We start from the raw sequence: 57,671 nt of genomic DNA on the forward strand, positions 1-57,671 counted from the left end.
CCCCTTGGAGTCGCCTCCCTTTGGCCTGGTGTCCAGCCAACGCCCGCCCACCGGCAAGCGCCGCCTGTCCTCAAAGGGGCGCGGGGAACTGCGCGCCCAGCCACAACAGACCCGCAGCAGAACGACGACCTCAAACGCCCCCGACCCCCGCCCCACCAGCGGAGCTACCCGGCGGAGCTACCCCGCGGAGCTACCCACGTCGCAACAACCGCGTGGCCCCCGCCGCCACCGTGGTCGCCAGGATCCAGCCCACCAGGATCATCGCCGCGGCCAGCCACTGCCAGCCGCCGCGCAGCTGCCACTCGCCCGCCTGACCCAGGTCGATGACCGGCAGCAGCAGGTCCAGGGCGAACAGGGCCGGACTCCAGCCGGGATGCCGGTCCGGGTTCATCGGCACGAGGCTGCTGTGCGCGAAGGCCAGCGAGCCCGCCGCCCACAGCACCGCCATCCACACGGCCGCCCGGCCCGGCCGGTACCCGTAGGCGACCGTCCAGTCCTGGACGTACCCCCACAGCTTCCCGGCCAGCGGCAGGGTCTCACGGCGCCGGCGCTGCTTGGCGAGCAGCACCTCGCGCGCGTCCTCGTCCTCACCGGCGCCGCGCAGCACCGCGGCCAGCCGCTCGTACGGCTCCGGGTTGTACTCGGCGGTGGCCGCCGCGACCCAGTCGAGGCGCCGGGCCAGCGGGAACGGGCCCCGTGGCACGAGGGTCTCGTACCCGAAGCCGCCCATGTGCAGATTGCCCGGGCCCGGCCAACTGACCGCCCGGTCCACCAGGGTGACCACCCGCGCCCCCGACAGCACCACCTTGCCGCGCTCCGGCCGCTCCCCGAGGAAACGCAGCTCGGGCGTCTGCACCCGGCGCAGCGACAGCTCCTGTTCGTCGGTGAAGGCGAACCGGGCCCGCTCCAGGTCGACCGCGTCCCCGAACCGCCCGTCGTCGAGCCGCACCCCGCCCTGGCACTCGAACCGCTGGACCCGGGTGCCGCGCGCGGGCGTGGTGCCGCTCAGCAGCGGGTTGCCCACCCCGGCCGGGGTCAGGTACAGGGTCCGCCCCACGGACAGCTGGGGCGCGTTCAGGGCGAGCCGGGTGTACGGGTTGACCAGCTTCGCGCCGCGCAGACTCAGCGACACGCCGATCGTGGCGCCGCGCAGGCTCAGCTCGCCGTGCGACTCCAGCAGCTCCGCCTGGAGGTCCTGGCCCACACTCATGCCGTCCGCGGCGATCGAGCGGCCCGTCCGGTCCCGGTAGACGATGGCCTGGCTGAGCAGCAGGTCGGTGCCGATGTGCGCGTCGGTCAGCCGGATCCCGTTCTGGAACCGGCAGCGCGGCAGGTGCAGATCGCCCTCGGTGTGCACGCGGGCCGCCTCCAGGCGCGGCACCGAGCAGTCCACCAGCCGCAGGGTGGAGAACCGGGCCTCCGGCAGCAGGACCTCCCGCTCGAAGCGGCAGCCCCGCAGCTCCACGTACGGCGTGACCGCGCCGCCCGCCAGGTCCAGGACGCCGGTGATCCGCACACCGGCCAGTTTCAGCGACGACACCCGCCCGGCCAGCGCGGGCGGCCCGTCGAGCAGCAGCCAGGCGACGATGCGCGCCCGCACGGTGCGCTCGGGCCCCCACGGGTGCCCGCCGTGCGGATCGTCCACGATGGGGTCGCCGCTGCTCAAGTCGTAGGTGCTGCCATTCCGGAAGGACTGCCACATCCCGGCCTCGGCGGCGGTCAGGTCGTCCGGCAGGTCCCCGGTGCGCAGCCCGGTCCCCTCGGTCACCCCTGTTCCCTCCTCCCCACGGTCACGCGCGGGTCCATTCCGTTTCGTACCCCGGTCATGCCCGCTGAGTGACGTCCCGAACGCTAGACGTGAAGGGGATCTTCCGGGTTCCCCGTCCGGATTCCGATCCGGTTCCGCATCGGCCATTGCGGCAGGTTCTGTATCAGCCATTGATACGCGCGCACGGCCGACCGCCCCGGTCTGCGAGAATTGGCCCTGTGATCTCCCGAATCGATCTGCGCGGTGACGCCCTCCCCGAGGGCGCCGCCCTGCGTGACCTGCTGCCCCGAGCCGACTTCGACGTTCAGGCCGCCCTGGAGAAGGTGCGTCCGATCTGCGAGGCCGTGCATCATCGGGGCGACGCGGCGCTGATCGACTTCGCGGAGCGGTTCGACGGAGTGCGGCTGGAAACCGTCCGGGTGCCGGCGAAGGCCCTCACGGACGCGCTCGCGGCCCTCGATCCGGCGGTCCGCGCGGCCCTGGAGGAGTCGATCCGCCGAGCCCGGATCGTCCACCGCGAGCAGCGCCGTACGACCCGCACGACCCAGGTCGTGCCCGGCGGTTCGGTGACCGAGAAGTGGGTGCCGGTCGAGCGGGTCGGGCTGTACGCGCCGGGCGGCCGTTCGGTCTACCCGTCCTCCGTGATCATGAACGCGGTGCCCGCGCAGGAGGCGGGCGTCCCCTCGATCGCCCTCGCCTCCCCCGCGCAGGCCGAGTTCGACGGCCTGCCGCACCCGACGATCCTGGCCGCGTGCGCGCTGCTCGGCGTCGACGAGGTGTACGCGGCGGGCGGCGCGACCGCGGTCGCCATGTTCGCCCACGGCACCGAGTCCTGCGCCCCCGCGAACATGGTCACCGGCCCGGGCAACATCTGGGTCGCCGCCGCCAAGCGCTTCTTCACCGGCCGGATCGGCATCGACACCGAGGCCGGGCCCACCGAGATCGCGATCCTCGCCGACGACACCGCCGACCCGGTGCACGTGGCCTCCGACCTGATCAGCCAGGCCGAGCACGACCCGCTGGCCGCGGCCGTCCTGGTCACCGACTCCGTCGAGCTGGCCGACGCGGTGGAGAAGGAACTGGCGCCGCAGGTCGCGGCCACCAAGCACGTCGACGACCGGATCGCCCCGGCCCTCGCCGGCAAGCAGTCCGCGATCGTGCTGGTGGACGGCGTCGAGGCGGGCCTCAAGGTGGTCGACGCGTACGGCGCCGAGCACCTGGAGATCCAGACCGCCGACGCCGCCGCGGTCGCCGACCGGGTCAGGAACGCCGGCGCGATCTTCATCGGCCCCTGGGCGCCGGTGTCCCTGGGCGACTACGCGGCCGGATCCAACCACGTCCTGCCCACCGGGGGCTGCGCCTGCCACTCCTCCGGCCTGTCCGTACAGTCCTTCCTGCGCGGCATCCACATCGTCGACTACACCCGGGACGCGCTGGCCGAGGTCGCGCACCACGTGGTCACGCTGGCCGAGGCGGAGGACCTGCCCGCACACGGCGCGGCCGTCAAGGCGAGGTTCGGCTGGAAGGTACCGACGAGCAAGTGAACTTCGGAATCGACGATCTCCCCGTACGGGACGAGCTGCGCGGCAAGTCCCCCTACGGCGCGCCCCAGTTGGACGTCCCCGTACGGCTGAACACGAACGAGAACCCGTACCCGCTGCCCGAACCGCTCGTCGAGCGGATCACCGAGCGGGTCCGGGCCGCCGCCCGCGACCTGAACCGCTACCCCGACCGGGACGCGGTCCAGCTGCGCACCGAACTGGCCGCGTACCTGACGAAGACCGGCAACTACCCGCTCGGCATGGCGAACGTGTGGGCCGCGAACGGCTCCAACGAGGTTATCCAGCAACTGCTGCAGACCTTCGGCGGGCCCGGCCGCAGCGCGATCGGCTTCGAGCCGTCGTACTCGATGCACTCGCTCATCTCGCGCGGCACCGGGACGGAATGGATCTCGGGCCCGCGCCACGAGGACTTCACGATCGACCTCGCCGCCGCCGAGCGGGCCATCGCCGAGCACCGCCCGGACGTCGTCTTCATCACCACCCCCAACAACCCCACGGGCAACGCGGTGCCGCCCGAGACGGTCCGCGCGCTCCACGACGCCGCGCAGGCGGCCAAGCCGTCCATGGTGATCGTGGACGAGGCGTACATCGAGTTCAGCCACGGCGACTCGCTGCTGCCGCTGCTCGAAGGACGGCCCCGCCTGGTCGTCTCGCGGACCATGTCCAAGGCGTTCGGCGCGGCGGGCCTGCGGCTCGGCTACCTGGCCGCGCACCCGGCGGTGGTGGACGCCGTCCAGCTCGTCCGGCTGCCGTACCACCTGTCGGCGATCACCCAGGCGACCGCGCTGGCCGCCCTGGAGCACACCGACACGCTGCTGAAGTACGTCGAGCAGCTGAAGACGGAGCGGGACCGCCTGATGCGCGAACTGCGCGCGATCGGCTACGACGTCACGCCGTCCGACGCCAACTTCGTACAGTTCGGGCAGTTCGAGGACGCGCGGTCCGCCTGGCGGAAGATCCTCGACCGGGGCGTCCTGGTCCGGGACAACGGCGTACCGGGGTGGCTGCGGGTGTCCGCCGGAACTCCCGAGGAGAACGACGCGTTCCTCGACGCGGTACGCGCACTGAAGAAGGAGCAGAGTTCATGAACCGGGAAGGGCGCGTCGGACGCGTCGAGCGCACCACCAAGGAGACCTCGGTCCTGGTCGAGATCGATCTCGACGGCACCGGGCGGACCGACATCGCCACCGGCGTCGGCTTCTACGACCACATGCTCGACCAACTCGGCCGGCACGGCCTGTTCGACCTCACCGTGAAGACCGACGGCGACCTGCACATCGACTCCCACCACACCATCGAGGACACCGCCCTCGCGCTTGGCGCCGCCTTCAAGCAGGCGCTCGGCGACAAGGTGGGCATCTACCGCTTCGGCAACTGCACGGTGCCGCTGGACGAATCCCTCGCCCAGGTCACCGTCGACCTCTCCGGCCGCCCCTACCTCGTGCACACCGAGCCCGCGGACATGGCGCCGATGATCGGTGAGTACGACACCACGATGACCCGGCACATCCTGGAGTCCTTCGTCGCCCAGGCACAGGTCGCGCTGCACGTGCATGTGCCCTACGGGCGCAACGCCCACCACATCGTGGAGTGCCAGTTCAAGGCGCTGGCCCGGGCCCTGCGCTACGCGAGTGAGCGCGACCCGCGCGCGGCCGGCATCCTCCCGTCCACGAAGGGCGCGCTGTAGACCATGACCGGACTGTCCACCCTGCTGATCGTCGTCGGCCTCTTCCTCGTCGGCGGCATCATCTCCTTCGTCAAGCAGAAGATGCCCACCAGCCTGATCGTGCTGGTGTCCATCGGCGCCGCGATGTGCCTGGTGGCGGGCGTCATGCGGCTGGAGGTATGGAATTGAGCCCAGCCCGGAAGGTCGTCGTCCTCGACTACGGCTTCGGCAACGTCCGCTCCGCCGAACGAGCCCTCGCCCGCGCGGGCGCCGAGGTCGAGATCACCCGTGACTTCGACCGGGCGATGAACGCGGACGGGCTGCTGGTGCCGGGCGTCGGCGCCTTCGCCGCCTGCATGCGCGGCCTGCGCGCGGCCCGCGGCGACTGGGTGATCGACCGCCGGCTGGCCGGCGGGCGCCCGGTGCTGGGCATCTGCGTCGGCATGCAGATCCTGTTCGCCCGCGGCATCGAGCACGGCGTGGAGAGCGAGGGTCTCGACGAGTGGCCCGGCTCGGTCGAGCCGCTCGAAGCCGAGGTGGTACCACACATGGGCTGGAACACCGTGACCGCGCCGCCCGGCTCCGAACTGTTCGCCGGCCTGGACGCGGACGCCCGCTTCTACTTCGTGCACTCCTACGCCGTCCACGACTGGACCCTCCCCACCCACAACGCGACGCTGCGCGCCCCCAGGGTGACCTGGTCGACGCACGGCAGGCCGTTCGTGGCGGCCGTGGAGAACGGCGCCCTGTGGGCGACCCAGTTCCACCCCGAGAAGTCCGGCGACGCCGGAGCCCAGCTCCTCACCAACTGGATCGGAACCCTGTGAGCAAGCTCGAACTCCTTCCCGCCGTCGACGTCCGGGACGGCCAGGCGGTACGCCTCGTGCACGGCGAGTCCGGGACCGAGACCTCGTACGGCTCCCCGCTCCAGGCCGCCCTGGCCTGGCAGCGCTCGGGCGCCGAGTGGCTGCACCTGGTCGACCTGGACGCCGCGTTCGGCACCGGCGACAACCGCGCGCTGATCGCCGAGGTCACCGACGCGATGGACATCAAGGTGGAGCTGTCCGGCGGCATCCGGGACGACGACACCCTCGCCGCCGCGCTCGCCACCGGCTGCACCCGGGTGAACCTCGGCACCGCCGCCCTGGAGACCCCCGAGTGGGTCGCCGGGGTGATCGCCGAGCACGGCGACCGGATCGCGGTGGGCCTGGACGTCCGCGGCACCACGCTCCGCGGACGCGGCTGGACCCGGGACGGCGGTGACCTCTACGAGACGCTGGAACGCCTCGACAAGGAGGGCTGCGCCCGCTACGTCGTCACCGACATCGCCAAGGACGGCACGCTCCAGGGCCCCAACCTGGACCTGCTGAAGAACGTCTGCGCGGCCACCGATCGCCCGGTCGTGGCCTCCGGTGGCGTGTCGTCGCTGGACGACCTGCGGGCCATCGCCTCTCTGGTACCCCTCGGTGTGGAGGGCGCCATCGTCGGGAAGGCCCTGTACGCGAAGGCGTTCACCCTGGAAGAGGCCCTGGAGGCGGTGTCGTCATGACGTCCGAAGCCGTGCGGCGGGTGCAGAGCGGAAGTCCCTGGGAGGAGAGCTTCGGCTACGCGCGCGCCGTCGCGGCGGGCGACCGCGTGCTGGTGGCGGGCTCCTCGGCCTTCCGGGGCCCGGTGCTGTACGGGGAGGGCGACCCGTACGAGCAGACGAAGGTGGCCTTCGCCGGCGGGCTGGAGGCGCTCGCCGAGTTCGGGCTCGGTCCCGACTCGGTGATCAGGACCCGGATGTACCTGACGCACTCGCGGGACGTCGACGAGGCGGGCCGGGCCCACAAGGAACTCTTCGACTCCGTACGCCCGGTCTCGACCCTGCTGGTCGTGGCGGGCTTCGTCGACCCGCGCATCCTGGTCGAAGTGGAACTGGAAGCCTTCAGAGGCTAGAAGCAGTACGAGCAGTACGAGCAGCAAGAGGAGCCGTGGATTCATGACCCTGGCGGTCCGAGTCATCCCCTGCCTGGACGTGGACGGCGGCCGGGTCGTCAAGGGCGTCAACTTCCAGAACCTGCGCGACGCGGGCGACCCCGTCGAGATGGCCAAGGTCTACGACGCCGAGGGCGCCGACGAGCTGACGTTCCTGGACATCACCGCGTCCTCGGGCAACCGGGAGACGACGTACGACGTGGTGCGCCGCACTGCCGAGCAGGTGTTCATCCCGCTGACGGTCGGCGGCGGCGTCCGCACCGCCGAGGACGTGGACAAGCTGCTGCGGGCCGGCGCCGACAAGGTGGGTGTGAACACGGCCGCGATCGCCCGCCCCGAGCTGATCCGCGAGATCGCCGAGCGGTTCGGGCGCCAGGTGCTGGTCCTCTCGGTCGACGCGCGCCGCTCCGCGGCGGGCGGCTTCGAGGTCACCACCCACGGCGGGCGGCGCGGCACCGGCATCGACGCCGTCGAGTGGGCGCACGAGGCCGCCGAGCTGGGCGCGGGGGAGATCCTGCTGAACTCCATGGACGCCGACGGCACCAAGGACGGCTACGACCTGGAGATGATCGCGGCCGTGCGCAAGCACGTCACCGTGCCGGTGATCGCCTCCGGCGGCGCGGGCAAGCTGGCGGACTTCCCGCCGGCCGTCGCCTCGGGCGCCGACGCGGTGCTGGCGGCCTCCGTCTTCCACTTCGGCGACCTGCGGATCGCCCAGGTCAAGCAGGCACTGCGGGAGGCCGGTCACCCCGTGCGGTGACACCCGGCCCCCGGCTGGTCCCGCCACACCAGAGATACAAAAGAAAAGTTGCGCAAAGCATGTTGTGCAACTTTTCTTTCGTATCTATGGTGAGGACATGGCATCCGAGGAGAACCGCGCCATCACCGACCTGGGCACGCTCAAGGCCCTGGCCCACCCGTTGCGCATGCAGCTGTATCGCCTGCTGTGCGTCGCCCGGACGGCCACCGCCTCCCAGTTGGCCGACCAGGTCGACGAGGCGGTCTCCCTGGTCAGCTACCACCTGCGCAAGCTGGCCGAGCACGGGCTGATCGAGGAGGCCCAGCGGCAGAGCGAGGACGGCCGCGAGCGCTGGTGGCAGCCCTCCTCGCGGGGCGTGAGCATCCGGGACGAGGACTTCCGCTACGCCCCCGAGCAGGTGGCGGCACACCTGGCGGCCACTCGGCTCCTCCACGACCAGCACGCCGGCAGGTACCGGCGCTATCTCGACGAGCGGGCTGCCTGGGGCGCCGAGTGGAACGCCGCCGCCGGGGACAGCGAGTCGCTGCTCAGGCTCACTGCCGCCGAACTGACCGAGCTGCGCGAGAAGTTGCTCGACCTGCTGCGCGCGTACGACGAGAAGGGCCGGTCCGCCGAGGCCGCCGGCGAGACCGAGGGACGCGAACACGTCGCGCTGCACCTGTACGGATTCCCGTTCCGTGTCTGAGGCCGTTCCGCGCCCGGCCCCGCCCGGCGTGCGGCTCCGCCCGTGTCCGACCCGGTTCCGCGCCCGATCCCGATCCGTGTCCGACCCCGTCCCGCGCCCGGCCCCGCCCGGCGTCTGGCTCCGATTCGCGTCCGGTTCCGTTCCGTTCCGCTCCGAGAGGCCGCCGTCTTGTCCACCGTCACCGGCCCGCCCGCCGCGCTCGGCACCGCCACCGCACGCCCCGCCCACCGTGACCCCAACGTCCTGCGCTGGCTGGGCGCCTACTCCTGTTCCATGCTCGGCGACAACATCTACTACATTGCCCTGTCCTGGGCCGCCGTCCAGACCGGAACACCCGCCCAGGCCGGCCTCGTCATGTCGGCCAGCGCCCTGCCGCGGGCCGTGCTGATGCTCGGCGGCGGTGTCGTCGCCGACCGGCTCGGGCCGCGCCGCGTCGTCATCGGCAGCGACGCGGTGCGCTGTGCGGCCGTCGCCGCGGTGGCCGCGCTGCTGTTCCTCACCAGCCCCGGCCTGTGGCCGCTGGCCCTGCTCGCCCTCGTCTTCGGCACCGTCGACGCCGTGTTCATGCCCGCGGTCGGCGCGCTTCCGGCCCGTATCACCGGCAAGGACCAGCTCGCCCGGGTCCAGGGCATGCGCGGACTCTGCATCCGCCTGGCGAGCGTGGTCGGCGCCCCGCTCGGCGGCCTGGGCGTGGCGCTCGGCGGCGCACCGGCCGCGTTCGCCCTCGCGGGCCTGCTCATAGCTGGGTCGGTGCCGCTGCTGGTCTCGGTACGGATCCGCGCCCTGCCGGCCGACGACACGACACCCGTGCGGAACGCCGAACAGATACCCGGGCCGCGCCGCGGGGCACCGCCGCGGACGGCCCCCGCGTCATCCCCGGCGGCGGAGCCGCACCCCGCCCTCCCGGCCGTCTCCGAGTCGGTCGCTTCCGAACCAGCCGTTTCCGAACCGACCGTCTCCGAACCGACGGCCGCCGCGTCGGCTGCTTCCGAACCCCTCGACATCCCCGCCTCCGCCTCCGCCCCCGCGCCCCGGTCGTCCGGTGCCTGGGGCGATCTGCTGGCCGGGCTGCGCTACATCCGGCGGCATCGGGTGCTGGCCCCGCTGATGGCGGCCATCGCGCTCGGCGACTTCGGGTTCGTCGGGCCGCTCAACGTCGGGCTGACCCTGCTGGCCGACCGGCGCGGCTGGGGCGCCTCCGGGATGGGCTGGGTGCTCGCCGGATTCGGCGTCGGCGCGGGCGCCGTCTCCCTGCTGCTGGCCGTCCGGGGCCGACTGCCGCGGGCGGGCCTGGTCGCCGGGTGCGCCTGCCTCGCGGGCTCCGTCGCGATCGGCACCCTCGGCCTCGTCCCGCACCTCGTGGCCGCCGTCGGGGTGGCCCTCCTCGTCGGGCTGCTGGCCGGGCTCAGCGGCGCCCTGTGCGGCGCCCTGCTCCAGACCCGGTCCGACCCCGCCTACCTGGGCCGCGTCACCGCCGTCGCCAGTCTGGTCAGCCTCGGCCTCGCCCCGTTGAGCATGCCGTTCACGGCCGCCGCCATCGGCGCCTGGGGCCTCGGCCCGGTGTTCGTGGCCAGCGCCGCGGTGTGCGGCCTCGGCGGCGTCGTCTGCCTGGGCGCACCGGGGCTGCGCCGGGCCGAACTGCCCCGCTGAGCGCTGCCCGGCCGGGCAGCGCTCAGATGCCCAGCTGCTTCGACTCCCGCAGTTCGGCGATGGCGTTCTCGTCGCCCGCCAGCTCCACCTCGGCCGCGCGCTGCCGGCCGAACGCGAACAGCAGCAGCTCCGAAGGCTCGCCCGTGGCCGTCACCACCGGCGCGCCCCGGTGGGCGACCGCCGTCTGACCGTCGGGCCGGCGCAGCACCAGTCCGGTCGGCACGCCCCGGCCGAGCAGCCGGGCGGTCCGCTCCAACCGGGACCACAGGGCCTCCTGGAAGACGGGGTCGAGTTCGCGCGGCGTCCAGTCCGGCTGGGCACGGCGGACGTCCTCCGTGTGGACGTAGAACTCGACCGTGTTGGCCGCCTCGTCGATCTGCTTGAGCTGAAAGGGTGAAAAACGCGGCGGGCCCGTACGGATCAGCTGGATCAGTTCCTCGTACGGCTTCGCGGTGTACTCGTCCATCACCTTCTGCAGCCGCGGCGCGAGCTGCTTGACCAGCGCACCCCCCGCGGCGTCCGGGCGGCGCTCGCGCACCACCACGTGCGCGGCCAGATCACGGGTCTGCCAGCCCTCGCAGAGGGTCGGCGCCTCGGGGCCGGTGGTTTCCAAGAGGTCGGCGAGCAGAAGCCGTTCACGCTTTGCGAAGGTCGACATACTGTCAGCGTACGACCAGGCTTCCGCTCCGCCCACCGGTCGCCGACACCACCGGCCGCCGTGCGCCCACCCACCGGACAGGTCCGGGCACTGTCGGTGCCGCGCGGCACAATGGCACCCATGAGCAGCACGCACCGGACCAGCAGCCTCGCCCCGGAGATCGCCGCGCGCCTCAAGCGCAGCGCCGACGGACTCGTCCCCGCCATCGCCCAGCAGTACGACACCGGGGAGGTGCTGATGCTGGGCTGGATGGACGACGAGGCCCTGCACCGCACGCTGACCACCGGCCGCTGCACCTACTGGTCCCGCAGCCGCCGGGAGTACTGGGTCAAGGGCGACACCTCCGGACACGTCCAGTGGGTCAGATCGGTCTCCCTGGACTGCGACGCCGACACCCTGCTGGTCAAGGTCGACCAGGTGGGCGCCGCCTGCCACACCGGGGCCCGCACCTGCTTCGACGCCGACGTGCTCCTCAAGGACACCGGTTCGGACGCGACCGCCCCCGCTCAGTAAGGTCTGCCGCCATGGATCTTGAGACGTTCCGCGAACTGGCGGCCGACCGCCGGGTCATCCCGGTCACCCGCAAACTGCTCGCCGACGGCGACACCCCGGTCGCGCTCTACCGCAAGCTCGCCGCCGAGCGCCCCGGCACCTTCCTGCTGGAATCCGCGGAGAACGGCCGCGCCGCGTTCCAGTGGTCCCGCTACTCCTTCGTCGGCGTCCGCTCCGCCGCCACCCTGACCGAGCGGAACGGCCAGGTCCACTGGCTCGGCACCCCACCCGTCGGCGTCCCCGTCGAGGGCGATCCGCTGGCCGCCCTGCGCGCCACCGTCGAGGCCCTGCACACCCCCCGCGACCTCGCCGACGACCTCGGCCTGCCGCCGTTCACCGGCGGCATGGTCGGCTACCTCGGCTACGACATCGTCCGCCGCCTGGAGCGCGTCGGACCCGGCGGGCATGACGACCTGCGGCTCCCCGAACTGACCATGCTGCTCACCAGCGACCTGGCCGTCATGGACCACTGGGAGGGCTCGGTCCTGCTGATCGCCAACGCGATCAACCACAACGACCGCGCCACCGGCGTCGACGAGGCCCACGCCGACGCCATCGCCCGCCTCGATGCCATGGAGGCCGACCTCTCCCGCCCGGTCGCCCAGCCCCCCGCGGTGCTGCCGCCCTCCGAACTGCCCCCGTACACCGAGCGCTGGGGCGGCCCGGACTTCCAGAAGGCCGTCGAGGACGTCAAGGAGCGCATCCGGGCCGGCGAGGCGTTCCAGGTCGTCCCCTCACAGCGCTTCGAGACGCCGTGCACCGCGAGCGCCCTGGACGTCTACCGGGTCCTCAGGGCCACCAACCCCTCCCCGTACATGTACCTGCTCCGGCTGCCCGACGGGGCCGGCGGCGCCTTCGACGTCGTCGGCTCCTCCCCGGAGGCGCTGGTCAAGGTCGAGGACGGGCAGGCCATGGTGCACCCGATCGCCGGCACCCGGCCGCGCGGCGCCGGCCCGCAGGAGGACCAGGCCCTCGCCGACGAACTGCTCGCCGACCCCAAGGAGCGCGCCGAGCACCTCATGCTCGTCGACCTCGGCCGCAACGACCTCGGCCGGGTCTGCGAACCCGGCTCGGTCGAGGTCGTCGACTTCATGTCCGTCGAGCGGTACTCACACGTCATGCACATCGTCTCCACGGTCACCGGCAAGGTCGCCGCCGGCCGCACCGCCTTCGACGTGCTGACGGCGTGCTTCCCCGCGGGCACCCTCTCCGGCGCGCCCAAACCCCGCGCCCTGCAGATCATCGACGAACTCGAACCCTCCCGGCGCGGCCTGTACGGCGGCTGCGTCGGCTACCTGGACTTCGCGGGCGACTCCGACACCGCCATCGCCATCCGCACCGCCCTGCTGCGTGACGGCACCGCCTACGTCCAGGCCGGCGCGGGCATCGTCGCCGACTCCGATCCGGTCGCCGAGGACGAGGAGTGCCGCAACAAGGCGGCGGCGGTGCTGCGGGCCGTGCACACCGCGAACCGCCTCGGCGGGCGCCGAGTGAACCCCGGGTGACCTATCGCACGGGGCGCAGGCGATAGTGGAGTACGTGACAGCCCTACCTCACCCCCGTTCCGAAGCCGCGGAACCCGCGCGGGCCGGCCGCCGGAGCCTCGCCGTGGCGCTGCTGTGCGGCGCCCTCGGCGCCGGCGTGGCGCTGCTCGCCACGCGCCAGCGCTGGGCGGAGGGCACCGCGTCGGTGGCCGGCGGCGCCTTCCCGCTGACCGCCAGGGGCAGCGACGTGACGGGCGTCCCCGCGGCCCTCGCCATAGTGGGCCTCGCCGCGCTCGTCGCCGTCTTCGCCGTCCGCAAGGCCGGCCGTCTGCTGGTCGCCGCCGTCCTCGCGCTCTCCGGCGCCGGCACGATCCTCGCCGCCCTGACCGGCGCCTCCGACGGCTCCGCGCTCGACGAGAAGGCCGCCGAGGCCACCGGCGACACCGCCGCCCAGGTCGCCGCCCTCAGCCACACCGCCTGGCCCTACGCGGCGGCCGTCGGCGGCCTGCTGATCCTGCTCGCCGGACTGCTCGCGCTGCGCTACGGCCGGCTGTGGCCCGCCATGTCCGGCCGCTACGAGCGCGGCCCGGCCCGCCCCCGGCGCACCGCGGCCACCGTCGACCCCGACCGGCCCGAGGACCTGTGGAAGGCCCTGGACCGCGGCGAGGACCCCACCGGGGCCTGAACACGCCCGTCCCACCGGCCCCGCCCGCCCCGGAGAACCGGTCCGGGTGTGGCCAATCAGACGCACACCGGGAGCCACCCCCGCGCACACCGGGCCCACCCGTACGGGACAATGGGCGGTGATGAGCGTCCGGCTCACACACGCACACAGCAACGAGGAGCAAGCAATGGCGGGCAGCAGCCACGGTCACACCCCGGCCGCCTGGACCGGTGTCATCATCGCCGTCATCGGGTTCTGCGTCGCAGGCGCCTTCATGGTGATGGCACAGCCGCTCGGCTTCTGGGCGGGCATGGTGATCGTGATCCTCGGCGGTGTCGTCGGGCTCATCATGCGCTCCATGGGCCTTGGCCAGCCGAAAAGCGCGCACGCGGCTTCCCTGCCGCAGCCGCAGGCCACGGTGACGCCCGAACCGGCCGGCGCCGAGAGCTGACCCCGCCGTACGACCCCCTCGTACGGACCCCGGCCCCACGAACGGCCTCGTACACCCCGTACGAACGCCCGGCCCGATCTCATGGGGGGCGCCACGGCACCGCACCGGCCGCCGGAGCGCCCCTCGCGCACGCCCGGCCGGACGGCGACAATACGAGACGTGAACGCCGACAGTGAGCACCTGGTGCCGCCTCCGGCCCGCAGCCGCGCCCTCGGCCGGCTGGCGGCCCCCGCGGGCGTCCTCACGGCCGTCGCGGGCGCCTTCGCCTACGTCGCGACGGTCAACCCGTACCAGCCCGGCCACTACCCGGTGTGCCCGCTGTACGCGTGGACCGGCCTCTACTGCCCCGGCTGCGGCGGACTGCGCAGCGCGCACGCCTTCGTCCACGGGGACCTCACGGCCGCGCTGCAGGCCAACGCGCCGGCCGTCGCCGCCTACCTGGGCTTCGCCGTCCTGTGGGGGATCTGGGCGGTCCGCGCGGTCCGCGGGCGGCCGATCCGGCTCAGCCCGGGACCCGTGCAACTGTGGAGTCTGGGCGCCGTGCTGCTGGTGTTCACCGTCGTCCGCAACCTGCCGTTCGGCGCCTGGCTGCATCCCTGACCGAACCCTGCGGGTCCCGGTGACGGGACCGCCGGCAGCCGGATGCGAGCCCTTCGCCGTCCTGCGGATACCATCGCAGTGACCACGGGTTTCCACCCGCAGGAACAACCGTCCGGAAGGGGACCGCTCGCGTGAGTGTGCTCGACGAGATCATCGACGGAGTCCGTGCCGACCTGGCGGATCGGCAGGCGCGCGTCAGCCTCGACGAGCTCAAGGAGCGCGCGGCGACGGCTCCCGCTGCCAAGGACGGCGCGGCCGCACTGCGCGGCGAGGGCGTCAAGGTCATCTGCGAGGTCAAGCGCTCCAGCCCGTCCAAGGGCGCGCTGGCCGCCATCGCCGACCCGGCCGGGCTCGCCGCCGACTACGAGGCGGGCGGCGCGGCCGTCATCTCCGTCCTGACCGAGCAGCGCCGGTTCGGCGGTTCGCTCGCCGACCTGGAAGCCGTCCGCGCCCGCGTGGACATCCCGGTGCTGCGCAAGGACTTCATCGTCACCTCCTACCAGCTGTGGGAGGCCCGCGCGTACGGCGCCGACCTCGCGCTGCTCATCGTCGCCGCCCTCGACCAGCCGGCCCTGGAGTCGCTGATCGAGCGGGCCGTCTCCATCGGCCTCACCCCCCTCGTCGAGGTGCACGACGAGGACGAGGTGGAGCGCGCGGTGGACGCCGGCGCCACCGTGATCGGCGTCAACGCGCGCAACCTGAAGACGCTGGAGGTCGACCGGAGCACCTTCGACCGGGTCGCTCCGGAGATCCCGGCCACCGCGGTCAAGGTCGCCGAGTCCGGCGTCCGCGGCCCGCACGACCTGATCGCCTACGCCAACGCGGGCGCCGACGCGGTCCTGGTCGGCGAGTCCCTGGTCACCGGGCGCGACCCCAGGACCGCGGTCGCCGACCTGGTGGCGGCCGGCGAGCACCCCGCACTGCGGCACGGCCGCGGCTGACCTCCCGTTAGGCTTGGCCCCGATGACGCCCACCACCGACCCGGCCCCCCGGGACCCGTACGCCCGCCTCGCGCGCGGCTGCCGGCCCCGCGGCTGCCGCGCGCCCGCCCGCAGGGTGCACGGCCGCCGGGTCCGGTACGTCATCGGCGACGAGCCCGGCCAGGTGAACGGCATGCGATGGCAGCGCCCCGGAGGGGGCGCGGAGAGCTGCACGAGCGATCACACCGCTCCCGCGGCCGACTGACATCACCCGCCCCCACGGCGACGAGTTTCCTTTCCCAGACTCACCGTGAGGTTTCCGCATGCCCAGCGAGTTCTTCATCCCCGACCCGGAAGGTCGGACCCCCAGCGCCGAGGGCTACTTCGGCGCGTTCGGCGGCAAGTTCATCCCGGAGGCGCTCGTCGCCGCCGTGGACGAGGTCGCCGTCGAGTACGACAAGGCCAAGCACGACCCGGAGTTCGCCCGCGAACTCGACGGCCTGCTCGTCGACTACACCGGACGGCCCAGTGCCCTCACCGAGGTACCGAGGTTCGCCGAGCACGCCGGCGGCGCCCGGGTCTTCCTGAAACGGGAGGACCTCAACCACACCGGCTCCCACAAGATCAACAACGTGCTGGGCCAGGCCCTCCTCACCAGGCGGATGGGCAAGACCCGCGTCATCGCCGAGACCGGCGCGGGCCAGCACGGCGTCGCGACCGCCACCGCCTGCGCCCTGTTCGGCCTCGACTGCACCATCTACATGGGCGAGATCGACACCAGGCGGCAGGCCCTGAACGTGGCCCGCATGCGCATGCTGGGCGCCGAGGTCATCGCCGTGAAGTCCGGCAGCCGCACCCTGAAGGACGCCATCAACGAGGCGTTCCGGGACTGGGTCGCCAACGTCGACCACACCCACTACCTGTTCGGGACCGTGGCGGGCCCGCACCCGTTCCCCGCCATGGTGCGCGACTTCCACCGGGTGATCGGCGTGGAGGCACGCCGCCAGATCCTGGAACGGGCGGGCCGGCTGCCCGACGCCGCGGTCGCCTGCGTCGGCGGCGGCTCCAACGCCATCGGCCTGTTCCACGCGTTCATCCCCGACACCTCCGTCCGCCTCATCGGCTGCGAACCCGCCGGGCACGGCGTCGAGACCGGCGAGCACGCGGCCACCCTCACCGCCGGCGAGCCCGGCATCCTGCACGGCTCCCGCTCCTTCGTGCTCCAGGACGACGAGGGCCAGATCACCGAGCCGTACTCGATCTCGGCCGGCCTGGACTACCCGGGCGTCGGCCCCGAGCACTCCTACCTCAAGGAGACCGGCCGCGGCGAGTACCGCGCCGTCACCGACGACGCGGCCATGCAGGCGCTGCGCCTGCTGTCGCGCACCGAGGGCATCATCCCGGCGATCGAGAGCGCGCACGCGCTCGCCGGCGCCCTCGACGTCGGCAGGGAACTGGGCCCGGACGGACTGATCGTGGTCAACCTCTCCGGCCGCGGCGACAAGGACATGGACACGGCCGCCCGGTACTTCGGCCTGTACGACACCGACACGGACACCGCCGACAGCGGGGCCGACGCGGGCACGGACGGCACGCACGCCGGGACCGAGGGGGACGCCAAGTGAGCGGGAACATCCAGCTGTTGACCGACACCCTCGCCGCCGCCAAGGCGGACGGGCGGGCCGCCCTCATCGCCTATCTCCCGGCCGGGTTCCCGACCGTGGACGGCGGCATCGAGGCGATCAAGGCCGTCTTCGACGGCGGCGCGGACGTCGTCGAGGTCGGGCTGCCGCACAGCGACCCGGTCCTGGACGGCCCGGTCATCCAGACCGCCGACGACATCGCGCTGCGCGGCGGCGTCCGGATCGCCGACGTCATGCGCACGGTCCGCGAGGCCCACCGGGCGACCGGGAAACCCGTCCTCGTCATGACCTACTGGAACCCCATCGACCGCTACGGCGTGGAACGCTTCACCGCCGAACTCGCCGAGGCGGGCGGCGCCGGCTGCATCCTGCCCGACCTGCCGGTCCAGGAGTCCGCGCTGTGGCGCGAACACGCCGCGAAGCACGGCCTCGCCACGGTCTTCGTGGTCGCCCCCAGCAGCAGGGACGCCCGCCTCGCGGAGATCACCGCGGCGGGCAGCGGCTTCGTCTACGCCGCCTCGCTGATGGGCGTCACAGGCACCCGCGAGTCGGTCGGCGCGCAGGCCCAGGACCTGGTGGAGCGCACCCGCGCCACCGGCACCGACCTGCCCGTCTGCGTCGGTCTCGGCGTCTCCGGCGGCGCCCAGGCCGCCGAGGTCGCCGGATTCGCCGACGGAGTGATCGTCGGCTCGGCCTTCGTCAAGCGGATGCTGGACGCGCCGGACCACACCAGCGGGCTCACGGCCGTCCGCGAACTGGCGGTGGAACTGGCGAAGGGCGTCCGCGGACAGGCATAGCGGCACCCCGCTCGGCGAACCGGAGCGACCGCACACCGGACACCCCGGGACAACCGCATACGGAAAATTCGGTCACCCGAACGGGTGGACCTGGGACCGGGGAGGCGCGCTGTGCCTCCCCGGTTCGTTCTGGGGGTGTGAGCGAGAAGAATCGTGACGGAAAGCGCTCCGCCCGTGAGCGGCTGGCGGTCGAGCGAGAGAAGCAGAAGTCGGCGGAGAAGCGGCGGCGCGCGCTGATCGTGGGCGTGAGCGTCGTCTGCGTCCTCGGCGTCGCGGCGGCGATCGGCGTGCTCGCCGCGAACGCGGGCAAGAAGAAGAGCAGCGCGAGCACGGGCCCGGTCGTGGCGCCCTCCGGCGCCCAGGGCAAGGACAGCCTCGCGATCCCGGTCGGCAAGGACAGCGCCAGGTCCACGCTCACGATCTGGGAGGACTTCCGCTGCCCGGCCTGCCAGGCGTTCGAGACGGCGTACCGCCCGACGCTGCACGAACTGACCGACGCCGGCAAGCTCAGAATCGACTACCACCTCGTCACGCTCATCGACGGCAACCTCGGCGGCAGCGGCTCCCTGCGCGCGGCCAACGCGGCGGCCTGCGCCCAGGACGCCGGAAAGTTCCGCGACTACCACGACGTGCTCTACGAGAACCAGCCCAAGGAGACCGACGACGCCTTCGCCGGCAACGCCAAGCTGATCGACCTGGCGGGCAAGGTGAACGGCCTGGACACGCCGACGTTCCGCAAGTGCGTCGACGGCGGCACCCACAACAGCTGGGTCGCGAAGTCCAACCAGGCATTCCAGGCGGGCGGCTACAGCGGCACGCCGACGGTCCTGCTGAACGGCAAGAACATCTACCAGGACCGGACGATGACCCCGGCGAAGCTCAAGCAACTGGTGGAGGCGGCCGACAAGGGGTAAGCGATTCTCACACCCCTGTTATGGACCCGTAGCCGGGGTGATTGCCGTGTGCACGGCCCGGCACGGTAGCGTCGACCCTGCCATGGACCTCTCCTACATTCCCAGCCCTTCGCGCGGTGTGCTGCATCTCGGCCCGATTCCGCTGCGCGGCTACGCGTTCTGCATCATCATCGGCGTGTTCGTCGCCGTCTGGCTCGGCAACAGGCGCTGGGTCGCCCGTGGCGGCCGGTCCGGCACGGTGGCGGACATCGCCGTCTGGGCCGTGCCGTTCGGACTGGTCGGCGGCCGGCTCTACCACGTGGTCACGGACTACGAGCTGTATTTCAGTTCGGGCCGTGACTGGGTGGACGCCTTCAAGGTGTGGGAGGGCGGTCTCGGCATCTGGGGTGCGATCGCGCTGGGTGCGCTGGGCGCGTGGATCGGCGCCCGGCGACGGGGCATCCCGATGCCCGCGTACGCCGACGCCGTCGCCCCCGGTATCGCCCTGGCGCAGGCGATCGGCCGCTGGGGCAACTGGTTCAACCAGGAGCTGTACGGGCGCGAGACGCACGTTCCCTGGGCCCTGCACATCACCTCCTCCGAGGGCGGCCGGGTTCCGGGGTACTACCACCCGACGTTCCTGTACGAGTCCCTGTGGTGCATCGGCGTGGCCATCCTGGTCATCTGGGCCGACCGGCGGTTCAAGCTGGGCCACGGCCGGGTGTTCGCCCTGTACGTCGCCGCGTACTGCGTGGGGCGCGCCTGGATCGAGTACATGCGCGTCGACGACGCCCACCACATCCTGGGGCTGCGTCTGAACGACTGGACCGCGCTGATCGTGTTCCTGCTGGCGGTGGCGTACATCGTCGTGTCGGCGAAGAAGCGGCCCGGCCGGGAACCCGTGGTGGAACCGGCCGCCGTCGCCGCCGGTGCCGCGGGCGAGGACAGCGGCACGGAGACCGTGTCCGCCGCCGCGGCCGACGACGAGGCGAAGGGCCCGGCACTGGACAAGACCGGGGACGGTCCCGCAGCCGACGTGACGGACGTGCCGCCGGACCAGCCGGCGGCGGGCGACGTGTCGGACGCGGCCCGGGACACGCCGGACGAGGGGTCCGACGACCGGGCCGACGACGAGACCGGGACCGCGCAGGCCGAGGACGCGAAGGACGAGGCTCCGGCCACCAAGAACAGCTGAGCCGCGACCGCGGTACGACGAGGGCGCCCCCCCGCACGGCGGGGGGCGCCCTCGTCGTCGTACCGCGGTCCATGAGGCGGGCCGGGCGGCGTGCGCTGTCCGGCCTGCCGTCCGCCGTCCGGCCCGCCGGACTCGCCCGGCGTGGCCGATCCGGCCGTCCCGGGTTCACGGTTTGCGGGTCACCAGGGACAGCGTCCGCCGGGCCGCCGCCACCACCGCCGCGTCGATGAACCGGCCGTCCGGCAGCGCCTGGGCTCCGCGCTCCGCCGTCGCCGCCTTCACGATGGTCTCGGCCTGCTCCAGCTCCGCCTCCGTCGGCAGATAGGCACGCGCGATGATCGGCAGCTGACGGGGGTGGATGGCGGCCCGGCCGAGGAAGCCGAGGGCACGGCCGTGCGCGCAGGAGGCCGCCAGGCCGTCCAGGTCGCGGATGTCGGGGTGGACCGACTGGGGCGGCGGGGCGAGACCGGCCGCCCGTGCGGCGACCACGACCCGGGAACGGCACCAGTCGAGCCCCGCGTCGGCCTGGACGCCCAGGTCGGCCCGTAGATCCGCCTCGCCCAGGGAGATGCCCCGCAGGGCCGGGTGGGCGGTGGCGATGGCGTAGGCGCGCTCGATGCCCAGAGCCGTTTCGAGCAGGGCGTACAGCCGGTCGTGCCCGGCGTCGTGGGCGGCGCTGACCACCTCGGCGGCGGACGTCACCTTCGGCAGCCGCACCCCGGACACGCCCGGCAGCCCGGTCATCGCCCGCAGGTCGGCCGCCGCCCACGGTCCCTGCGTGCCGTTCACCCGGACGTCGACCCGCACCGGCTGCGGCTCGGACAGCAGGTCGGCGGTGGCCGCGCGGGCGTACTCCTTGCGGTCCGGGGCGACCGCGTCCTCCAGGTCGATCACCACCACGTCCGCGCCGCAGGCCAGCGCCTTCGCCACCACGCGCGGCCGGTCACCGGGGACGTACAGCCAGGTGAGCGGGGTCGGGATCACAGGGCGCCCTCCGCCCGCAGGGCGTCGAGTTCCGCCGGGGTCAGACCCAGCTCGGTCAGGACGGCCACGGTGTCCGCGCCGTGCGGGCGGCCCGCCCAGCGGATCGAGCCGGGCGTGGCGGAGAGCCGGAACAGGACGTTCTGCATGCGCAGCGGACCCAGCTCCGGATCATCGACGGTGGTGATGGTGTCCAGGGCCGCGTACTGCGGGTCGGTCATCACGTCCCGCACGTCCTGCACCGGTGCCACCGCGGCCTCCGCCTTCTCGAAGGCCGCCACCACCTCGTCGCGGGTGCGGGCGGCGATCCAGTGGCCGACCACCTCGTCCAGTACGTCGGCGTGCGCCGCCCGTCCGGCGCCGGTCGCGAACCACGGCTCGGTGCTCAGATCCGGGCGGCCGACCAGGTCCAGCACGCGTTCGGCGACCGACTGGGCCGAGGTGGACACGGCCACCCAGGACCCGTCCGCCGTGCGGTAGGTGTTGCGCGGGGCGTTGTTCTGCGAGCGGTTCCCGGTGCGCGGCTGGACGTGGCCCAACTGGTCGTACCAGATGGGCTGTGGGCCGAGGACGGTCAGGATCGGCTCGATGATGGCCATGTCGACGACCTGGCCCGCGCCGGTCCGCTCCCGGGCGGCCAGCGCCGTCATCACCGCGTACGCCGTGGCCAGGGCGGCGATGGAGTCGGCGAGCCCGAAGGGCGGGAGCGTCGGGGGCGCGTCCGGCTCGCCGGTGATCGCGGCGAAGCCGCTCATCGCCTCCGCGAGGGTGCCGAAGCCGGGGCGGCGGGCGTACGGCCCGAACTGGCCGAAGGCAGTGACCCGGGTGAGCACCAGCCGCGGGTTGGCGGCGGACAGCTCCGGCCAGCCCAGGTCCCACTTCTCCAGCGTGCCCGGCCGGAAGTTCTCGACGACCACGTCGGCGGTGGCGGCGAGCCGCAGCAGGGTGGCACGGCCGCCGGGCTTGGACAGGTCCAGGGTGAGGGTGCGTTTGTTGCGGCCGAGCAGCTTCCACCACAGGCCGACGCCGTCCTTCGCGGGTCCGTGCCCCCGGGACGGGTCGGGCTTCTTCGGGTGCTCGACCTTGATGACCTCGGCGCCGAAGTCACCGAGCAGGGTGGCGGCGAGGGGACCGGCGAAGAGGGTGGCGAGGTCGAGGACGCGCAGGCCGTGCAGGGGCTGGGCGGCGTTCATGCGGTGCACTGCGGGTCGCGCGCGGCGGGGCCGGTGCTCGGGCCGGCGGGATGAGCGGCGGGTGGGGCGGGGGTCATGGGCGGGTCGCCTCCAGGTGGGTGAGGTGGGCGAGGGTGTCGAAGCCGATGCCGTCGAAGCCGGTGACGGAGGTGGCGAGCCGGTTCTTGAGGGGAGCCGTCCAGCGGTCGGGCAGGGCGGCGGGCGACCCGGCGAGGAGGCCGGCGATGCTGCCGGCGGTGGCGCCGGCCGAGTCGGTGTCCCAGCCACCGGACACGGCACGGCAGATGGAGCCGGTGAAGTCGCCGTCCGCGTGGGTGAGGGCGGCGGCGATCAGGGCGGTGTTGGGGATGGCGTGGACCCAGTGGTAGGTGGCGGAGTACCGGGCGTGGAGCGCGTCCACGACCTGGTCGAAGTCTTGGTGCGCGGCGGCCGTCCCGACGGCGTGGTCGAGGGCGTCGGCCAGCCGGGAGCGGGACGGCACCACCGAGCGGCCGACGCGCAGACAGGCGTGCACGTCGAGGGATCCGGTGGCCGCGGCGGCGATGGTGGCCGCGGTGAACATCGCCGCGTAGACGCCGTTGGCGGTGTGGCTGAGGACGGCGTCGCGGTGGGCCTGTTCCGCGGCGGCGGCCGGGTCGCCCGGGTTGGTCCAGCCGTGCACGTCGGCGCGGATCAGGGCGCCGATCCACTCGCGGAAGGGGTTGCGGTGGCGGGCCGTGTGCGGGGGTTCGAGGCCGGCGAGGAGGTTGCGGTAGGCGATGCGTTCGGCGGTGAAGGTGCGGCCGGCGGGCAGTTCGTCGAGCCAGAGCCGGGCCAGGTCGGCGGTGCTGAACGCCTTGCCGTGCCGGGCGAGCAGCAGCAGGTTGAGCAGGGGATGGTTGAGGTCGTCGTCCTCGGGCATGCCGTCGATGTTCTCGGCGAGGGAGGTGCCGGCCGAGCGCCGGTTCCAGGGGTGGGCCGCCATGAGGTCCGCCGGGACCCCGCGGGCCGTGAAGTAGGCGGCGAGCGGCCAGTTGCCGGTGGACCGCGCCAGTTGCCGGATGCCGTCGAGGGGAAGCTTCTCCACCGGCTTCCCCAGCAGACAGCCGACGGCCCGGCCCAGCCAGGCGGCTTCGAGGGCGAGCGGGGTGAGGGCCGCCGCGAAGCCGCCTGCCGGCCCGTCACTTGCCGATCCGTCACCTGTAGGTCCTGCAGGCCCGTCACTTGTCGGCCCATCACCTGTTGGACCGTCACCTGCCGACCTGTTACTTGCCCGTGTCGCGTCTCCTGGTGTCGCGTCTGTCGGTGCCGCACCTGTCGGTGCCGTGGCTTCGGGAACCGCCCCTGCCGGTGGGTCACCGGCCGTTGTGCCGCGTACCGGTCGGGGAGCCGGCGGTCTCCGGTCCGGCCGCCGCCGCGCTGTGGAGTCGCGGTCGGTCGGCGCGGGGCCCGGCCGGAGTGGGCCGGTGGGCCAGTCGGGGCACAGGGCCTTGATCCGGGGCAGTCCGGTCGGTTCCCGTTCGGCGGCCGGGCCCGGCAGCTCCGCCAGTTCGTCCAGCAGGTCCTCCGCCAGCAACCGCAGATACCGCGACGCCCGCTGCGGGGACGCGCCCGCACGGACCGGCGCGGCACCGCCGCCCGCCGCTTTCCAGCGGGCCTCGATCGCCGACGGCTCGCGTCCGTCCTGCCGTGCCTGGCGGAGTTCGTGGGCCACCAGGTCCTCCGGCTGGACCCAGGTCAGCCGGAGCATTCCGCGCCCCCGAGTGCGCTGAACGCCCGCTCATGGGTCCGGCGGCGCCGGACGTCCCGTTCGAAGACCTCCCGGGACACCTCGGTGAGCGTCCGGGCGGGCGCCCACAGGTCCAGCCGGCTCGCCTCCGCCACCGTCTTCGACCACTCCTGCGGGACCGGCGAGCCCAGGGCGCCGGCCAGCGCGCCCGCCATCGTCGCGATGGAGTCGCAGTCGCGGCCGTAGTTGACCGACCCCAGGACCGCCTGCCGGTAGTCGCCGCCGGCCACCAGCAGCATGCCGAGCGCGACGGGAAGCTCCTCGATCGCGTGCAGCCGGGAGGGGCGCCGGGCGCCCAGGGACGGGGTGCGGTAGTCGGGGCCCACCGTGTCGTAGGGGGCCACCGCCGCCCGCAGCGGGACCAGCGCCGACTCGATGTCGCGGTGCCGGGCGGCCACCGCGCACACCTCCTCGATCGCCGCCCGGGTACCGTCCTTCGCCAGGGACAGGCACGCCGCCACCACCGCATCCGGGGTCGCGCCGGGTGCGGTCGCCGCCGCCACCGCCGCCGCGAAGACCCCGGCCGCCTCTCGGCCGTACGACGACTGGTGCGCGCCCGCGACGTCCAGTGCCTCGGCGTACGCGCCCGCCGGGTTGGCCGCGTTGACCAGGCCGACGGGGGCCATGTACATCGCCGCCCCGCAGTTGACGATGTTCCCCGCGCCCGCTTCCCGCGGGTCCACATGGCCGTATGCGAGCCGGGCCACCAGCCATTTTTCCGCCAGGAAGATCCGGTGCAGGGGCAGCGCCTCCGCCTCCAGTTCGGGAATCCAGCGGGGGGTCGTCATCAGGTCCGGGACGAGGTGGTCGGCGACGGCGTAGGCGTCGAGGTGGTCCCGGACGCGCGCGTACACCCGGATCAGCGCATGGGTCATCAACGTGTCGTCGGTGACGTGCCCGTCGCCCTTGTGGTACGGCGCGACGGGGCGGGCGGTGCGCCAGGCGTCGCCGTGCCAGGGGCCGACGACGCCGTGGACGCGACCGCCGTGGCGTTCGACGATCTGGTCGGGGGAGTAGCCCTCGACGGGGCCGCCGAGGGCGTCGCCGACGGCGGCGCCGACGAGCGCCCCGGTGATCCGCTCCGCCAGATCCGGACCGCCGCTTGCGTAGTCCTTGGGTGTCATGTCCGAATCATCCTCACGGTTCGGCCGGTGGTGCGGTTTCCAGGAGTTCGGCGAGTTCGACCAGGTCGGTGCCGGTGAGGCGGGGGAGCGCGCAGCCGGAGAGGGTGCGGCAGGCGTCCCGCCACGTGGGCGGGACGGACGCGCCGCCGCCCAGTGCTCCGGTCAGCGCGCCCGCCAGCGCGGGCGCCGAGTCGGCGACCCGGGACAGGCAGGCCGCGGCGGGCACGGCCTCGGCGATCCGGCCCCGCGCGGCGCAGGCCAGGGCGAGCGCGACCGGGACCGTCTCGGCGGCGGCGATGCCGTAGCTGTAGACGTGGTCGACGATCTGGTGCTCAAGGAGCGGGATCAGCGCGAAGGCGGATCCGGTGTCGCGGGCGAGGGCCAGCGCCTGGCGGGCGTTGCGGCCGATCTCCGTGGCCGCGGGCAGTTCGTCGAGGGCCGCCGTCGCGCAGGTGTCCACGTCCGCGCCGGTGAGCGCCAGTGCGAGGGCCGCCGCCATCGCCCGGGCGCCGTGCACCCCGTCGCCGTCCTGGGTGTAGCGGGCGTCGAACTCGGCCAGTTCCGCGGCGCGCCGCGGGTCGCCGCGGTGGGCGACGGCGAGCACACAGGCGCGTACGCAGGCCGCGTCGTCGAAGTAGTGCGGGTTGTCGTGGCCGCTGGCGGGCGGGCGCAGCCCGCCCGCGAGGTTGCCGAGGCCGGCCCGGACCGAGATCCGGGCGCGCAGCGGCAGCACCGCGGACTCCACCTCCGGGGCGCGTTCGGCCGCCGCGGCGACCTCGGAGGCGACGGCGCTCCAGGTCAGGTCGATCGCGGCGCGGGTGCGGCGGTCCCGGCTCAGGTCCCCGAGCACGCTGTCGTCGCCGGCCCGCAGCACCGCCTCGGCCGCGAACGCCGCCCATTCGGCGTCGTCGGAGGGGCCGAGGCGCAGCGGTTCCGGGGGCTGGTTGAGCGCGATCGGCACGGGCAGCGTGGTGGTCGCGTTCTGCTCGGCGAAGGTGTCCAGCTCGCGGGTGAGCCGCCGGGTCCACTCGGGCATCCGGGCGGCCCGGTGCCGTGCCGCGGGCCATCCGGCGGCATCGCCCGCGGCGAGCCCCAGCAGCAGCCCCTCGACGCGGCGGCTCACGGCAGCACCTCGCCGCTCTGCTCGACGGGTGCGCAGGCGGCGGGTACGCAGGCGGCGGGGTTCGCGGGCGCGGTGGGTGCCGGCTCCGCGGCGGGGTGGGCGTCACCGCGCACCGTGGCCTCCGGGACCGGCCCTTCCACGGCCTGCGGCACGAGGTCGCGCAGCGCGACCGGCGGGAGGTGGGGTACGAGGCCGGGCGGGGCGCCGTCCGCGGGGGAGTGCGGTACGGGGCGGTGCGGGACGCCGGTCGGCGGGGTGGGGGGGTCGGGGCGGTGGAGCGCGCCCGGTGGGCGGTGGAGCGCGCCCGGGGGGAGGGGGGATACGGGTTCTGGCCCGGCGGCGTTCGACAGGGCGTGCGGTACGGGTTCGCGGGGCGCGCCCGCTGGTGGGCGGGGCACGGGTTCGAGCAGGCCGTCACCCGGCGGGACGTGCGGCAGGGGCGGTTGCGGCTCCCCCTCGGCGGGTCCGGCCGCGATCGGGGCGGGCCTGTCCTGGACCGGGGCGGTTCTGTCCCGTGCCGCGGCGGGACTGTCGGGGGCCGCGGCCGGCCGGTTCCGGACCAGAAGGTCCGCCACGTCGAGTACGTGGTGGCCCGCCATGGAGGGCAGGCAGCTGCCGCGGGCCGGGCCGATCGCCGCCGCCCAGTCGGGCGGGACGGCGCGCACGCCCTCGGTCGCGCCGGCCAGCGCGCCCGCGACGGCCGCCGTGGTGTCGGCGTCGCGGCCCATGTTGACTGCGGTCAGGACGGCCCGCCGGAAGTCGCCGTCGGCGGACGCGTACGCGCCGAAGGCGAGTGCCACCGCCTCGGGGGCCAGGTCGGTCCAGGGGTAGCCGCCGATGACGACCGCGCAGCGGACCGCGCGTTCGCCGCGGTGGGCGACGGCGACGGCCCGCCGCAGTGAGCGGGCCGTCCAGGAGTCGTCGGGGACGACGGCCAGGGCAGCGGCGACCACCGCGCTGACCGGGGCGCCCGCCATCGCCGCCGCCACCCCGGCGGCCACCGCCTGGCCGCCGTAGATGCCCTCGCCGTCGTGGCTGACCGAGCCGTCGACCGCCACCAGCCGGGCCGCCTCGGCGGGGCGGCCCGCCGCGAACACCCCGAAGGGGGCCGCCCGCATCGCGAGGCCGTCGCTCCAGGCGTGCCGGTGCTGGGCGGAGATGGGTGCGGCCAGCCCTCTGCGGAGGTTCTCCAGCGTGCCCCGCTCGCTGAAACCGGCGCCCCGGAAGGGCCCCTCGTGCCGGTTCGCGATCCACTTGTGCCAGGCGGCCTCCGCGTCGGCCGGGGTGAGCGCCGAGCCGTGCCGGGCGAGCAGCAGCCCGGAGAAGATCGCGTACTCGGTGTCGTCCGTGCCGCACGGCCGCTCGACGACGTATCCGGTGATCCGGCCCCAGCGGGCGCGGATCTCCGAGGGCTTCAGGTTCTCCGCCGGGGCACCGAGCGCGTCTCCCACCGCCAGGCCGAGCAGCGCGCCGCGCGCCCGGTCGCGGAGTTCGGTCCCGTCCCCGGGGGACGGGACCGAGGGGATGCGGGCGATCGGTGCCATGGGCGGCTCTCTCCGTCGGGGGACCTTTGCGGATGTCTGCCACCGGAGCCGTCGCCGCGAGCACCACGGGCCGCAGCATCACCCGGTCGACATGTGCGCAAGCCTGTGCACGGATGAGCGAGGAGGGTAAAACCGCAGGTTAGCCCAGCCTTTCCTTGCTGGCGAAGGAGAAATCAATAACGTAGTTTCGGTGTTGTCGAAAAGTAGAACCCGTCCAATCAAGCTCCTGGGGGACCGTTATGGCCATCATCGACACCGAAGCGGCGCTGCACGAGGCGCACCGGGACAACCACACACACCGGGATGTCAACGGCGGCTGGCTGCGCCCCGCGGTCTTCGGCGCGATGGACGGCCTGGTCTCCAACCTCGCCCTGATCACCGGCGTGACCGGCGGCGCGGTCAGCCACCAGACCATCGTGATCACCGGGCTGGCCGGTCTCGCGGCCGGCGCCTTCTCCATGGCGGCCGGCGAGTACACGTCCGTCGCCTCGCAGCGCGAGCTGGTCGAGGCCGAGCTGGACGTCGAGCGCCGCGAGCTGCGCCGGCACCCCGAGGACGAGGAGGAGGAACTCGCGGCACTCTACGAGACGCGGGGCGTCGAACCCGAGCTGGCCCGCGAGGTCGCCCGGCAACTGTCCCGGGACCCCGAGCAGGCCCTGGAGATACACGCCCGCGAGGAACTCGGCGTCGACCCGGGCGACCTGCCGTCACCGCTGGTCGCGGCCGTCTCCTCGTTCGGTTCCTTCGCGCTCGGCGCGCTGCTGCCGGTCCTGCCCTTCCTGCTCGGCGCGACCGCGCTGTGGCCGGCCCTGGTGCTGGCCCTCGTCGGACTGTTCGGCTGTGGTGCCGTGGTGGCCAAGGTGACCGCGCGGACCTGGTGGTTCAGCGGTCTGCGGCAGCTCGCCCTGGGCGGCGCGGCGGCCGGTGTGACGTACGCCCTGGGCAGTCTGTTCGGAACCGCCGTAAGCTAAGCTGGTTGGTACCTATGCATTGAGTCGTATAAGTAGCTGTTACCGACTGGTTTCGGATGCTTGACCGCTGGGCATGAGCCGTAAGCGCTGCGAGCAACGACGCCTGCCGCGCACCCCGCGGGATGGGCGTTGCCGTTCCTCCCGCCTCCCCCCTTCCGGGTCGATGGACATGGATCTGTCCACTTCGGTCCCCCTATGCTTCCGCCGCCGCGCGCGGCGTCCAGGTCGCGCACCCCGGCGACGTCTGCATGCTGGAATGGAGTATCCGGTTTTCGAGAACCGATCCATCATGTAACCTGCACGAAATTTTCTCTCACGCAGAGGGCCAGCGTCGTCCCTCGGCACCGCACATGCCACTGACGACGACGGGAGAGCCGATGCGCACACCGCGCCAGCCGTCCCAGCCTTCCACGAATGGCCGAAACTGGTCATTCATGGATGCGCGCCCTGCTGCACAGGGAATGTACGACCCCCGCACCGAGCACGACGCCTGCGGCGTCGGCTTCGTGGCCACCCTCACCGGCGAGGCGAGCCATGTGCTGGTCGAGCAGGCGCTCACCGTTCTGCGCAACCTGGAACACCGCGGTGCCACCGGCTCCGAACCCGACTCGGGCGACGGCGCGGGACTGCTCTCCCAGGTGCCCGACGCGTTCTTCCGCCAGGTGGCCGGATTCGAACTGCCCCCGGCCGGTGCGTACGCCGTCGGCATCGCCTTCCTGCCCCCGGACGACACCACCGACGCCGTCTCACAGATCGAGACGATCGCCCAGGACGAGGGCCTCACCGTCCTCGGCTGGCGCGACGTCCCCGTCGCCCCGGAGCTGCTGGGCGCCACCGCCCGCTCCACCATGCCCGCCTTCCGGCAGATCTTCGTCACCGACGACACCTCCCGGACCAAGCCCGCGGGACACGCCAGCGAAGGCATCGCGCTGGACCGCAAGGCGTTCGTGCTGCGCAAGCGCGCCGAACGCGAAGCGGGCGTCTACTTCCCGTCACTGTCCGCGCGGACCATCGTCTACAAGGGCATGCTGACCACCGGCCAGCTCGAACCGTTCTTCCCGGACCTGTCCGACCGCCGCTTCGCCAGCGCGATCGCCCTGGTCCACTCCCGGTTCTCCACCAACACCTTCCCGTCCTGGCCGCTCGCCCACCCCTACCGGTTCGTCGCCCACAACGGCGAGATCAACACCGTCCAGGGCAACCGCAACTGGATGCGCGCCCGCGAGTCCCGGCTGGCCTCCGACCTCTTCGGCGACCAGCGCCTGGACCGCATCTTCCCGGTGTGCACCCCGGACGCCTCCGACTCGGCCTCCTTCGACGAGGTACTGGAACTCCTCCACCTCGGCGGCCGCTCGTTGCCCCACGCCGTGCTGATGATGATCCCCGAGGCGTGGGAGAACCACGACTCCATGGACCCCTCCCGGCGCGCCTTCTACCAGTTCCACGCCACGATGATGGAGCCCTGGGACGGCCCGGCCTGCGTCACCTTCACCGACGGCACCCAGGTCGGCGCCGTACTCGACCGCAACGGCCTGCGCCCCGGCCGCTACTGGGTCACCGACGACGGCCTCGTCGTCCTCGGCTCCGAGGTCGGCGTCCTCGACATCGACCCCGCGAAGGTCGTCCGCAAGGGCCGCCTCCAGCCCGGCCGCATGTTCCTCGTCGACACCGCCGAGCACCGCATCATCGAGGACGACGAGATCAAGGCGACCCTCGCCGCCGAACAGCCCTACGCCGAGTGGCTGGAAGCCGGCGAGATCGAACTGGGCGACCTGCCCGAGCGCGAGCACATCGTGCACACCCACGCCTCCGTCACCCGCCGCCAGCAGACCTTCGGCTACACCGAGGAAGAGCTGCGCGTCCTGCTCGCACCGATGGCCAAGACCGGCGCCGAACCGATCGGCTCCATGGGCACCGACTCGCCCATCGCCGCCCTGTCCGAACGCCCGCGCCTCCTGTTCGACTACTTCACCCAGCTGTTCGCGCAGGTCACCAACCCGCCGCTGGACGCGATCCGCGAGGAACTCGTCACCTCGCTGCGCTCCGCCCTCGGCCCGCAGGGCAACCTGCTCGACCCGACGGCCGCCTCCTGTCGCAGCGTCGTGCTGCCCTTCCCGGTCATCGACAACGACGAGCTGGCCAAGCTCATCCACATCAACGCCGACGGCGACCTGCCCGGCTTCAAGGCCGCGACCCTCTCCGGCCTGTACCGGGTCGGCGGCGGCGGCGACGCGCTGGCCGCCCGCATCGCCGAGATCTGCGCCGAGGCCGACGCCGCCATCGACAACGGCGCCCGGCTGATCGTCCTGTCCGACCGCCACTCCGACGCCGAGCACGCGCCGATCCCCTCGCTGCTGCTCACCGCGGCCGTCCACCACCACCTCATCCGCACCAAGCAGCGCACCCACGTGGGCCTGCTGGTCGAGGCCGGTGACGTCCGCGAGGTCCACCACGTGGCCCTGCTCATCGGCTACGGCGCCGCCGGCATCAACCCCTACCTGGCGATGGAGTCCGTCGAGGACCTGGTCCGGGCCGGCACCTTCCTGCCCGGCATGGACGCCGACACCGCCATCCGCAACCTGATCCACGCCCTCGGCAAGGGCGTCCTGAAGGTCATGTCCAAGATGGGCATCTCCACCGTCGCCTCCTACCGCGGCGCCCAGGTCTTCGAAGCCATCGGCCTCGACGACGCCTTCGTCGACAAGTACTTCAACGGCACCACCAGCAAGATCGGCGGCGTCGGCATCGACGTCATCGCCGAAGAGGTCGCCGCCCGGCACGCCAAGGGCTACCCGGCCTCCGGCATCGCCCCCGCGCACCGCGCCCTGGAGATCGGCGGCGAGTACCAGTGGCGCCGCGAGGGCGAACCGCACCTGTTCGACCCCGAGACGGTCTTCCGCCTCCAGCACTCCACCCGCACCGGCCGCTACGACGTCTTCAAGCAGTACACCGGCCGCGTCAACGAGCAGTCCGAGCGCCTGATGACGCTGCGCGGCCTGTTCGGCTTCGCCTCCGGCCGGCAACCGATCCCCATCGACGAGGTCGAACCGGCCGGCGAGATCGTCAAACGGTTCTCCACCGGCGCCATGTCCTACGGTTCCATCTCCCGCGAGGCCCACGAGACCCTCGCCATCGCCATGAACCAGCTCGGCGGCAAGTCCAACACCGGCGAGGGCGGCGAGGACCCCGAGCGCCTGTACGACCCGGCCCGCCGCTCCGCGATCAAGCAGGTCGCCTCCGGCCGCTTCGGCGTGACCTCCGAATACCTGGTCAACGCCAACGACATCCAGATCAAGATGGCCCAGGGCGCCAAGCCCGGCGAAGGCGGCCAGCTGCCCGGCCACAAGGTCTACCCGTGGGTCGCCAGGACCCGGCACTCCACCCCCGGCGTCGGCCTGATCTCCCCGCCGCCGCACCACGACATCTACTCCATCGAGGACCTCGCCCAGCTCATCCACGACCTGAAGAACGCCAACCCCTCCGCCCGCATCCACGTGAAGCTGGTCTCCGAGGTCGGCGTCGGCACGGTCGCCGCGGGCGTCTCCAAGGCCCACGCGGACGTCGTCCTGATCTCCGGACACGACGGCGGCACCGGCGCCTCCCCGCTGACCTCCCTCAAGCACGCCGGCGGCCCCTGGGAACTCGGCCTCGCCGAAACCCAGCAGACCCTCCTGCTCAACGGCCTGCGGGACCGGATCGTCGTACAGACCGACGGCCAGCTCAAGACCGGCCGCGACGTTGTCATCGCCGCGCTCCTCGGCGCCGAGGAGTTCGGTTTCGCGACCGCACCGCTCGTCGTCTCCGGCTGCGTCATGATGCGCGTCTGCCACCTCGACACCTGCCCGGTCGGCATCGCCACGCAGAACCCGACCCTGCGCGACCGCTTCGCCGGCAAGGCCGAGTACGTGGTGAACTTCTTCGAGTTCATCGCCCAGGAGGTCCGCGAGATCCTCGCCGAACTCGGCTTCCGCTCCATCCAGGAAGCCGTCGGCCACGCCGAGGCCCTCGACGTCACCCGCGCCATAAACCACTGGAAGGCACAGGGCCTCGACCTGGAGCCGCTGTTCCACGTGCCCGAACTGCCCGCCGGCGCCGTCCGCCACCAGGCCGTCGAACAGGACCACGGCCTCGCCAAGGCCCTCGACAACGAGCTGATCAGGCTCGCCGCCGACGCCCTCGCCGCCACCAGCGCCACCGACGCCCAGCCGGTCCGCGCCCAGGTACCCATCCGCAACATCAACCGCACGGTCGGCACCATGCTCGGCCACGAGGTGACCAAGCAGTTCGGCGGTGCCGGCCTGCCCGACGACACCATCGACATCACCTTCACCGGCTCCGCCGGCCAGTCCTTCGGCGCCTTCCTGCCCCGCGGCATCACCCTCCGCCTGGAGGGCGACGCCAACGACTATGTCGCCAAGGGGCTCTCCGGCGGCCGGGTCGTCGTCCGCCCCGACCGCGCCGCCGACCACCTCGCCGAGTACTCGACGATCGCCGGCAACACCATCGCCTACGGCGCGACCGGCGGCGAACTGTTCCTGCGCGGCCGCACCGGCGAACGGTTCTGCGTCCGCAACTCCGGCGCGCTGGTCGTCTCCGAAGGCGCAGGCGACCACGGCTGCGAGTACATGACCGGCGGGCACGCGGTGGTCCTAGGCCCGACCGGCCGCAACTTCGCGGCCGGCATGTCCGGCGGCATCGCCTACGTCGTCGACCTCGACCGCGACAACGTCAACGCCGGCAACCTCGACGCCGTCCAGCCGCTCGACGACACCGACAAGCAGTGGCTGCACGACGTGGTCCGCCGCCACCAGGAGGAGACCGGCTCCACCGTCGCCGCGAAACTCCTGGCCGACTGGGACACGGCCGCCGACCGCTTCAGCAAGATCATCCCCAGCACCTACCAGGCAGTGCTCGCCGCCAAGGACGCCGCCGAGCGAGCCGGTCTCTCCGAGACCGAGACCCACGAGAAGATGATGGAGGCGGCGATCAATGGCTGACCCGAAGGGCTTCCTCAACCACGGTCGAGAGATCGCCGAAACCCGACCCGTCAGCGAACGCGTCAAGGACTGGCAAGAGGTCTACGTCCCCGGCTCCCTGCTCCCGATCATCAGCAAGCAGGCCAGCCGCTGCATGGACTGCGGCATCCCGTTCTGCCACAACGGCTGCCCGCTCGGGAACCTCATCCCCGAGTGGAACGACTACGCCTACCGCGAGGACTGGACCGCCGCCGCCGAACGCCTGCACGCCACGAACAACTTCCCGGAGTTCACCGGACGGCTGTGCCCCGCCCCCTGCGAGTCGGCCTGCGTACTCGGCATCAACCAGCAGCCCGTCACCATCAAGAACGTCGAGGTCTCCATCATCGACAAAGCCTGGGACAGCGGCGACGTCCGCCCCCAGGCCCCCGAACGCCTCTCCGGCAAGACCGTCGCGGTCATCGGCTCAGGACCCTCCGGCCTGGCCGCCGCCCAGCAACTCACCCGGGCCGGCCACACCGTCGCCGTCTACGAACGCGCCGACCGCGTCGGCGGCCTGCTGCGCTACGGCATCCCCGAGTTCAAGATGGAGAAGCGGCACATCAACCGCCGTATCGAGCAGATGCGCGCGGAAGGCACCCGGTTCCGCACCGGCGTCGAGGTCGGCCGCGACCTGACAGCGACGAACCTGCGCAAGCGCTACGACGCCGTCGTCATCGCCGCCGGCGCCACCACCGCCCGCGACCTGCCCGTCCCCGGCCGCGAACTGGGCGGCATCCACCAGGCGATGGAGTACCTCCCGCTGGCCAACAAGGTCCAGGAAGGCGACTACGTCACCCCGCCGATCACCGCCGAGGGCAAGCACGTCGTGGTGATCGGCGGCGGCGACACCGGCGCCGACTGCGTGGGCACCGCCCACCGCCAGGGCGCCGCCTCCGTCACCCAGCTGGAGATCATGCCCCGCCCCGGCGACGAACGGAACCCGACCAGCCAGCCCTGGCCGACCTTCCCCATCCTCTACAAGGTCACCTCCGCCCACGAGGAAGGCGGCGAACGCATCTACTCCGCCTCCACCACCCACTTCGAGGGCGACGAGGACGGCAACGTGCAGTGGCTGCACATCGCCGAGGTCGAGTTCACCGACGGCAAACTCACCCAGAAGCCCGGCACCGAACGCCGCATCCCCGCCCAGCTCGTCACCCTCGCCATGGGATTCACCGGCACCGACCGCGAGAACGGCCTGGTCGAGCAGTTCGGCCTGGAACTCGACGCACGCGGCAACATCGCCCGCGACGCCGACTTCCAGACCAACGTGCCCGGCGTCTTCGTCGCCGGCGACGCCGGCCGCGGCCAGTCCCTCATCGTCTGGGCCATCGCCGAGGGCCGCTCCGCCGCCAAGGGCGTCGACCGCTACCTGACCGGCACCAGCGACCTGCCCTCCCCGATCCACCCGACGGACCGAGCACTCGTCTGACGGATCACCACCACACGTCCCGTACAAAGGCGTACGGAACACCGACGGCGCCTGCCCACCGTCCCCGACCGGACCCGGGCAGGCGCCGCCGCGTATCCCAGCCGCGTCTCTCAGGTGTCGCACTCCAGCACCGTGCGGCACAGACCGCAACGCGCCCGGACCCGGCCCCGCACCGGCACCCTGATGCGCTGCCGGCACGTCGGGCACGGGAACGACACCCGCAGCCGGCCACCGCCGTCCGCAGCGAAGGCGTAACCGACACCCGGCTGCGGCCCGTGCACCTGATGGCGGTCCCGGGCATAACGGCGACGCCCCGCCCAGCCCGCCGCGGTCAGCGGCGGCTGCTGCTCGTCCTGCCGCGCCTGGGCCAGACCCCGGGTGTACGCCGTGTACGCCTGCGGACTGGTGAACCACACCGACGGATCCTCACCGAACACCAAAGAGCGCTTGGCCAGCACATAACCGAACTCCTCCGGCGTCAGATAACCCAGCTTCTGCGACGACACCGTGTCCTCCCGGTAGGCGTCCAGCAGCAGCCACCCCGCACCCAGATACGTCGTCGCCGTGTCCGTCAGGATCTCGTTCTCCGGCGTACTCGGGAACGACAGGTCCAGACGGTGCAGATAGACATGCATCACCTCGTGCGCCAGCGCCGCACCGATGTCCCGGCGATGCGTACGGAACCGGTCGTTCAACTCCACGAAGTACTCCGGGCCCGCCTCCAGTTCGACGTTCGCCGCATGACTCATCTCCCGGAAACTCACGACCAGACGCGCATCCGGCAACCGGAAGTGCCGCACGATCGCACCCGCCACCCGCTGCGCACCCAGATGCAGATCATCGACATCGGAGAACGCCACGTCCGCCGGGGCCACACTGGTCGCGAACGTCTGGATCGTGTCGTACGAAAGACGCCGGTACAGCGCCGTGATCGCGGCCCGCACCGTCTCCAGATGCGGATAGCCATGCTCGACCGGTCCGTCGTTCGCCACGCCCGCACCCCCAAAGACGCCCTGGACATCGCATCCACTCTATGCGGGTGTGAGCGGTTTTCGCCCACCCGCTGCCCAGCCCGGACGACCCGGCCACCGCCCCCGCCGACCACCCGTGATCGAACCCCCGTGCGCCCCTTAGGCTGGACACCCATGACCTCCAGCAACACCGGTAACGGTGACGTCGAACCCGCCGTCCGCGCGGAACTCGACCGGCTGCGCGACAGCATCGACAACATCGACGCGGCCATCGTCCACATGCTCGCCGAGCGCTTCAAATGCACCCAGCAGGTCGGCCACCTCAAAGCCGTCCACCAGCTGCCGCCCGCCGACCCCGCCCGCGAGGCACGCCAGATCGCCCGGCTGCGCGGCCTCGCCGAGGACGCCAAACTGGACCCGGCCTTCGCCGAGACCTTCCTGACCTTCATCATCGCCGAAGTGATCAGACACCACGAACGCATCGCCGAGGACACCGCGAACGACCACACGGCCGACGACCACACCACCGAACGCGCCTGACGCACCCCGCTCACCACCCGTCAGCACCCCGCAACCCCGCGTCAAAACCCCACGTCACCGCCCCGGCGCACACCACCCGGCCACGACACCGCGCGCCGGACCACGCACCACCCGCCACCCCGGCACCCGGCTGCCGGGGCGGCCACACCCTCTCCGGCCCCCACGGACCGGAAACTCACATAACACATATACGGCGCATACCGCCCCACCGCTGTCCGCCATCGGCGGTATCAGGCAGCATGGCCTGCATGTCCGTACTGACGCGCGACGAAGCGCAGAGCCGAGCACAGCTCCTCGACGTCCACCGCTACACCATCGAGCTCGACCTCACCACCGGCGACGAGACCTTCGACTCCCACACCGCGATCAGGTTCTCCGTACGCGCCGACGCCCCGAACACCGACACGTTCGTCGAGATCAAACCCGCCGAACTGCGCTCCGCGACCCTGGACGGACACCCCCTCGACCCCGACACCCTCCACCAGCACCGACTCCCCCTGAAAAACCTCACCCCCGGCGCACACGAACTCCACCTCGACGCCCGCATGCGCTACTCCCGCACCGGCGAAGGCATGCACCGCTTCACCGACCCCAGCGACGACCAGACCTACGTCTACACCCAAATGTTCATGGACGACGTCCAACGCGTCTTCGCCGCCTTCGACCAACCCGACCTCAAAGCCGTCTTCGACCTGACCGTCACCGCCCCCGAAAACTGGACCGTCCTCGCCAACGGAATCACCGAACACCTCGGCAACGGCCGCTGGAAAGCCGCCCCCACCCCCCTCATCTCCACCTACCTCGTCGCCGTCGCCGCCGGCCCCTGGCACTCCGTACGCACCGAACACCGCGGCCTGCCCTTCGCCCTCCACTGCCGCCGCTCCCTCGCCCCCCACCTCGACACCGACGCCGACGAAATCCTCGACATCACCCGCGCCTGCTTCGACCGCTACCACGAAAAATTCGCCGAACCCTACCCCTTCGACTCCTACGACCAGGCATTCGTCCCCGAATTCAACGCCGGCGCCATGGAAAACCCCGGCCTGGTCACCTTCCGCGACGAATTCGTCTTCCGCTCCGCCGTCACCGACACCGAACGCCAGACCCGCGCCGTCGTCATCGCCCACGAAATGGCCCACATGTGGTTCGGCGACCTCGTCACCCTCACCTGGTGGGACGACATCTGGCTCAACGAGTCCTTCGCCGAGTACATGGGCTACCAGACCACCGCCGAAGCCACCCGCTTCACCGACACCTGGGTCGACTTCGGCGTCGCCCGCAAAGCCTGGGGCTACGACGCCGACCAACGCCCCTCCACCCACCCCGTCGCCCCCGAAGCCGTCGACGACACCGCCTCCGCACTCCTCAACTTCGACGGCATCTCCTACGCCAAAGGCGCCTCCGCACTCCGCCAACTCGTCACCTGGCTCGGCGAGAAAGACTTCCTCGCCGGCATCAACACCCACTTCACCCGCCACAAATTCGCCAACGCCACCCTCGCCGACTTCATCGACTCCCTCGCCTCCGCCACCGAACGCGACGTACCCGCCTGGGCCGACGCCTGGCTGCGCACCACCGGAGTCGACACACTCACCCCCACCGTCGACCACGCCGACCCGGGAACACACACCCTGCGGGTCGACCGCACCGGCAGCCGCCCGCACCGCATCGCCGTCAGCCTCTACGACCAGGACCCCACCGACGAGGGACGCCACCTCACCCTGCGCGAACGCCACGACCTCGACATCCCACAGACCCAACCCCACCCCCTCGGCAAACGCCCCGCGCTGCTCCTCCTCAACGACGGCGACCTCACCTACGCCAAGATCCGCTTCGACACCGACTCCTTCGAAACGATCCGCACCGGACTCTCCGGCCTGCCCGACCCGCTCACCCGGGCCGTCGTCTGGAACGCCCTGCGGGACGCCGTCCGCGACGGCCAACTCCCGCCCACCGCCTACCTCGACGCCGCCCGCACCCACCTCCCGCACGAAACCGACCTCGCCATAGTCCAGGGCGTCCTCGCGTTCGCCTCCACCCAGATCGCCGACCGCTACCTCACCCCCGAACAACGTCCGGCCGCCCTGAGCACCCTGTCCGCCCTCTGCCGCGACCTCATCCGCCGCACCGAGGACGGCGACAGCCCCGGCCTGCGACTCGTCGCCGTACGCCACTTCATCGACGCGGCCGCCCACCCCGACACCATCGCCGCCTGGCTCGCCGACGGCACCGTGCCCGGCGGACCCGAACTCGACCCCGAACTGCGCTGGCGCATCCTCGCCCGGCTCGCCGTCCTCGGCGCCACCGACGAGACAGCCATCGCCGCCGAACTGGACCGCGACCCGAGCGCCACCGGCCAGGAAGGCGCCGCCCACTGCCGCGCCGCCCTGCCCCACCCCGACGCCAAACGCGCCGCCTGGGCGGCGATGTTCGCGAGCGACGAGACCACCGACCTGTCGAACTACCTCTTCACCGCCACCGCCAAAGGCTTCTGGCAGCCCGAACAGACCGACCTGCTACGGGAGTACGTACCCCGCTACTACCCGGACGCCGTCGCCCTCGCCGCCCGCCGCGGCCCCGCGATCGCCGCCGCCACCGGCCGCTGGGCCTTCCCCGCACACGCCGTCGACGCCGAGAACCTCGCCCTCGGCGAGACCTGCCTGCGCGACGCCGAACCGGTCGCCGCCCTGCGCCGCAGGCTCACCGACGAACTCGACGACCTGGCCCGCGCCCTGCGCGTACGCGAGGCATAACCCCCGTCCCACCGGGGCCGGGACCCCCTCCCGGCCCCGACACCAAGCCCCCTCACCACCCCTCGGTCCTTGGCCATCCCGGGACCGCTTCCCTGGGCCTCGACTGATTCCCCGGGCCTCTTCCTCGGGCTTCGACTGTTTCCCGGGCCCGCTTCCTTGGGCTTCGACTGTTTCCCCGGGTCTGGGCCGCCGCGACCACGGGCCCTCGCGCGTTTCCCGGACCTGAGCCGCCGCGACCACGGGCCCTCGCGGGTTCCCGAGCCTTCGCCGTTCCCCGCGCTTTCGCCGCCGCGCCCTGACCCTGGCCACCGAGGCCCCGGCCTCAGCAGCTGACCGGGCTCCGACAGTTCCCCAAGCCCCCGGCCGCCCCCGCCCCGGGTTCTGGCTTTCCCCCAGATCTTGGCCGCTCCCCGACCCTGGCCACCCCACGCCCCGATCCTCGGCCGCCCCCTGGCCTCCGGCCATCCCCGGTCCCTGGCCACCCTCCCCGGCCCCAGCGCGCACCACACCCGCCGACAACACGTCAACCCGCCACCCCACACCACCCCCCACCACCCGGTACCCAACACGTTTTCCCCGTACGCAAGTACCCACTTTCGGGTCCGATCATCGTTCATCCCGGGCGCGTCGACCCCAACACGTACAAGCTGGAACAGCCCCCACCGATCTTCCCCCTTCCCCCCACCCCGGAGGAGCGCGCGCATGACCACGCCCCCCTTCGCCTCGTCACCCGACGGCCCCGACGCCCTACGGCCCCTGCTGGACACCGTGCTCGACGCCCTCCGGGACGGCGCACACGCACGCGGCGGACCACTGCCCGCCGGCGGACCCGACGCCGTCACCGCCCGAATCACCGCCGCCGTCGGCGACGTACTGCCCGACCAAGGCGACCCCGACGCCCTGCGCACCCTCGTACAGGCCCTCGCCGAAGACTCCACCGACCCCGCCCACCCACTGTGCGCAGCCCACCTGCACTGCCCACCCCTCACCGTCGCCACCGCCGCCGACCTCGCCGCAAGCGCCCTCAACCCCTCCCTGGACTCCTGGGACCAGGCCCCCGCCGCCTCCGCCCTGGAAACCGTCGTCAGCCGCGAACTCGCCCACGAAATCGGCCTGGCCGACGCCCTCGTCACCACCGGCGGCACCGAATCCAACCAACTCGCCGTACTCCTCGCCCGCGAAACCCAAGGCAACGACGTACGACTCGTCTGCGGCACCAACGCCCACCACTCACTGCCCCGCGCCGCCTGGCTCCTCGGCCTGCCCGACCCCGTCATCCTCCCCACCCCCACCGGCACCCTCGACCCCACCACCCTCCACGACGCCCTCACCCACCACCCCCACCCCCTCCTGGTCGCCGCCACCGCAGGCACCACCGACGCCGGCCTCATCGACCCGCTCCCCGACATCGCCGGACTCTGCGCCGCCCACGGCGCCCGCCTGCACATCGACGCCGCCTACGGCGGCCCCCTCGTCTTCAGCGAACGCCACCGCGAAAAACTCACCGGCCTCGAAACCGCCCACACCGTCACCCTCGACCTGCACAAACTCGGCTGGCAACCAGCCGCCGCCGGCCTCCTCGCCCTCGCCCACCCCCACGACCTCACCGCACTCCACCACCACACCGACTACCTCAACGCCGACGACGACACCGAAGCCGGCCTCCCCGACCTCCTCGGCCGCTCCCTGCGCACCACCCGCCGACCCGACATCCTCAAGATCGCCGTCACCCTCAAAACCCTCGGCCGCACCGAACTCGCCACCATGATCGACCAGGTCTGCGCCCACGCCCACACACTCGCCGCCCTCGTCCACGACCACCCCGGCTTCGAACTCCACGCCCGACCCACCATCAGCACCGTCCTCTTCCGCCCCACCCACGCCACCGACACCACCGTCGCCCGCATACGACGCCACCTCCTGCACGACGGCCGCGCCATCCTCGGCCGAGCCCACCTCGACGGCCGCCTCTGGCTCAAAGCCACCCTCCTCAACCCCCACACCCACCCCGACGAACTCGCCCACCTCCTCACCCTCGTGGAAGGAACCACCCCCGGATGAGCAGCCCCCCGCACGTCACGACCGACACCCCACGCGACCTCGTCGGCATCGGCATCGGCCCCTTCAACCTCTCCCTCGCCGCCCTCGCCCACCCACTATCCGAACTCGACACCGTCTTCTACGAACAACGCCCCCACTTCGACTGGCACCCCGGACTCCTCATCGACGGCGCCACCATCCAAGTCCCCTTCCTCGCCGACCTCGTCACCCTCGCCGACCCCACCAGCCACTGGAGCTTCCTCAACTACCTCAGAAACCGGGACCGACTCTTCCCCTTCTACTTCGCCGAGCGCTTCCACTCCCACCGCACCGAATACGACGCCTACTGCCGCTGGGTCGCCGACCACCTCCCCGGACTCCACTTCTCCCACCACGTCGACACCATCCGCTGGAACCCCACCCGCGACACCTTCGAAGTCGACTACACCCGCCTCGACCCCGACGGCGAAGCCGAATCCCTCGGCCGCACCCACACCAAGAACATCGTCCTCGCCGTCGGCACCGCCCCCCACGTACCCGACCCGCTCAAACCCCTCGCCGACGCACCCGACGTCCCCGTCCTGCACGCCGCCGACTACCTCCACCACCGCGACATCCTCCTCACCGCAGGACACGTCACCGTCGTCGGCTCCGGACAATCAGGCGCCGAAATCTTCCTCGACCTGCTCCGCCACCGCCCCACCGGCCACGAAAGACTCCACTGGCTCGGCCGCACCGAAGCCTTCGCCCCCATGGAATACAGCAAACTCGGCCTCGAACACTTCACCCCCGACTACACCCGCTACTTCCACCACCTGCCCGAACCCGTCCGCGACCGACTCGTCGCCACCCAATGGCAACTCCACAAAGGCATCGACACCGACACCATCGCCGCCATCCACGACGAGCTGTACCGCCGCACCCTCCACGGCGACTGGCCCGACGCCGTCCTCACCCCCGGAGTCCGCGTCCGCACCGCCGGCCGCGTCGCCACCACCCAAGTCGAACTCCACCTGGAACACATCCAACAAAACACCCGCACCCGGCTCACCACCGACGCCGTCGTCCTCGCCACCGGCTACCGCGAACGCCCACTGGACCACCTCCTCGCCGGACTCGACCCCTACATCCGCCGCGACAGCGCCGGCCGCCCCCGCGTGGACGAGGCATACCGGCTCGTACTCGACCCCTCCGTCACCGGAACGGCATACGTCCAGAACGCGGAACGCCACACCCACGGCGTCGGCGCACCCGACCTCGGCCTCGCCGCCTGGCGCAGCGCCACCATCCTCAACTCACTGACCCGCAAAGACACCTACCAACTGCCCACCCGGACGGCCTTCACCACCTTCGGCCTCGAACCACCCCGACACGTGCCGACCGCCCGGCAGGCAAAAATCCTCACCCCACTCATCGACGACCGGACCTGACCCACCCGCCCAGCCGCCCGGACCCGAACGACTAGAACACCGGCACGCCCGCCCGGGTCAGCCTCCAGTCCACCGAAGCGAAGTCCTTCGGGTCCAGCACACCCTTCGCCGTCACCCACTCCGCGATCCGCGTCCGGATCTCCGTCGACTCCGACCACACCTCCTGAGCCGACGCGACGAACGGGAACGCCCCACCACCATTCGCCCGATAATTGTTCACCGCGAGAACGAAACGCTGCGCGTCATCCAGCGCGGTACCACCGAACGACAGGTTCTTGATCCGCGAACCGGCCGGCTGAGCGATGTCGATGTCATACCGCAACCCCGACACATAGTCGTAGTTGTAGTCCGGCCGACCCCCCGCATTGGTCAACTTGTCCACATCGACCACCACATCCGCAGCCGTCTGCACGTAGTACTCCGCCGAAAACTCCAGGTACGCCCGCACCTGAGCACCCGTCAGCACCTTCGCCACCAGCGTGTTGTCATACACATACAGACCCGACAGATCCCGGATCGTCACCTCACCGGCCGGGATCTCAGACGTACGGGAGAACGGCGACGCCTGCGCCAGCACCGGCAGCGAGGCGAACTCCGTACCCACCAGCGCCGCCCTGACCACATCCTCCTGCACCTTCGTGATCAGATCGATGATCGGCGCATCCTTGTACCGCGCATCGACCGTGGTCAGCGTCTGCGTGGCCGTACCGACCACCTGATTGACGTACTCCACGACCTTCGCATGCTCATCCCTCAGCAACCTGGTGATCCTCGGATCATCGGCAACCGCATTCGCATTCCGCAGCGAAGCCGACACCGACTCCACCGTCCACCGGCCCTTCGAGAACACCAACTCGACATCGAACAGAGTCAGCCGCTCCGCATAGCACAGCGGCTCCGACAACACGACCGTCCGCCCCGACTCCTCATTGACGACCTTCAACTCCGCGATCTCCCGATGCGCATGCCCCACCAGAATCGCATCGACACCCGGCACCCGCTTGGCCACATTGACCGCCGCGTTCTCCACATACGGCAACTGATCACCGTACGACGACGACCCATCCGTACCGGAATGCGCCGAAACCACCACCACATCCGCACCCATCGACCGCAGCTTCGGCACCCACACCGCGGCCTGCTCCTCCAGACCCGGGAACTTCAGCTTCCCCTCCACGAGCGCCTTGTCCCACACCGCGATCCCCGGATTCGTCAGCCCGAGGACAGCCACCGTCACCGGCGGAGCACCCTTCACCGCGAACTTCTTCATGAAATACGGCGGAAAAGCCGGCCGCAGCGTCTTCGCATCCACGGCATTCGCACCCAGCAACGGAAAACGCAACTGATCCTCGAACGTGCGCAGCGTCTCGATGCCGTAGTTGAACTCATGATTGCCCAACGCCGCCGCGTCATACCCGATCGCGTTCATCGCCCGCGCCATCGGATGCACCGGCCCACCCTTGGCCGTGATCGGATCGACCTTCGCGTAGTAATACGTCAGCGGAGTGCCCTGAATGGTGTCACCCGCATCCAGCAACAGCGTGTTCTCCCGCCCCTTCTCCCTGCGCACCTCCTCCACCAGCGTGGAGATACGAGCCAGCCCCATCGCATTGCCCGCCGCGTCGGAGTACTCCGCATCCTTGAAGTAATCCCAGTTGAACACATGCCCGTGCAGGTCGGTCGTGCCCATGACGGTCAGCGCGTACCGCTTCGACGGCCGACCGGCCCCACCCTGCCCCTCCTCGCCCGACGGCCGCGCCGACGACAGCCCCGACGCCTGCGCCGGCGCAGCCGCCGCACCGCCGATCGCCACCCCGGCCCCGGTCGCTGCGGATCTCTTCAGGAACTTCCGACGGTTCAGCGGCATCTTGTGATCTCCTCCAGAAACGGTCAACGACGCGCGTAGATTCTGGCCCGGCACAGCCCACCACAACAGGTCCAGAAGGTTGCGATCTGATGACCTCCTCGACGAGAACCGACATCCCGACCCACCGAAGACCTGCCAGAGTGGGACGTATGACCAACCCCTCGCCCGAACAGCCCCACCTCACCGTCCGCGGCGAAGCACACCTCGAAGCCGACCCCGAGATCGCCCGCATCTCCATCACCGTCACCAGCCGCGGACGCGACCGACGTTCCACCCTCGACGACCTCACCCACCGCAACACCACCACCCTCGACCTCATCAAGAGCTACGGCGACACCGTCGAACACCTCGAAACCGGCCACCTCACCCTCACCCCCGAACTCTCCCCCCACAGCCGCGGCGAACGCGTACGCACCTACCACGGCACCGTCCACATCACCGCCGAACTCTCCGACTTCCCCGCACTCGGCGAACTCACCACCCCCCTCGCCGACTTGGAACTCACCCACGTCGACGGCCCCTGGTGGTCCCTGCGCCCCAACTCTCCAGTACACCGACAAGCCCGCCAACAAGCAGTACACGAAGCCGTCCAACGAGCCCGCGAATACGCCGAAGCACTCGGCACCACACTCACCGCACTCATCGACCTCGCCGACACCGGCACCGGGAACACCGAACCCCACCCCCGCACCGGCCTCCGCACCATCGCCTTCGCCGCCGCGGCACAGGACGCCCCACCCCCACCACTCGACCTCGAACCCCAGCGCCAACACGTATACGCACAGATCGACGCCCGCTTCACCATGGCACCCCCACAGCTCTGACCCCACCCCGAGCAACACACAACCCCCTGAAAGGTGACAGTCAGTAACTGTCCGCACCACCCCAACGGCCCACGGTGACCAGCCCACCCACCCCTCCGGACACCGCCAAATGCTCATCAGAGCACCCGGTCGCACAATTCAACACTTGTCAATAGACCTTTACCCAAAGGTTGTTGAGCAGACACGTCCGGCCAATTCCCTACCCACCGGTAAGCCCTACGCTCGATGCATGCGCCGAGCAAAGATCGTCTGTACACTGGGCCCCGCCACCGACACATACGACCAGATCAAAGCCCTGGCCGAAGCCGGAATGGACGTCGCCCGCCTCAACCTCAGCCACGGCGACCACGCCGAGCACGAGCAGCGATACCAGCACGTCCGAAAGGCCGCCGACGAAACCGGCCGCAACATCGGCCTCCTCGCCGACCTTCAAGGCCCGAAGATCCGCCTCGGCCACTTCACCGAAGGACCCGTACTCCTCGAACGCGGAGACACCTTCACCATCACCGTCGAACCCGACGCCAAAGGCGACCGCCACCAGTGCGGAACCACCCACACCGGCCTCCCCACCGACGTCACCCCCGGTGAACGCATCCTCATCGACGACGGCAAAGTCACCCTCCAAGTCACCACCGTCGACGGCCCCCGAGTCCACACCACCGTGGTCGAAGGCGGCATGATCTCCGACCACAAAGGCATCAACCTCCCCGGCGTCGCCGTCACCGTCCCCGCGCTCTCCGACAAAGACGAAGCCGACCTCCGCTGGGCCCTCCGCACCGGCTTCGACGCCATCGCCCTCTCCTTCGTCCGCAGCGGCAAAGACATCGAAGACGTCCACCGCATCATGAACGAAGAAGGCCGCCACCTCCCCGTCATCGCCAAAATCGAAAAACCCCAAGCCGTCGACAACATCGACGACATCATCGCCGCCTTCGACGCCATCATGGTCGCCCGCGGCGACCTCGGCGTCGAAATGCCCCTCGAACAGGTACCACTCGTCCAAAAACGCGCCATCAAACTCGCCAAACGCAACGCCAAACCAGTCATCGTCGCCACCCAAATGCTCGACTCCATGATCGAGAACTCCCGCCCCACCCGCGCCGAAGCCAGCGACGTCGCCAACGCCATCATCGACGGCACCGACGCCGTCATGCTCTCCGGCGAAACCAGCGTCGGCAAACACACCACCCAAACCGTCCGCACCATGGCCCGCATCGTCGAAGCCGCCGAAGAAGACCTCCTCGCCAAAGGCCTCCCCCCACTCACCGACCACAACAAACCCCGCACCCAAGGCGGCGCCATCGCCCGCGCCGCCGCCGAAATGGGCGACTTCCTCGGCGCCACCCACCTCGTCGCCTTCACCCAATCCGGAGACACCGCCCGCCGGCTCTCCCGCTACCGCTCCCCGATCCCCCTCCTCGCCTTCACCCCCGACCCCGCCACCCGCTCCCAGCTCAGCCTCACCTGGGGCACCGAAACCTTCCTCGTCCCCCACGTCGACTCCACCGACGCCATGGTCGACCAGGTGGACGAACTGCTCCTCGCATACGGCCGCTGCCAACCGGGCGACGTCGTAGTGATCACCGCGGGCTCCCCGCCCGGAGTCCCCGGCACCACGAACATGGTCCGCGTCCACCACATCGGCGAGGACGACAGCCCGCGATAGCAGGGGCCGGCACGGTCAGTACTTGGGCCCGACATGGACGTCCATCAACGCCACGGAGGCCCTGCGGGCGACGGAGATGTTGAACGGGTCACTGCCACGAGCGAGCGTGGTCCACTCGACCCCGACCGCGTCGAGAGTGTCGGTGAAGAGTTTCCGGATGTCGTCCGATTTGTTGGTGAAGAAGTATCGCGGGTATTCGTAGCGCTTGCGTTCACCGCCCACCATGCGGGTGGTCCAGTTGGTGATACGGCAGCCGTCCGAATGGATGAGACCGCGGATGAACGCCCAGGGGTGGGCGTCCACGATCTCCTGCTGCCAGGGTTCGAGTGTGATCGGGCGCTCGTGCTTCTTGCCGGGGCCGTGCTGGGGGAACATGCAGACCCAGTGCTCTGTGTAGGACTTCACCTCAACACAGCCTTGTGTGTGGCGCCGACTGACGCTGGGTAACGGCATCACCCGGTGCATCGCCTGTTCAGCGGCGGAGATCAGCCCTGTCTGCGTCGCATTGCAGAAGATGGACAGGTGATGCTGCTTGCGCTTCGAGATGATGTGGCCGTCGCCGAGGTAGAGGCCCAGCAGGTAGGCGTAGGCAGCCTCGTCGAAGTCACGGGCCGTGCAGCGGGGGCAGTCGGTCGGCCTCACGTATTTTTCACCGCGTGCCCGCCGATCCTCGCTCCGCCACCAGCCGATGGTGCCACGTGGGATGTTGAGCTGCTCGGCGACTGTACGGTTCGGGATCCCTTGGCGAAGGAGAGCGACCGCCTGCGCCCGAATCGAAGGGCTGTGCTGTTCCATGAAGCCACTCTGGGGTCCTGATCGTGGCGACACGCAACGAAAAACGGATGTTCACGAGAACGTGGACATCCGCTTATAATGTGACCTTGGAATCGAAGGAAAGTGCCCCGGGTGGGATTCGAACCCACGCTGGCGGTGGTTTGAGCACCGGGCCTCTACCGCTGGGCTACCGGGGCCTCCTGCAAAACGAAGGCTGGCGGTCACCCGCCGTGCCCCTACCTTACCGCAGCTAGGTAGGCTCTTGTCAGCAGTACCCTGCCCCGAACGAGGAGCCCACGTGACCGCCCCCGAGTCGCCCCAGCCCGTAGACGTGCCCGACGACGACAAGTCGCACGTGCCTCCGCTGACGACCCGTGTCGTCATCGCCGAGGACGAGGCCCTGATCCGGCTCGACCTGAAAGAGATGCTGGAGGAGGAGGGGTACAGCGTCGTCGGTGAGGCCGGTGACGGGGAGCAGGCCGTGGAGCTGGCTCGTGAGCACCGGCCTGATCTGGTGATCCTGGATGTGAAGATGCCGAAGCTCGACGGCATCTCAGCGGCGGAGAAGATCGCCGAGGAGTCGATCGCTCCGGTGTTGATGTTGACTGCTTTCTCGCAGCGGGATCTGGTGGAGCGTGCTCGTGATGCGGGTGCGATGGCGTATCTGGTGAAGCCGTTCAGCAAGAGTGATGTGGTGCCGGCGATCGAGATGGCGGTGTCGCGGTTCACTGAGTTGCGTCAGTTGGAGCGGGAGATCGCGGATCTTACGCAGCGGTTGGAGACGCGGAAGCTGGTGGATCGGGCGAAGTCGATTCTTCAGACGGAGTATGGGTTGTCGGAGCCGGCGGCTTTTCGGTGGATTCAGAAGACGTCGATGGATCGGCGTATGTCGATGCAGCAGGTTGCTGAGGCTGTTATTGCGGACAGTGCGGAGAAGAAGTCGAAGCCGGGTCGGGGTTGATTTCGGCTGGTTGTGGCGAGGCCCGCGCCCTGGGTTTGGGGGCGCGGGCCTTGTTTTTTGTTGTGGTGTGTGTTTTTAGTCTTCGCCGAGGTATGCCTTGCGTACGGATTCGTCGTGGAGGAGGTTTTGGCCGGTGCCGGAGAGGGCGATGGTGCCGATTTCCATGACGTGGCCTTGGTCGGCGAGGGAGAGTGCTGCTTGTGCGTTTTGTTCGACGAGCAGGATGGTGGTGCCTTGGGTTTTGAGTTCGGCGATGGTGGCCATGATTTTTTGCATCATGATCGGTGAGAGGCCCATGGAGGGTTCGTCGAGCATGAGGAGTTTGGGTCGTGACATGAGTGCGCGGCCCATGGCGAGCATTTGTTGTTCGCCGCCTGAGAGGGTGCCTGCGGGTTGTTTGCGGCGTTCGCCGAGGATGGGGAAGAGGTCGTAGGCGCGTTGGATGTCTGTTTCGATGCCTTCTTTGTCTTTGCGGAGGAAGGCGCCGAGTTGGAGGTTTTCGGTGATGGTGAGGCGGGGGAAGATGTGTCGGCCTTCGGGGGAGTGGGCGAGGCCGAGTGCGACGATTTTGTGGGCGGGGACGCCGGTGAGGGGGTGGCCGTCGAAGTGGATGGTTCCGGAGGTGGGTTTGAGGAGTCCGGAGAGGGTGCGTAGGGTGGTTGTTTTTCCGGCGCCGTTGGTGCCGATGAGGGTGACTACTTGGCCGGCTTCGACGGTGAAGGAGATGCCCTTGACGGCTTCGATTTTGCCGTAGGCGACCCTGAGGTCTTTGACCTCTAGTAGTGCGGTCACTGGGCTTCTCCCTTGGTGGTGCCGGTGGTGCTGTCCGCGGTGGCGTTGTTGTCCGCGGTGTCGGCTTGTCCGGGGTCGGCTTCGAAGGGTTCGCCGAGGTAGGCGGCGATGACGCGTTCGTCTGCCTGGACGATGTCGGAGGTGCCTTCGATGAGTTTTTCGCCTTGTACGAGGACGGCTACGCGGTCGCAGAGGTTGAAGATGAAGCGCATGTCGTGCTCGATGACGAGGACGGCGATGCCTTGGTCGCGGATGGCGAAGACGAGTTCTTCGGTGGTGCGGGTTTCTTGGGGGTTCATGCCCGCGGTGGGTTCGTCGAGGAGGAGTAGTCCGGGTTCGGAGGCGAGTGCTCGTGCGATTTCGAGTTTGCGTTGTTCGCCGTAGGGGAGGTTGCGGGCGAGGTGGTCTTTTTTGTGGGCGAGGCCGATGAATTCGAGGAGTTCGGTGGCGCGTTCTTCGCTTGCTTTTTCGGCTTTTTTGAAGCCGGGGCCGCGTAGGAGTGCTGACCAGAGTCCTTCTTTGGTGCGTGTGTGGCGTCCTACGAGGACGTTTTCGAGGACGGTCATGTTGGCGAAGAGGCGGATGTTTTGGAAGGTGCGGGCGATGCCTGCTTGGGTGACGAGGTGTGGTTTGGGTGGGAGGGTGGTTCCTTTGTAGGTGACGGTGCCTTCGGTGGGGGTGTAGAGGCCGGTGAGGCAGTTGAAGAAGGTGGTTTTGCCGGCGCCGTTGGGGCCGATGAGGCCGACGATTTCGCCGCTGTTGACGGTGAAGTCGACGGAGCGTACGGCGGTGAGGCCGCCGAAGCGCATGGTGACGTCGCGGGCTTGGAGTACTGGTGTGGTCATGGTGGTGGTCATGCCCCCGCCTTGTTGACGGCCGGTTCGTCGGCGAGTGTGGTTTGTGCTGGTACGTCGAGTTGGCCGGTCTCGTGGAATTCCAGTTGGCGGCGGCGGTTGGCGATGATGCCTTCGGGGCGGAATCGCATGAGGAGGATGAGGGCGATGCCGAAGGCGAGGAGTTCGTAGTTCTGGAGGAATTGGAGTTTTTCGGGGACGAGGTAGAGGACGCTGGCGCCGAGGAGTGGGCCGCTGACGGTGCCCATGCCGCCGAGGACGACGGCGGCGAGGAGGAAGGCGGAGTTGGGCGGGGCGGCGCCGGCGAATTGGTAGGGCTGTGGGTTGACGCTGTAGTTGACGTGGGCCATGACGGTGCCGGCGAGTCCTGCGAGGGAGGCGCCGAGGGCGAAGGCGATGAGTTTGACGCGGAATCCGTTGATGCCCATGGCGGTGGCGGCGGTTTCGTCTTCGCGGATGGCGATCCAGGAGCGGCCGATGCGGGAGTCGGCGGCGCGGGTGAAGACGATGACGACGATGGCCGTGACGATGAGCATGAGGAAGAGGTAGTTGGCGAATCGGCCGAGGGTGAATCCGCCGAGGTCGTGGGGTTGGCCGAGGTTGAATCCGAAGATGTTGAGGTCGGGGATCTGGGTGATGCCGTTGGGGCCGCGGGTGATGTCGGGTCCGGAGTCTCCGTCGAGGTTGTTGACGGCGATGCGGAAGATTTCGCCGAAGCCGAGGGTGACGATGGCGAGGTAGTCGCCGCGGAGGCGGAGGGTGGGTGCTCCGATGAGGACGCCGAAGACGAGGGAGGCGGCCATGCCGGTGAGGGCGGCGGCCCAGAAGGGGAAGTGGACGCCGGAGAATCGGGAGTATTCGGAGCCGGAGACGAGGGCGGCTGCGTAGGCGCCGACGCCGAGGAAGGCGACGTAGCCGAGGTCGAGGAGGCCGGTGAGGCCGACGACGATGTTCAGGCCGAGGGCGACGGTGGCGAAGATGAGGATGTTGACGCCGATGTTGGCGTTGTGGTCGTTGTTCTGGGTGAAGGGGAAGATGGCTGCGGCGATGAAGGCGAGGGTTGCTGCGAAGCCTTTGTGGTGGGCGGAGATGGTGGCGTAGCGGTCGAGGAGTCCGGCGTGGACGAGTGCCCAGGCGGCGAAGACGACGGCGAGGAGGTAGCCGATGAAGGTTTCGCTGGCGTCGTTGTCGATGCCGATGCCGTAGGTGAAGACGGCGAGGGCGAGTGCGGTTGCGGCGGTGATGATGGCGCGTTCGGTGATGGGGTTGGTGGTTTTGGGGTGGGGTTGGTCGGGTTTGGTGAGGTAGCCGCGGATGCCGGTGCCGGGGGCGGGGTGGGGGAGGGCGAGGGCGCCGAGGACGGGGAGTGCGGAGGTGATGAGGGCGGTGTAGGCGCCGGGTTCGAGGTTGACGAGGCCGCCGAGGTCGACTGCGATGGCGATGGCGGTGAACCAGCAGACGGTGAAGGCGGAGAGGGCGGTGAGGAGGATGGGGGTGGTGTTTTTGCCGGGGTTGAGCCAGTGGAGTCCTGGGGTGTTCCAGAGGGTGAGGGCGTGGAGGAGGGTGAGGGCGCCGGCGGTGAGGGCGATGATCTGGAGTCCGGCTGGGTAGCCGTAGACGGTGAGGTCGCCGGGGAATTGGGAGGTCCAGGTCCAGCTGAGGAAGGTGCTGGCGATGGTGCCGAGGGCGCCGAGGGTGATGAGGAGGCGGGTGGCGGTCCGGGGGAGGGGGATGGGGCCGCGGGTGGTGTGTGTGGTGGTGTGGGTCATGGTGGTCACGCCCTGTCCGTGACGCGTTCGCCGAGTAGGCCTTGTGGTCTGAACAGGAGGACGAGGATGAGGAGGACGAAGGCCCATACGGCGGCCCAGCCTTGTCCGCCTAGTTGTTGCATGCCGGGGATGTCGGCGATGTAGGCGGTGGCCATGGCTTCGGCGAGGCCGAGGACGAGGCCGCCGAGCATGGCGCCGTAGATGTTGCCGATGCCGCCGAGGACGGCGGCGGTGAAGGCTTTGAGGCCGGCGATGAAGCCCATGTCGTAGGCGACGGAGCCGTATTTGAGGCCGTAGGAGACGCCGGCGACGGCTGCGAAGAGGCCGCCGATGGCGAAGGCGACGACGATGATGCGGTTGGTGTCGATGCCCATGAGTTGGGCGGTGTCGGGGTCTTGGGCGGTGGCTTGCATGGCGCGGCCGGTGCGGGAGAGGCGGACGAAGAAGGCGAGGACGGCCATGCAGAGGGGGGCGGCGATGATGAGGAAGATGTCGCCGCTTTGGATGGTCATGGAGCCGATGTGGTAGGGCCCGAAGGGGAGTTGGGGGAAGACTCGGGCGGTTTTGGCGTCGGGGTAGAGGTTGAAGACGAGTTGTTGGAGGGCGAGTGAGAGGCCGATGGCGGTGATGAGGGGGGCGAGGCGTGGTGCGCCGCGTAGGGGTCGGTAGGCGAAGCGTTCGGCGCCGACGGCGATGAGGACGGCGATGAGTGCGCCGCCGATGAGCATTGCGGGTAGGGCAATCCACATGGATATGCCGTCCGGGAGGGCGAGGTAGACCGTGAGTGCGCCGAAGCCTCCGGTCATGAAGATCTCGCCGTGGGCGAAGTTGATGAGCTGGACGATGCCGTACACCATCGTGTAGCCGATGGCGATCAGGCCGTACATCGAGCCGAGGAACAGCCCGTTGGCCAGCTGCTGCGGCAGGGTGTTCACCGCATGGCCTCCATGTGGTGGGAGTGTTTGTGGGTAGACAGGGGGGCCGCGCGGTGACGGTGGTCTGTGCCGCGCGGCCCGGGGTGGTGCGGTGTGCTGTTCAGGTCAGCTCTTGGGTTCGAAGGTGCCGCTCTTGACGGACTTCCACTCGCCGTTGGTGACCTGGTAGACGGTCAGCTGCTTGTTGGTGGTGTCGCCGTATTCGTCGAAGGAGATTTTTCCGGAGAGGCCGTCGAAGCTGGATTTCTGGACGGCGTCGACGATCTGGGCGCGGGCGTCGGAGGGGATCTTGCCGTCCTTCACGACCTGGCCGACGGCCTTGATGATGGCGGTGGCGGCGTCGTAGGAGTAGGTGCCGTAGGTGCCGTAGTCGCCGGGGTACTTCTTGGCTTTGTAGGTGTCGACGAAGGTCTTGGCGGCGGGGAGGGTGTCGACGGGGACGCCGATGGAGGTGACGAGGTCGCCTTCGGCGGCTTTGCCTGCGGTCTTGATGTAGGTGGGGGTGAACATTCCGTCGCCGCCGAAGAGCGGGATGTTGGCGCCGGCGTCCTTGAGCTGCTTGGTGAGGATCTGGGACTCGTCGTACTGGCCGCCGTAGTAGAGGATGTCGGCGCCGGAGTTCTTGATCTTGGTGACGAGGGTGGAGAAGTCGCGGTCGCCGACGTTGACGTGGTCGGTGCCGATGACCTTGCCGCCCTGCTTGGCGAACTGTTCCTTGAAGATCTTGGAGAGGCCGGCGCCGTAGGTCTGCTTGTCGTCGACGACGAAGGCCTTCTTCTTCTTGAGGCCGTTGTAGGCGTAGTCCGCGGCGAATCCGCCCTGGAGTTCGTCGGTGGTGGCGGTGCGGAAGTAGGTCTTGTAGGGGCGGACCTTCTTGGTCTGCCAGTTCTTGCCCTGGGTGAGTTCGGGGGCGGTGTTGGCGGGGGAGATCTCGACCAGGTTGGCGGTGGCGAAGACCTGCTGCATCTGCGTCGCGACACCGGAGTTGAGGGGGCCGACGACGCCGAGGACGGTGTCGTCCGCGACGAGTTGGGTGGCGTTCTGCTGGCCGGTGGCGGGCAGTGCCTTGTCGTCGAGGGCCTTGACCTTGAAGGTGACGCCGGGGACGGTCTTGTTCTTGTTGGCGTCGTCGGCGGCGATCTGGGCGCCGTACTGGAGGCCGAGGCCGGTGGCGGAGTTCTGTCCGGTCAGCGGGGCGTCGACGCCGATCACAACGGTGGTGCCGCCGCTGCTGGAGTCCGAGCCGTTGTCGCCGCTGTCGCGCGAGCCGCAGGCGGTGAGTGTGAGTGCTCCCGCCGCCAGCGCGGCGGTGATGGCGATGAGCGAACGTTGGCGCACGATCAGTCCTTTCCCTGTCACGACCGCATCCCCCTGGAAACGGTCGGTGTCGCCCGCTGGGCCGAAAAGCGATCTGACGGCGCGGTGACTGGCCGTGACTCTAGGCCGGGTCTGTGGAATGGGGAGAGGGTATGGCCAATGCTGTGACGCTCTTGTTATGACACGAGGTAATGCAGAGCGGTACTCCGTGGGGGGAACGCATGAATTCAGGCCGATTCGCCCCGTCCGTATAGCGAGAACCCGCAGGACCGGCCGTGATCGGTTCAGGTGTCTCGGGCTTTTTGGTGATTACATGGTGTGCTTGTTCTGGGTGGCTGGAAGGGTTTCTGGGGGGTGTTGTGTGCATCGTGACTCCTGGGGGAAATCGAGTGCCCGCATTGCGTCCGTATTACGCAGAGTTACTTCGGGGAAAGTTGATCGGGCCTTTTTCGGAATGTTTCCGCATTCCGTCACATGCGTGATTGTCGGGATCTTGCGGGGAGGGCCCGTTTTTGTCCGGAAAAGGGAGTGGGGTGGTGCGGCCGGTGAAAGTCCGGCAGGTGGCTTGACGGCCCCGGCGGAGGTCGGTACTGGCGGGGTACCGGTGCGCCGGCGGCGGGTGGGTCGCGCCCCGCGCCGTGGGGCGGTGGTGCTCGCTGCCGCCGCGGTTCCGTGCCCGTGATCCTGGTGCCCGCTATCGGCTGGCGTAGGGCAGAAGTTCACGCTCCGTCAACTCGCTGGCAACGGCAGCGGGTGAGGGCGAGCCGTCGTGACGTTCGGTCAGTTCACGGGCGGCGGCGGTCGGTTGAGGTGTCGCGAGCCCGCCTGGGTGGGCGCCTGCCGTGGGCCTGTCGGCCGATGGCGGTGTCGGGGCGGTGGCTGTGGCGGTGTGCTGCGGGCCCGCCGGGCGTCGCCGTGCGGGGCGGCGGCGCGGTGCGCGGCGGTGCGGTAGACAACGGTCCGGTATGAGCCATGGATCGTGGGCCATGGGTCGTTGTCGGCCGCGCCCGGCGATCGGCTTCCCGTCGTGGGCGTGCGGAGCCGGCCCGGCGGGCGGTGCGCGGTGCCGGTCGGGTGGTCGGGCGGTCGGTGTACGGGGTCGGCCCGGTGGTCGGCCGGTCGGTGTGGAGAGCCGGCCCGGCGGGCGGTGCGCGGTGCCGGTCGGGTGGTCGGGCGGTCGGTGTACGGGGTCGGCCCGGAGGTCGGCGTATGGCGCTGCCCTGGTGGTCGGTGTGCGGCAGCGCCGTTGCGGCCGTCCGGGTGCGGTCGGCCGGGGTGCGGTCGCGGTCGCCCGGGGATCTCCCCGCCGCCCCGGAGGTCCAGCCGGGGCGGACACGCCGGTGGGGCGTGGGCGGGTGGTCAGTCCTGGGCGGGGCGGGCCCGGGCCGCGTCGTCCGCGTTGACGTCGCGCAGCAGGCAGGTCAGCCGGGCGCTGCAGACTCGCCGTCCGGTCTCGTCGCTGATCGCGATGTCGTACGTCGCGGTGCTGCGCCCCCGGTGCACGGGTGTCGCCACTCCGGTGACCAGCCCTGACCGCACTCCCCGGTGGTGTGTGCAGTTCAGGTCGACGCCCACGGCGATCTTCGAGCTGCCGCCGTGCAGCATCGAGCCGATGGAGCCGAGGGTCTCCGCGAGCACGGCGGACGCACCTCCGTGCAGCAGCCCGTAGGGCTGGGTGTTTCCCTCCACCGGCATGGTCCCGACGACCCGGTCCGCCGACGCCTCGGTGATCCGCACACCCATCCGCGACCCGAGGTGGCCGGCGGAGAACAGGGCGTGCAGGTCGATGCCGAGCGCGGCGTACTCGTCGATGATCTCCTGCGGGAACTTCAGATCCGGCTGCTCGCCCATCGGGACAGGCTCCGTTCGTCGTGGTCAGCTCACTGGGACTCGGCTGAGCAAACGCTCAGTCGGTCGCCGATTGTTCCAGACGCACCACGACGGACTTGCTGGCCGGGGTGTTGCTGGTGTCCGCGGTGGCGTCGAGCGGCACCAGGACATTGGTCTCGGGGTAGTAGGCGGCCGCGCAGCCGCGTGCCGTCGGGTAGTGCACCACCCGGAATCCGGGGGCCCGCCGCTCGATGCCGTCCTGCCACTCGCTCACCAGGTCGACGTACGATCCGTCGGCCAGGCGCAGTTCCCGTGCGTCCTCGGGGTTGACCAGGACTACCCGGCGTCCGTTCCTGATGCCGCGGTAGCGGTCGTCGAGGCCGTAGATGGTGGTGTTGTACTGGTCGTGCGAGCGGAGCGTCTGCAGCAGCAGCCGGCCCTGCGGGAGCTTCGGGTACTCGACGGGCGCGGCCGTGAAGTTCGCCTTGCCGGTGGCGGTCGGGAAGCGGCGCTCGTCGCGCGGGGCGTGCGGCAGTGCGAAGCCGCCGGGCCGGGCCACGCGCGCGTTGAAGTCGTCGAAACCGGGGATGACCCGCTCGATGCGGTCCCGGATCGTCGCGTAGTCCCTCTCGAACTCCTCCCACGGGGTCACGCTGTCCGGGCCGAGCACCCGGCGTGCCAGCCGGCACACGATCGCCGGTTCGGACAGCAGGTGCGGGCCGGCCGGTTCCAGCCGGCCCCGGGAGGCGTGCACCATGCCCATGGAGTCCTCGACGGTCACGAACTGCTCGCCGGAGCCCTGCAGGTCCCGCTCGGTGCGGCCCAGGGTGGGCAGGATCAGCGCCCGCGCGCCGGTGACCACGTGCGAGCGGTTGAGTTTCGTCGACACGTGCACGGTCAGCCGCGCGCGCCGCACGGCGGCCTCGGTCACCCGGGTGTCGGGGGTGGCGGAGACGAAGTTGCCGCCCATGGCGAAGAAGACCTTCGCGTCGCCGTCGCGCAGGGCGCGGATGGCGCGTACGACGTCGTAGCCGTGTTCGCGGGGCGGAGTGAACCCGAATTCCTTCTCCAGGGCGTCCAGGAAGGCCGGGGCGGGGCGTTCGAAGATGCCCATCGTGCGGTCGCCCTGCACGTTCGAGTGTCCGCGTACCGGGCACACGCCCGCGCCCGGCCGTCCGATGCTGCCGCGCAGCAGCAGGAGGTTGACCACCTCGCGGATGGTCGGCACGGAGTGCTTGTGCTGGGTGAGGCCCATGGCCCAGCAGACGA

At 70.8% G+C, this 57,671-nt stretch carries 48 protein-coding genes, 1 tRNA gene and 1 pseudogene (1 of these 50 cut by a window edge); 31 read left to right on the forward strand and 19 right to left on the reverse strand.

The features are described from left to right. Window positions 1-190: 190 nt before the first annotated feature. Window positions 191-1,768: an oxidoreductase gene (locus ACFY2B_RS24010; RefSeq protein ID WP_390765130.1), complete on the reverse strand. Its 1,578-nt coding sequence runs from the start codon at window positions 1,766-1,768 to the stop codon at window positions 191-193. 218 nt (window positions 1,769-1,986) lie between these two features. Between ACFY2B_RS24010 and hisD the strand changes: the two genes are divergently transcribed. From hisD to ACFY2B_RS24060, 10 genes are all read left to right on the forward strand, one after another. After that, window positions 1,987-3,312, forward strand: coding sequence for a histidinol dehydrogenase (gene hisD / locus ACFY2B_RS24015; protein WP_390765131.1), 1,326 nt, complete (start codon window positions 1,987-1,989; stop codon window positions 3,310-3,312). Continuing rightward, window positions 3,309-4,418, forward strand: coding sequence for a histidinol-phosphate transaminase (locus tag ACFY2B_RS24020; protein ID WP_390765132.1), 1,110 nt, complete (start codon window positions 3,309-3,311; stop codon window positions 4,416-4,418). The genes hisD and ACFY2B_RS24020 overlap by 4 nt, the downstream gene beginning before the upstream one ends. Further along, window positions 4,415-5,017, forward strand: a complete 603-nt coding sequence (gene hisB, locus ACFY2B_RS24025) for an imidazoleglycerol-phosphate dehydratase HisB (RefSeq protein WP_390765133.1) — start codon at window positions 4,415-4,417, stop codon at window positions 5,015-5,017. Before ACFY2B_RS24020 ends, hisB begins: the two co-directional genes overlap by 4 nt. A 3-nt stretch (window positions 5,018-5,020) precedes the next feature. Next, window positions 5,021-5,185, forward strand: coding sequence for a hypothetical protein (locus ACFY2B_RS24030; protein WP_376537298.1), 165 nt, complete (start codon window positions 5,021-5,023; stop codon window positions 5,183-5,185). Continuing rightward, window positions 5,176-5,823, forward strand: coding sequence for an imidazole glycerol phosphate synthase subunit HisH (gene hisH, locus ACFY2B_RS24035; RefSeq protein WP_376537300.1), 648 nt, complete (start codon window positions 5,176-5,178; stop codon window positions 5,821-5,823). Before ACFY2B_RS24030 ends, hisH begins: the two co-directional genes overlap by 10 nt. Beyond that, complete coding sequence (priA, locus tag ACFY2B_RS24040) at window positions 5,820-6,545, forward strand: bifunctional 1-(5-phosphoribosyl)-5-((5-phosphoribosylamino)methylideneamino)imidazole-4-carboxamide isomerase/phosphoribosylanthranilate isomerase PriA (protein WP_376537302.1); 726 nt, start codon at window positions 5,820-5,822, stop codon at window positions 6,543-6,545. Before hisH ends, priA begins: the two co-directional genes overlap by 4 nt. Then, window positions 6,542-6,934 carry a RidA family protein gene (locus tag ACFY2B_RS24045; protein WP_390765134.1) on the forward strand — a complete coding sequence of 131 codons (393 nt, stop codon included), beginning with the start codon at window positions 6,542-6,544 and terminating at the stop codon, window positions 6,932-6,934. The genes priA and ACFY2B_RS24045 overlap by 4 nt, the downstream gene beginning before the upstream one ends. 43 nt (window positions 6,935-6,977) lie before the next feature. After that, complete coding sequence (gene hisF, locus ACFY2B_RS24050; RefSeq protein ID WP_390765135.1) at window positions 6,978-7,733, forward strand: imidazole glycerol phosphate synthase subunit HisF; 756 nt, start codon at window positions 6,978-6,980, stop codon at window positions 7,731-7,733. Window positions 7,734-7,830: 97 nt separating this feature from the next. Further along, the gene (locus tag ACFY2B_RS24055; RefSeq protein WP_390765136.1) at window positions 7,831-8,418 is read left to right on the forward strand and encodes an ArsR/SmtB family transcription factor; all 588 of its coding nucleotides are present in this window, start codon (window positions 7,831-7,833) and stop codon (window positions 8,416-8,418) included. Window positions 8,419-8,586: 168 nt separating this feature from the next. Continuing rightward, window positions 8,587-10,068, forward strand: a complete 1,482-nt coding sequence (locus ACFY2B_RS24060; protein ID WP_390765137.1) for an MFS transporter — start codon at window positions 8,587-8,589, stop codon at window positions 10,066-10,068. A 22-nt stretch (window positions 10,069-10,090) separates the two neighbouring features. Here ACFY2B_RS24060 and ACFY2B_RS24065 read toward each other — a convergent pair whose 3' ends face one another. Beyond that, the gene (locus ACFY2B_RS24065) at window positions 10,091-10,726 is read right to left on the reverse strand and encodes a TIGR03085 family metal-binding protein (protein ID WP_390765138.1); all 636 of its coding nucleotides are present in this window, start codon (window positions 10,724-10,726) and stop codon (window positions 10,091-10,093) included. 111 nt (window positions 10,727-10,837) lie between these two features. Between ACFY2B_RS24065 and hisI the strand changes: the two genes are divergently transcribed. The 11 genes from hisI to lgt all read left to right on the forward strand — a co-directional run bounded on the left by hisI (window position 10,838) and on the right by lgt (window position 19,925). Then, window positions 10,838-11,239 carry a phosphoribosyl-AMP cyclohydrolase gene (gene hisI / locus ACFY2B_RS24070; protein ID WP_390765233.1) on the forward strand — a complete coding sequence of 134 codons (402 nt, stop codon included), beginning with the start codon at window positions 10,838-10,840 and terminating at the stop codon, window positions 11,237-11,239. An 11-nt stretch (window positions 11,240-11,250) separates the two neighbouring features. After that, a complete protein-coding gene (locus tag ACFY2B_RS24075; RefSeq protein ID WP_390765139.1) occupies window positions 11,251-12,783 on the forward strand; it encodes an anthranilate synthase component I in 1,533 nt (510 codons plus the stop codon). 25 nt (window positions 12,784-12,808) lie between these two features. Further along, window positions 12,809-13,447, forward strand: coding sequence for a TIGR02234 family membrane protein (locus tag ACFY2B_RS24080; protein WP_390765140.1), 639 nt, complete (start codon window positions 12,809-12,811; stop codon window positions 13,445-13,447). A gap of 166 nt (window positions 13,448-13,613) precedes the next feature. Continuing rightward, on the forward strand, window positions 13,614-13,877 hold the full coding sequence (locus ACFY2B_RS24085; protein ID WP_390765141.1) for an HGxxPAAW family protein: 264 nt from the start codon (window positions 13,614-13,616) through the stop codon (window positions 13,875-13,877). A gap of 150 nt (window positions 13,878-14,027) precedes the next feature. After that, entirely contained in the window at window positions 14,028-14,477 is a 450-nt protein-coding gene (locus ACFY2B_RS24090) for a DUF2752 domain-containing protein (RefSeq protein ID WP_390765234.1), read from the forward strand. Between the two features lie 131 nt (window positions 14,478-14,608). Beyond that, on the forward strand, window positions 14,609-15,418 hold the full coding sequence (gene trpC, locus ACFY2B_RS24095) for an indole-3-glycerol phosphate synthase TrpC (protein ID WP_390765142.1): 810 nt from the start codon (window positions 14,609-14,611) through the stop codon (window positions 15,416-15,418). A gap of 22 nt (window positions 15,419-15,440) precedes the next feature. Beyond that, window positions 15,441-15,662: a tryptophan biosynthesis modulator TrpM gene (trpM, locus tag ACFY2B_RS24100; RefSeq protein ID WP_390765143.1), complete on the forward strand. Its 222-nt coding sequence runs from the start codon at window positions 15,441-15,443 to the stop codon at window positions 15,660-15,662. A 58-nt stretch (window positions 15,663-15,720) separates the two neighbouring features. Then, the gene (gene trpB / locus ACFY2B_RS24105) at window positions 15,721-17,022 is read left to right on the forward strand and encodes a tryptophan synthase subunit beta (RefSeq protein ID WP_390765144.1); all 1,302 of its coding nucleotides are present in this window, start codon (window positions 15,721-15,723) and stop codon (window positions 17,020-17,022) included. Then, window positions 17,019-17,837, forward strand: a complete 819-nt coding sequence (gene trpA, locus ACFY2B_RS24110; protein ID WP_390765145.1) for a tryptophan synthase subunit alpha — start codon at window positions 17,019-17,021, stop codon at window positions 17,835-17,837. Before trpB ends, trpA begins: the two co-directional genes overlap by 4 nt. 137 nt (window positions 17,838-17,974) lie before the next feature. After that, a complete protein-coding gene (locus tag ACFY2B_RS24115; RefSeq protein ID WP_390765146.1) occupies window positions 17,975-18,751 on the forward strand; it encodes a DsbA family protein in 777 nt (258 codons plus the stop codon). Window positions 18,752-18,833: 82 nt separating this feature from the next. After that, entirely contained in the window at window positions 18,834-19,925 is a 1,092-nt protein-coding gene (gene lgt, locus ACFY2B_RS24120; protein WP_390765147.1) for a prolipoprotein diacylglyceryl transferase, read from the forward strand. A 165-nt stretch (window positions 19,926-20,090) separates the two neighbouring features. On the opposite strand, the gene ACFY2B_RS24125 is transcribed toward lgt, so the two are convergent. The 6 genes and pseudogenes from ACFY2B_RS24125 to ACFY2B_RS24150 all read right to left on the reverse strand — a co-directional run. Continuing rightward, window positions 20,091-20,909, reverse strand: coding sequence for an HpcH/HpaI aldolase/citrate lyase family protein (locus tag ACFY2B_RS24125; RefSeq protein ID WP_390765148.1), 819 nt, complete (start codon window positions 20,907-20,909; stop codon window positions 20,091-20,093). After that, a complete protein-coding gene (locus tag ACFY2B_RS24130) occupies window positions 20,906-22,099 on the reverse strand; it encodes a CaiB/BaiF CoA transferase family protein (RefSeq protein ID WP_390765149.1) in 1,194 nt (397 codons plus the stop codon). The genes ACFY2B_RS24125 and ACFY2B_RS24130 overlap by 4 nt, the downstream gene beginning before the upstream one ends. Before the next feature lie 73 nt (window positions 22,100-22,172). Continuing rightward, window positions 22,173-23,828: an ADP-ribosylglycohydrolase family protein gene (locus tag ACFY2B_RS24135; protein ID WP_390765150.1), complete on the reverse strand. Its 1,656-nt coding sequence runs from the start codon at window positions 23,826-23,828 to the stop codon at window positions 22,173-22,175. Continuing rightward, the gene (locus ACFY2B_RS24140) at window positions 23,816-24,991 is read right to left on the reverse strand and encodes an ADP-ribosylglycohydrolase family protein (protein WP_390765151.1); all 1,176 of its coding nucleotides are present in this window, start codon (window positions 24,989-24,991) and stop codon (window positions 23,816-23,818) included. The genes ACFY2B_RS24135 and ACFY2B_RS24140 overlap by 13 nt, the downstream gene beginning before the upstream one ends. 13 nt (window positions 24,992-25,004) lie before the next feature. Then, a complete protein-coding gene (locus ACFY2B_RS24145; RefSeq protein ID WP_390765235.1) occupies window positions 25,005-26,165 on the reverse strand; it encodes an ADP-ribosylglycohydrolase family protein in 1,161 nt (386 codons plus the stop codon). Window positions 26,166-26,671: 506 nt separating this feature from the next. Then, window positions 26,672-27,658, reverse strand: a pseudogene (locus tag ACFY2B_RS24150) (ADP-ribosylglycohydrolase family protein); the annotation flags it as partial. Between the two features lie 239 nt (window positions 27,659-27,897). On the opposite strand from ACFY2B_RS24150, the gene ACFY2B_RS24155 reads away from it, so the two are divergent. From ACFY2B_RS24155 to ACFY2B_RS24165, 3 genes are all read left to right on the forward strand, one after another. Then, complete coding sequence (locus ACFY2B_RS24155) at window positions 27,898-28,629, forward strand: VIT1/CCC1 transporter family protein (RefSeq protein ID WP_376532528.1); 732 nt, start codon at window positions 27,898-27,900, stop codon at window positions 28,627-28,629. Window positions 28,630-29,006: 377 nt separating this feature from the next. Then, window positions 29,007-33,626 carry a glutamate synthase large subunit gene (gene gltB / locus ACFY2B_RS24160; RefSeq protein ID WP_390765152.1) on the forward strand — a complete coding sequence of 1,540 codons (4,620 nt, stop codon included), beginning with the start codon at window positions 29,007-29,009 and terminating at the stop codon, window positions 33,624-33,626. Continuing rightward, window positions 33,619-35,079 (forward strand): glutamate synthase subunit beta, encoded by a 1,461-nt coding sequence (locus ACFY2B_RS24165; protein WP_390765153.1) that lies wholly within the window; start codon window positions 33,619-33,621, stop codon window positions 35,077-35,079. The genes gltB and ACFY2B_RS24165 overlap by 8 nt, the downstream gene beginning before the upstream one ends. A 110-nt stretch (window positions 35,080-35,189) precedes the next feature. Here the strand turns inward: ACFY2B_RS24165 and ACFY2B_RS24170 are convergent, their stop codons facing one another. Then, entirely contained in the window at window positions 35,190-36,071 is an 882-nt protein-coding gene (locus tag ACFY2B_RS24170; protein WP_390765154.1) for a hypothetical protein, read from the reverse strand. Window positions 36,072-36,224: 153 nt separating this feature from the next. Here ACFY2B_RS24170 and ACFY2B_RS24175 point away from each other — a divergent pair, with 153 nt between their 5' ends. The 4 genes from ACFY2B_RS24175 (at window position 36,225) to ACFY2B_RS24190 (ending at window position 42,813) form a co-directional block, all read left to right on the forward strand. Beyond that, window positions 36,225-36,590 carry a chorismate mutase gene (locus ACFY2B_RS24175; protein ID WP_390765155.1) on the forward strand — a complete coding sequence of 122 codons (366 nt, stop codon included), beginning with the start codon at window positions 36,225-36,227 and terminating at the stop codon, window positions 36,588-36,590. A 248-nt stretch (window positions 36,591-36,838) separates the two neighbouring features. Continuing rightward, the gene (gene pepN / locus ACFY2B_RS24180) at window positions 36,839-39,343 is read left to right on the forward strand and encodes an aminopeptidase N (RefSeq protein ID WP_390765156.1); all 2,505 of its coding nucleotides are present in this window, start codon (window positions 36,839-36,841) and stop codon (window positions 39,341-39,343) included. A 702-nt stretch (window positions 39,344-40,045) separates the two neighbouring features. Next, window positions 40,046-41,404 carry a pyridoxal phosphate-dependent decarboxylase family protein gene (locus ACFY2B_RS24185; protein WP_390765157.1) on the forward strand — a complete coding sequence of 453 codons (1,359 nt, stop codon included), beginning with the start codon at window positions 40,046-40,048 and terminating at the stop codon, window positions 41,402-41,404. After that, complete coding sequence (locus ACFY2B_RS24190; RefSeq protein ID WP_390765158.1) at window positions 41,401-42,813, forward strand: lysine N(6)-hydroxylase/L-ornithine N(5)-oxygenase family protein; 1,413 nt, start codon at window positions 41,401-41,403, stop codon at window positions 42,811-42,813. Before ACFY2B_RS24185 ends, ACFY2B_RS24190 begins: the two co-directional genes overlap by 4 nt. A gap of 31 nt (window positions 42,814-42,844) precedes the next feature. Here the strand turns inward: ACFY2B_RS24190 and ACFY2B_RS24195 are convergent, their stop codons facing one another. Then, complete coding sequence (locus ACFY2B_RS24195) at window positions 42,845-44,680, reverse strand: bifunctional metallophosphatase/5'-nucleotidase (RefSeq protein WP_390765159.1); 1,836 nt, start codon at window positions 44,678-44,680, stop codon at window positions 42,845-42,847. 149 nt (window positions 44,681-44,829) lie between these two features. Between ACFY2B_RS24195 and ACFY2B_RS24200 the strand changes: the two genes are divergently transcribed. Together ACFY2B_RS24200 and pyk are read left to right on the forward strand one after the other, a co-directional pair. Beyond that, window positions 44,830-45,504 carry an SIMPL domain-containing protein gene (locus ACFY2B_RS24200; RefSeq protein WP_390765160.1) on the forward strand — a complete coding sequence of 225 codons (675 nt, stop codon included), beginning with the start codon at window positions 44,830-44,832 and terminating at the stop codon, window positions 45,502-45,504. Window positions 45,505-45,733: 229 nt separating this feature from the next. Beyond that, the gene (gene pyk, locus ACFY2B_RS24205) at window positions 45,734-47,170 is read left to right on the forward strand and encodes a pyruvate kinase (protein ID WP_390765161.1); all 1,437 of its coding nucleotides are present in this window, start codon (window positions 45,734-45,736) and stop codon (window positions 47,168-47,170) included. Window positions 47,171-47,185: 15 nt separating this feature from the next. Here the strand turns inward: pyk and ACFY2B_RS24210 are convergent, their stop codons facing one another. Next, window positions 47,186-47,965, reverse strand: a complete 780-nt coding sequence (locus ACFY2B_RS24210; protein ID WP_390765162.1) for a helix-turn-helix domain-containing protein — start codon at window positions 47,963-47,965, stop codon at window positions 47,186-47,188. Window positions 47,966-48,068: 103 nt separating this feature from the next. Beyond that, window positions 48,069-48,141: transfer RNA gene (locus tag ACFY2B_RS24215), tRNA-Leu, on the reverse strand. 101 nt (window positions 48,142-48,242) lie between these two features. Between ACFY2B_RS24215 and ACFY2B_RS24220 the strand changes: the two genes are divergently transcribed. After that, on the forward strand, window positions 48,243-48,905 hold the full coding sequence (locus ACFY2B_RS24220; RefSeq protein WP_376532504.1) for an ANTAR domain-containing response regulator: 663 nt from the start codon (window positions 48,243-48,245) through the stop codon (window positions 48,903-48,905). 75 nt (window positions 48,906-48,980) lie between these two features. Here ACFY2B_RS24220 and ACFY2B_RS24225 read toward each other — a convergent pair whose 3' ends face one another. From ACFY2B_RS24225 to ACFY2B_RS24255, 7 genes are all read right to left on the reverse strand, one after another. Next, window positions 48,981-49,697, reverse strand: coding sequence for an ABC transporter ATP-binding protein (locus ACFY2B_RS24225; protein WP_390765163.1), 717 nt, complete (start codon window positions 49,695-49,697; stop codon window positions 48,981-48,983). Further along, window positions 49,694-50,542 (reverse strand): ABC transporter ATP-binding protein, encoded by an 849-nt coding sequence (locus ACFY2B_RS24230; RefSeq protein WP_390765236.1) that lies wholly within the window; start codon window positions 50,540-50,542, stop codon window positions 49,694-49,696. The genes ACFY2B_RS24225 and ACFY2B_RS24230 overlap by 4 nt, the downstream gene beginning before the upstream one ends. An 8-nt stretch (window positions 50,543-50,550) precedes the next feature. Then, window positions 50,551-52,320 carry a branched-chain amino acid ABC transporter permease gene (locus tag ACFY2B_RS24235; protein WP_390765237.1) on the reverse strand — a complete coding sequence of 590 codons (1,770 nt, stop codon included), beginning with the start codon at window positions 52,318-52,320 and terminating at the stop codon, window positions 50,551-50,553. A 5-nt stretch (window positions 52,321-52,325) separates the two neighbouring features. After that, complete coding sequence (locus tag ACFY2B_RS24240; RefSeq protein WP_390765164.1) at window positions 52,326-53,255, reverse strand: branched-chain amino acid ABC transporter permease; 930 nt, start codon at window positions 53,253-53,255, stop codon at window positions 52,326-52,328. Between the two features lie 105 nt (window positions 53,256-53,360). Continuing rightward, window positions 53,361-54,593 carry a branched-chain amino acid ABC transporter substrate-binding protein gene (locus ACFY2B_RS24245; protein WP_390765165.1) on the reverse strand — a complete coding sequence of 411 codons (1,233 nt, stop codon included), beginning with the start codon at window positions 54,591-54,593 and terminating at the stop codon, window positions 53,361-53,363. 1,338 nt (window positions 54,594-55,931) lie between these two features. Then, window positions 55,932-56,423 carry a PaaI family thioesterase gene (locus ACFY2B_RS24250; protein WP_390765166.1) on the reverse strand — a complete coding sequence of 164 codons (492 nt, stop codon included), beginning with the start codon at window positions 56,421-56,423 and terminating at the stop codon, window positions 55,932-55,934. Window positions 56,424-56,478: 55 nt separating this feature from the next. Next, a protein-coding gene (locus tag ACFY2B_RS24255; protein WP_390765167.1) for an FdhF/YdeP family oxidoreductase crosses the window boundary here: on the reverse strand, window positions 56,479-57,671 show its 3' portion. The gene runs 1,087 nt beyond the window's last position; only the last 1,193 of its 2,280 coding nucleotides appear in the window; its start codon lies beyond the right edge, outside the window; the stop codon is at window positions 56,479-56,481.

Source organism: Streptomyces sp. NPDC001270 (assembly GCF_042896695.1).
Lineage (GTDB): Bacteria > Actinomycetota > Actinomycetes > Streptomycetales > Streptomycetaceae > Streptomyces.

Coding starts and splice junctions, on each gene's coding strand:
- ACFY2B_RS24155 (WP_376532528.1), top strand. CDS start 27,898: ATGGCCATCATCGACACCGAAGCGGCGCTGCACGAGGCGCACCGGGAC.
- ACFY2B_RS24065 (WP_390765138.1), bottom strand. CDS start 10,726: ATGTCGACCTTCGCAAAGCGTGAACGGCTTCTGCTCGCCGACCTCTTG.
- ACFY2B_RS24030 (WP_376537298.1), top strand. CDS start 5,021: ATGACCGGACTGTCCACCCTGCTGATCGTCGTCGGCCTCTTCCTCGTC.
- ACFY2B_RS24190 (WP_390765158.1), top strand. CDS start 41,401: ATGAGCAGCCCCCCGCACGTCACGACCGACACCCCACGCGACCTCGTC.
- ACFY2B_RS24075 (WP_390765139.1), top strand. CDS start 11,251: ATGGATCTTGAGACGTTCCGCGAACTGGCGGCCGACCGCCGGGTCATC.
- hisI (WP_390765233.1), top strand. CDS start 10,838: ATGGCACCCATGAGCAGCACGCACCGGACCAGCAGCCTCGCCCCGGAG.
- hisF (WP_390765135.1), top strand. CDS start 6,978: ATGACCCTGGCGGTCCGAGTCATCCCCTGCCTGGACGTGGACGGCGGC.
- ACFY2B_RS24230 (WP_390765236.1), bottom strand. CDS start 50,542: ATGACCACACCAGTACTCCAAGCCCGCGACGTCACCATGCGCTTCGGC.
- hisH (WP_376537300.1), top strand. CDS start 5,176: ATGGAATTGAGCCCAGCCCGGAAGGTCGTCGTCCTCGACTACGGCTTC.
- gltB (WP_390765152.1), top strand. CDS start 29,007: ATGCGCACACCGCGCCAGCCGTCCCAGCCTTCCACGAATGGCCGAAAC.
- ACFY2B_RS24250 (WP_390765166.1), bottom strand. CDS start 56,423: ATGGGCGAGCAGCCGGATCTGAAGTTCCCGCAGGAGATCATCGACGAG.
- trpM (WP_390765143.1), top strand. CDS start 15,441: ATGACGCCCACCACCGACCCGGCCCCCCGGGACCCGTACGCCCGCCTC.
- ACFY2B_RS24165 (WP_390765153.1), top strand. CDS start 33,619: ATGGCTGACCCGAAGGGCTTCCTCAACCACGGTCGAGAGATCGCCGAA.
- ACFY2B_RS24140 (WP_390765151.1), bottom strand. CDS start 24,991: ATGACACCCAAGGACTACGCAAGCGGCGGTCCGGATCTGGCGGAGCGG.
- ACFY2B_RS24185 (WP_390765157.1), top strand. CDS start 40,046: ATGACCACGCCCCCCTTCGCCTCGTCACCCGACGGCCCCGACGCCCTA.
- ACFY2B_RS24135 (WP_390765150.1), bottom strand. CDS start 23,828: ATGCTCCGGCTGACCTGGGTCCAGCCGGAGGACCTGGTGGCCCACGAA.
- ACFY2B_RS24130 (WP_390765149.1), bottom strand. CDS start 22,099: ATGAACGCCGCCCAGCCCCTGCACGGCCTGCGCGTCCTCGACCTCGCC.
- hisB (WP_390765133.1), top strand. CDS start 4,415: ATGAACCGGGAAGGGCGCGTCGGACGCGTCGAGCGCACCACCAAGGAG.
- ACFY2B_RS24195 (WP_390765159.1), bottom strand. CDS start 44,680: ATGCCGCTGAACCGTCGGAAGTTCCTGAAGAGATCCGCAGCGACCGGG.
- lgt (WP_390765147.1), top strand. CDS start 18,834: ATGGACCTCTCCTACATTCCCAGCCCTTCGCGCGGTGTGCTGCATCTC.
- ACFY2B_RS24210 (WP_390765162.1), bottom strand. CDS start 47,965: ATGGAACAGCACAGCCCTTCGATTCGGGCGCAGGCGGTCGCTCTCCTT.
- ACFY2B_RS24235 (WP_390765237.1), bottom strand. CDS start 52,320: ATGACCCACACCACCACACACACCACCCGCGGCCCCATCCCCCTCCCC.
- ACFY2B_RS24200 (WP_390765160.1), top strand. CDS start 44,830: ATGACCAACCCCTCGCCCGAACAGCCCCACCTCACCGTCCGCGGCGAA.
- ACFY2B_RS24085 (WP_390765141.1), top strand. CDS start 13,614: ATGGCGGGCAGCAGCCACGGTCACACCCCGGCCGCCTGGACCGGTGTC.
- pyk (WP_390765161.1), top strand. CDS start 45,734: ATGCGCCGAGCAAAGATCGTCTGTACACTGGGCCCCGCCACCGACACA.
- ACFY2B_RS24045 (WP_390765134.1), top strand. CDS start 6,542: ATGACGTCCGAAGCCGTGCGGCGGGTGCAGAGCGGAAGTCCCTGGGAG.
- pepN (WP_390765156.1), top strand. CDS start 36,839: ATGTCCGTACTGACGCGCGACGAAGCGCAGAGCCGAGCACAGCTCCTC.
- ACFY2B_RS24175 (WP_390765155.1), top strand. CDS start 36,225: ATGACCTCCAGCAACACCGGTAACGGTGACGTCGAACCCGCCGTCCGC.
- trpB (WP_390765144.1), top strand. CDS start 15,721: ATGCCCAGCGAGTTCTTCATCCCCGACCCGGAAGGTCGGACCCCCAGC.
- ACFY2B_RS24055 (WP_390765136.1), top strand. CDS start 7,831: ATGGCATCCGAGGAGAACCGCGCCATCACCGACCTGGGCACGCTCAAG.